35 protein-coding genes (2 of these 35 cut by a window edge) are annotated in these 57671 nt (G+C 37.9%); 13 read left to right on the top strand and 22 right to left on the bottom strand.

Annotated features, from left to right (window positions below; translation table 11 throughout):
• The 8 genes from ORI89_RS10265 to ORI89_RS10230 all read right to left on the bottom strand — a co-directional run.
• Nucleotides 1-1073: the 5' portion of a right-handed parallel beta-helix repeat-containing protein gene (locus ORI89_RS10265; protein ID WP_268230387.1), read on the bottom strand. Its footprint begins 751 nt before the window's first position; only the first 1073 of its 1824 coding nucleotides appear in the window; the start codon lies at nucleotides 1071-1073; its stop codon lies off the left edge, out of view.
• Nucleotides 1074-1170: 97 nt separating this feature from the next.
• On the bottom strand, nucleotides 1171-3834 hold the full coding sequence (locus ORI89_RS10260; protein WP_268230386.1) for a beta-galactosidase: 2664 nt from the start codon (nucleotides 3832-3834) through the stop codon (nucleotides 1171-1173).
• Between the two features lie 191 nt (nucleotides 3835-4025).
• Nucleotides 4026-5399, bottom strand: a complete 1374-nt coding sequence (locus ORI89_RS10255; RefSeq protein ID WP_268230385.1) for an endo-alpha-N-acetylgalactosaminidase family protein — start codon at nucleotides 5397-5399, stop codon at nucleotides 4026-4028.
• 11 nt (nucleotides 5400-5410) lie between these two features.
• A complete protein-coding gene (locus ORI89_RS10250) occupies nucleotides 5411-5905 on the bottom strand; it encodes a DUF5018-related domain-containing protein (protein ID WP_268230384.1) in 495 nt (164 codons plus the stop codon).
• Nucleotides 5906-6003: 98 nt separating this feature from the next.
• On the bottom strand, nucleotides 6004-7890 hold the full coding sequence (locus ORI89_RS10245) for a RagB/SusD family nutrient uptake outer membrane protein (protein ID WP_268230383.1): 1887 nt from the start codon (nucleotides 7888-7890) through the stop codon (nucleotides 6004-6006).
• Between the two features lie 111 nt (nucleotides 7891-8001).
• Entirely contained in the window at nucleotides 8002-11328 is a 3327-nt protein-coding gene (locus ORI89_RS10240; RefSeq protein WP_268230382.1) for a SusC/RagA family TonB-linked outer membrane protein, read from the bottom strand.
• Between the two features lie 272 nt (nucleotides 11329-11600).
• Nucleotides 11601-12800: a FecR family protein gene (locus ORI89_RS10235; protein WP_268230381.1), complete on the bottom strand. Its 1200-nt coding sequence runs from the start codon at nucleotides 12798-12800 to the stop codon at nucleotides 11601-11603.
• A gap of 64 nt (nucleotides 12801-12864) precedes the next feature.
• Nucleotides 12865-13446, bottom strand: a complete 582-nt coding sequence (locus ORI89_RS10230; RefSeq protein ID WP_268230380.1) for an RNA polymerase sigma factor — start codon at nucleotides 13444-13446, stop codon at nucleotides 12865-12867.
• Nucleotides 13447-13779: 333 nt separating this feature from the next.
• Here ORI89_RS10230 and ORI89_RS10225 point away from each other — a divergent pair, with 333 nt between their 5' ends.
• From ORI89_RS10225 to ORI89_RS10195, 7 genes are all read left to right on the top strand, one after another.
• Entirely contained in the window at nucleotides 13780-14319 is a 540-nt protein-coding gene (locus tag ORI89_RS10225) for an RNA polymerase sigma factor (protein ID WP_268230379.1), read from the top strand.
• A gap of 65 nt (nucleotides 14320-14384) precedes the next feature.
• The gene (locus ORI89_RS10220; RefSeq protein WP_268230378.1) at nucleotides 14385-15473 is read left to right on the top strand and encodes a FecR family protein; all 1089 of its coding nucleotides are present in this window, start codon (nucleotides 14385-14387) and stop codon (nucleotides 15471-15473) included.
• Between the two features lie 116 nt (nucleotides 15474-15589).
• Entirely contained in the window at nucleotides 15590-19033 is a 3444-nt protein-coding gene (locus tag ORI89_RS10215) for a TonB-dependent receptor (RefSeq protein WP_268230377.1), read from the top strand.
• Between the two features lie 52 nt (nucleotides 19034-19085).
• Entirely contained in the window at nucleotides 19086-20894 is a 1809-nt protein-coding gene (locus ORI89_RS10210) for a RagB/SusD family nutrient uptake outer membrane protein (RefSeq protein WP_268230376.1), read from the top strand.
• A gap of 90 nt (nucleotides 20895-20984) precedes the next feature.
• Nucleotides 20985-22481 (top strand): sulfatase, encoded by a 1497-nt coding sequence (locus tag ORI89_RS10205; RefSeq protein WP_268230375.1) that lies wholly within the window; start codon nucleotides 20985-20987, stop codon nucleotides 22479-22481.
• 887 nt (nucleotides 22482-23368) lie between these two features.
• Nucleotides 23369-23863: a MauE/DoxX family redox-associated membrane protein gene (locus ORI89_RS10200; protein ID WP_268230374.1), complete on the top strand. Its 495-nt coding sequence runs from the start codon at nucleotides 23369-23371 to the stop codon at nucleotides 23861-23863.
• 192 nt (nucleotides 23864-24055) lie between these two features.
• Nucleotides 24056-24415 carry a hypothetical protein gene (locus ORI89_RS10195; protein ID WP_268230373.1) on the top strand — a complete coding sequence of 120 codons (360 nt, stop codon included), beginning with the start codon at nucleotides 24056-24058 and terminating at the stop codon, nucleotides 24413-24415.
• Between the two features lie 56 nt (nucleotides 24416-24471).
• Here the strand turns inward: ORI89_RS10195 and ORI89_RS10190 are convergent, their stop codons facing one another.
• The 3 genes from ORI89_RS10190 to ORI89_RS10180 are packed head-to-tail and all read right to left on the bottom strand — an operon-like array spanning nucleotide 24472 to nucleotide 31515.
• A complete protein-coding gene (locus ORI89_RS10190; protein ID WP_268230372.1) occupies nucleotides 24472-25836 on the bottom strand; it encodes a RagB/SusD family nutrient uptake outer membrane protein in 1365 nt (454 codons plus the stop codon).
• 30 nt (nucleotides 25837-25866) lie between these two features.
• Nucleotides 25867-29073: a SusC/RagA family TonB-linked outer membrane protein gene (locus tag ORI89_RS10185; RefSeq protein ID WP_268230371.1), complete on the bottom strand. Its 3207-nt coding sequence runs from the start codon at nucleotides 29071-29073 to the stop codon at nucleotides 25867-25869.
• A gap of 9 nt (nucleotides 29074-29082) precedes the next feature.
• Entirely contained in the window at nucleotides 29083-31515 is a 2433-nt protein-coding gene (locus ORI89_RS10180) for a TlpA family protein disulfide reductase (protein WP_268230370.1), read from the bottom strand.
• A gap of 499 nt (nucleotides 31516-32014) precedes the next feature.
• On the opposite strand from ORI89_RS10180, the gene ORI89_RS10175 reads away from it, so the two are divergent.
• Both ORI89_RS10175 and ORI89_RS10170 read left to right on the top strand, forming a co-directional pair.
• Nucleotides 32015-32842 carry a hypothetical protein gene (locus tag ORI89_RS10175; protein ID WP_268230369.1) on the top strand — a complete coding sequence of 276 codons (828 nt, stop codon included), beginning with the start codon at nucleotides 32015-32017 and terminating at the stop codon, nucleotides 32840-32842.
• Nucleotides 32843-32866: 24 nt separating this feature from the next.
• Entirely contained in the window at nucleotides 32867-33238 is a 372-nt protein-coding gene (locus ORI89_RS10170; protein ID WP_268230368.1) for a hypothetical protein, read from the top strand.
• A gap of 432 nt (nucleotides 33239-33670) precedes the next feature.
• Here ORI89_RS10170 and ORI89_RS10165 read toward each other — a convergent pair whose 3' ends face one another.
• Both ORI89_RS10165 and ORI89_RS10160 read right to left on the bottom strand, forming a co-directional pair.
• On the bottom strand, nucleotides 33671-34690 hold the full coding sequence (locus tag ORI89_RS10165; protein WP_268230367.1) for a hypothetical protein: 1020 nt from the start codon (nucleotides 34688-34690) through the stop codon (nucleotides 33671-33673).
• 145 nt (nucleotides 34691-34835) lie between these two features.
• Nucleotides 34836-36143 carry a DUF389 domain-containing protein gene (locus ORI89_RS10160; RefSeq protein WP_268230366.1) on the bottom strand — a complete coding sequence of 436 codons (1308 nt, stop codon included), beginning with the start codon at nucleotides 36141-36143 and terminating at the stop codon, nucleotides 34836-34838.
• Between the two features lie 217 nt (nucleotides 36144-36360).
• Here ORI89_RS10160 and ORI89_RS10155 point away from each other — a divergent pair, with 217 nt between their 5' ends.
• Together ORI89_RS10155 and ORI89_RS10150 are read left to right on the top strand one after the other, a co-directional pair.
• A complete protein-coding gene (locus ORI89_RS10155) occupies nucleotides 36361-36861 on the top strand; it encodes a hypothetical protein (protein ID WP_268230365.1) in 501 nt (166 codons plus the stop codon).
• 133 nt (nucleotides 36862-36994) lie between these two features.
• The gene (locus tag ORI89_RS10150) at nucleotides 36995-37471 is read left to right on the top strand and encodes a hypothetical protein (RefSeq protein ID WP_268230364.1); all 477 of its coding nucleotides are present in this window, start codon (nucleotides 36995-36997) and stop codon (nucleotides 37469-37471) included.
• Between the two features lie 59 nt (nucleotides 37472-37530).
• Here the strand turns inward: ORI89_RS10150 and ORI89_RS10145 are convergent, their stop codons facing one another.
• The 6 genes from ORI89_RS10145 to ORI89_RS10120 form a co-directional block, all read right to left on the bottom strand.
• Nucleotides 37531-37995 carry a hypothetical protein gene (locus ORI89_RS10145; RefSeq protein ID WP_268230363.1) on the bottom strand — a complete coding sequence of 155 codons (465 nt, stop codon included), beginning with the start codon at nucleotides 37993-37995 and terminating at the stop codon, nucleotides 37531-37533.
• Between the two features lie 515 nt (nucleotides 37996-38510).
• Nucleotides 38511-41324: an NPCBM/NEW2 domain-containing protein gene (locus ORI89_RS10140; RefSeq protein WP_268230362.1), complete on the bottom strand. Its 2814-nt coding sequence runs from the start codon at nucleotides 41322-41324 to the stop codon at nucleotides 38511-38513.
• Between the two features lie 21 nt (nucleotides 41325-41345).
• Entirely contained in the window at nucleotides 41346-43019 is a 1674-nt protein-coding gene (locus ORI89_RS10135; protein ID WP_268230361.1) for a RagB/SusD family nutrient uptake outer membrane protein, read from the bottom strand.
• Between the two features lie 16 nt (nucleotides 43020-43035).
• Nucleotides 43036-46449 carry a TonB-dependent receptor gene (locus ORI89_RS10130; RefSeq protein ID WP_268230360.1) on the bottom strand — a complete coding sequence of 1138 codons (3414 nt, stop codon included), beginning with the start codon at nucleotides 46447-46449 and terminating at the stop codon, nucleotides 43036-43038.
• A gap of 159 nt (nucleotides 46450-46608) precedes the next feature.
• Nucleotides 46609-47772: a FecR family protein gene (locus tag ORI89_RS10125; RefSeq protein WP_268230359.1), complete on the bottom strand. Its 1164-nt coding sequence runs from the start codon at nucleotides 47770-47772 to the stop codon at nucleotides 46609-46611.
• A 99-nt stretch (nucleotides 47773-47871) separates the two neighbouring features.
• On the bottom strand, nucleotides 47872-48441 hold the full coding sequence (locus ORI89_RS10120; RefSeq protein ID WP_268230358.1) for an RNA polymerase sigma factor: 570 nt from the start codon (nucleotides 48439-48441) through the stop codon (nucleotides 47872-47874).
• A 474-nt stretch (nucleotides 48442-48915) separates the two neighbouring features.
• Between ORI89_RS10120 and ORI89_RS10115 the strand changes: the two genes are divergently transcribed.
• Both ORI89_RS10115 and ORI89_RS10110 read left to right on the top strand, forming a co-directional pair.
• The gene (locus tag ORI89_RS10115) at nucleotides 48916-49968 is read left to right on the top strand and encodes a hypothetical protein (protein WP_268230357.1); all 1053 of its coding nucleotides are present in this window, start codon (nucleotides 48916-48918) and stop codon (nucleotides 49966-49968) included.
• Nucleotides 49969-50252: 284 nt separating this feature from the next.
• Nucleotides 50253-51800: a bifunctional metallophosphatase/5'-nucleotidase gene (locus ORI89_RS10110; RefSeq protein ID WP_268230356.1), complete on the top strand. Its 1548-nt coding sequence runs from the start codon at nucleotides 50253-50255 to the stop codon at nucleotides 51798-51800.
• A 281-nt stretch (nucleotides 51801-52081) separates the two neighbouring features.
• On the opposite strand, the gene ORI89_RS10105 is transcribed toward ORI89_RS10110, so the two are convergent.
• From ORI89_RS10105 to ORI89_RS10095, 3 genes are all read right to left on the bottom strand, one after another.
• Nucleotides 52082-53671 (bottom strand): RagB/SusD family nutrient uptake outer membrane protein, encoded by a 1590-nt coding sequence (locus tag ORI89_RS10105; protein WP_268230355.1) that lies wholly within the window; start codon nucleotides 53669-53671, stop codon nucleotides 52082-52084.
• Nucleotides 53672-53682: 11 nt separating this feature from the next.
• A complete protein-coding gene (locus tag ORI89_RS10100; protein WP_268230354.1) occupies nucleotides 53683-57057 on the bottom strand; it encodes a SusC/RagA family TonB-linked outer membrane protein in 3375 nt (1124 codons plus the stop codon).
• A gap of 146 nt (nucleotides 57058-57203) precedes the next feature.
• On the bottom strand, nucleotides 57204-57671 hold the end of the coding sequence (locus tag ORI89_RS10095; protein WP_268230353.1) for a FecR family protein. 615 nt of this gene lie beyond the right edge of the window; 468 of the gene's 1083 nt are visible here — the last part of the coding sequence; the start codon falls outside the window, past its right edge; the stop codon is at nucleotides 57204-57206.

Here is a 57671-nt window from a genome sequence, read left to right as displayed (position 1 = left end):
AAACCATAAGACTGATGGTGCTTAAACTCCACCACCACCTCATCGGCAGCCAATACGTCCACTATCTGCAGGTACGTTCCGTGAATATTTATGGGGTCATCGTGCAAACCCTTAAAATGACAGTTGTGCACTTTGATAAGCCCCTTACACCCTGAAAACTGCATACCGTCTGCAAATGCTGCAATAGACCTCCCTTGGGTCGGTACAACCTTGATATTTTCATAATGTAAATCTTCAGAAAACTGTGAGGTAATCCCTATACCGTGCATATACTGCATATTCAAGTTCTGCAAATGCACATTTTTTGATCGGTAAATAAAAGCGCCTACCTGATCCCTGACCGTATTGCGCATACTCAGAATCTCACCCACTTTATAATTAGCCTTCATTGCGCCATCAAACCGCAACTTATTTGGCGCAATTTCACTCACTTTTGCCTGTACTATAGGTCTATAATCACTGTATCGGCTAATGCCCGTCAAGGTATCTATAGTAATCGTGTGTAAATGATCGCCTGGTGTCCAGCCCTCCCCATACCAATACAACTTATCTTTTATCAACGTATACGATGATGTCGGGTGCACATCGGCCAGCATGTGGTCTTCAGACAGCTCCACAACCGTCATTTCAGACATGGTAGGGCGCTCGAAAGTAAAACTCAGGTTCTGTATGCGGATATCTTGGCTGCGAATAGTAGAAAAAGAAGTCATCTTGCCGTGCATAACAAACAGCGCTCCATTCCCCTCTATCGTCAGGCCTTTCATATCCTCTACCAAAAGTGCTATATATTTTGTCTTATCCGGCCACTCTGTCTCTGACGAAGAGTTTGTGATATAGAGTTCTCGCTGAAAAGCCTCTTTTTCCCAAAAGTCATAACGCCCGGGTTCAAAAACAATTTTACTGGCCGACTGTTCTTTCGCCACTTTCATCAACCGCTGCACAGCTGCCGACATATCTTTAAACGTATTCGGAAGTACACCATAATCTTTAGCTTCCACGACTTGCGCTACAACCGTCCCTGTATATCCAAAAAGACAGAAGACAACAACAATAATTTTAAAAAAATAGGTCATATATTATTTATTTACAATACCATATAAAAAACCGCATAGGGACAGATATACCCTACACGGTTTGCGTATTACTACGTCTAACAGGTTGTTCAACACATTAATTTATCGTATAGCTATAATCTGACTTTACCACCACCTTTTGAACTTTAGGCACCATACTACCTTCACGATCTACGTCCTCTTCCAAAAAGATATCAGCTGTCGACCCCACAAAGCCCTTAATTCGCAACAGCAGGGAATTATCTTGCAAAGCTTCCTTATGTCTATTTAAGCCCAATATCCAGCTAGAACCATCGTGGTACCGATCAGTAAAAGGCTCCGATCCGATATAAGCCGTTGCTACATCCCCTTCAAAATCCACCTCCAACCTTAGTTCATTTGTCAGCTTATTCAAATCCGGCACTTTAATTTCGAAAAGCCCCAAATGCTCTTCCTCCGCATAAACTGCCGGCATCGCTTTGCCAGCTAAAACAGCTACTGCTTTCTTTTCCCCATTGCTCCATGTTTCGTCCGTATTCCAAAGTTTACGCACCCCATTTTTATACAGCACTTCAACCTGCGCAACTACTGGATTGGATTTTACGGCCGACTGAAACCTCAATTCATTTTTTCCAATTATAAACTGAGGTTTCAAATCAATCTTATTGTATGTGCCCAACGACTCTACTTCCAGCTCCACTCCATTTAAGAAAAATTGTGTACTGCCTTCACTCTTAAAGCGCAGCACCACTTCTTCAACCTCGGACAAAGACTTTGCGTCAAAAACCCGTTCAACAACATGCCCATCGACAGACTGTATCCATGATGCACCATGCATGGGCGACAAGACCGTAAAGCCAGAGCTTGCATCTTGCCTAGTCATGTTCGCATAGTTTTTGTCCGTAAAACCATCTGCTGTATACATAGCTAATTGTTGGTCAGGTTTCTCATCTGTTATTATGAGCTTATTATCATCCACCACTAAAGATGACTTCGTGATAGCCACAAAATCAAAACCCGCAACTTCACCTTTCCAAATATAATCTGAATCCTCTTCAGTCAGGGTGACAAGCTTTACAAGTGTACCATCGTTTTTCTCTATCGTAATCATAGACGACCTACCTGCTTGGACTTCATCTACAAAATACCCCCCTTTCTCTTTAGCAACTTTAGCCCCATTTGCCGACACCGCCTTCACCTGTTTGCTGTCAATCAGGTATTCTGTAGCTATCTGGTCATCCTCAAAGAAAAAATACGTCTTTACTCCATTACTTTCATGTACTGTAATAGGCTGTGCTGTGCCATATTTTAAATTCACACCATCCATATTCAAATTAAATGGCCATAAAAAATATGATTTATTAACGACGGTCACAGGTTGGCGGGGTATAGTTAAACTTTCATTACGGAGCTTCAACTTAAACTGCACACCCTTATAGTCATTCCTATCGTAGCGATAAAGATGATTGGATACAAATAGGTAACCTTTAGAACCATCTGTCCGCACCGCCCATTGTAAATTATCCCGATCTTTATTTGTTATGGGTAGATACGCTACCAAAGGAGCTAATTCTGGGCCAAATTCATTCATAAAATAATTCAGCTTCTTGGTTTCTTTCATTACTGTTCCTAGCGTACCAAACTCACGTATAGGCGCCTGGTAGTCGTAGCCAAAGTACGGGCCAATACCATATTTATTCGTCAGCCCCCTCGGGTTTGTTCCGCCCACATACATATAATATCCCATGAGGTTAGCTCCCGTTCCTAAGCGTAAGCTGATATTCTCCCCGGCCATACCTTCATCTACTACTGGCCTTCGCTTATAAAATGTAGGAGAGCCCACACCGATTTCACAGGTGAAAAATGGCGAATCATTCTTCGAACCATCAAAAGACTCCACCCCTCCTTCTACCTTAATAAGATCTGTCCCTATATTATCAGACAGTCTATTGTAGGTAAAATATTCAAAATTTGTGGGCGGCGTCATTTTACCATTATTCGTCACCCAAGGCGTTTCCAGATAAAAACCTGCATAGGGCACAATTTCTCCTTTCGGATACTCACTGTCCATCCAATGCGTCATCGAATAGACTGGCACATCAAACCCAGCTTCTACCGCCATGTTTTTAAGATTCATTAAATGAGAGATAACAATGCCCGGCTTCACAAACTCATTTTCTATCTGTAATGCCATAATTGGTCCACCATCTTTATGCAACAGCCCCTGCACCTGTTTATAAACTTTTTTATACCATTGACGAGCGTGATTCAAATAAATTTCATCATTACTTCTCGTTGATAACGATTTATTATTCACTATCCATTCCGGAAGCCCTCCATACTTTATTTCGGCATTACAATATGGCCCTGCCCGAAGATGTACTTTCAAATCCAATTCGGCGCAAAGCTCTACAAATCTTCGTAAATCACGATCGCCAGACCAATTTTCCACTCCTTCCTCCTCTTCATGAAAACTCCACATAACATATGTAGATACCATATCGATACCCGATGCTTTCATTTTCAATAAAGCATCGCGCCAATAACGATGATCCATACGTACATAATGAAACTCACCCATAACGGGAAAAATGGGTTTACCTCCCTCCTCCATATACAAGTTATTCACCCTAATCTCTTTACCTTTAGGCCCAGGGTTACCTAAATCCAAATACGTTAAAGGTGTATTTCCCGACTTACGTAAGTCCATATCATACTGGGCAAACCCTGTCGACGCATATAGTAAAGATGCAACCGTTATATATAAATATTTACGCTTCATTTTCTGATATCATAATCTATTATCCTATTACTCTACTATTTCGAGCTTAATAGGTGTGTTTCAAAATTAAATTCTTATCCGTACACAAATGCATACTATATTACCCCATCATCCAGCTATATTAACTTCCCAGGCTTGTCGGCATCTATTGTCACTTCACTACCTGCAGAGATGGTCATCATAACCCTCAGTTAATTTACAGGCTGAATAACATAAGGCGTATTCGGAGGTAACTCCAATAGTAATTGACGATCTAAGACAGGCAACTCCTTATCATATACTGTCCCTTCTTTTGACACCCGATACAAAGACACCTGCTTCACATCCTTCCATTCTATAGGCACCTGCTTCACGACAGACGCTCCGCTGTTACTATACGCTACCCATGCACTATCTTTCATCCATGTTACAGGAAGAAAAAGTGTATCCCCTTTACGCAATAGGTTACCTTCCTTTGTAATCGTACTATCCGCTAAATTGACCAACACATTATCTTCAAAACGAGCCTCCCTAGCTCTACCTTCACCGCTAACACCTATCCTTTTCAATTTATTTAGAAAAGAATACTGCATAAAATTAAGATAGAAATCTCTAGAAAAATTTGCCATCCATACCGTATCATGTATAAATTTTCTTTTCCGCGGAAAGACAGTTTCACCATAGATACTTGTACCGAACAAAAACTCTAATCCAAAATCACTCTTTTTCAAATCTGGGTTAAAATGCGCCCCCGTAACCAGGTATGCAGGCTGCTTTAAATAATTGTCTTGTGTTTGCCCATTAAAATGCCAATAATAGGGCACACGCCCAACCATATACGGCATTACCCATTCAGTTGTCGGGTCAATACCATGTGCTAACCAATAATCAGCCACTTTCTTCTGGTATTCCATATCCACATCTTCTCCTTCTTGATGTCCTTCACTAGGCCTAGCAAGCCATGCATCTAAATGAATAGAACCTGATTGTTTAAGCTCAGGTATCATAGACAATAATGCGTCTATTCTTTTCTGTGCCCACCCCGACTCCCACTCTCTTTTATAATTAATATGGTAAGCTTTCTTACCATTATAGTTACCAATAACTTTCAATCTTCCATTGCCTGTTTTAGCTATAAGATCTTTTTCCACATAGGTATGCCATAGGGGGCTATCCTCGTAAGCATCCGTCATATTAATATGTAAACTAATAGTGGTATTATACTTCTTTGCCTCGCGAATCAACCAACGTAAACTTTCCAATGCTGTACGATCTTCCTTTCTCTTCAACCCCTCATTCACGCCAAAAAATGCTGGATATCGATCATCATGCCCGTTATATTGCCATCCCACTAAATAAATAATTTTAGGGACTTGAAGCGTCATGTTGTCCGTGTATTTAACTACGCTAAGCACATCTTCGAATTTCAAAGAAATATCGGATCCTCCCTTACCATCTGGTTTTGCTAAAAACATTTTCATTACCAACGTTTGGTCATAGTGATGTCGCCAACCCGAAGGAGCCGGGTTTTGTGCTATAATAAAAAAGGGGAAGAATATCATGCACAAAATGGATCCGATATGCATTTTAAAAACCATTATTCATTTTTGAATGATACAACATTTACTGTCCAATCTTTAGACTGTCCATTTGCAGCCGTAACCCTATATTTAAGTGGTTTAGTTGCATCCGCCGGATCACCGGGTTTAGCCGTTCCATCCAACGGTGTCATCGTTGCTGCAGTAGAAATTGTATAATAGAACCAGATTGAATTCTGCTTAACAAGTGTTTTTTCTTCTGCTGTAAAGTCGGCTCCACTTCCTGTTTCGGCTTCTGGAATTATGACGGTCACATCAATAGTGCCGCTGGCTTCATCAATCTTACTATTTACTGTCAACCCTTTCATTGTAATAATGGGTTCTCCATGCATTGTCTTAATTCTGCTTTTAAACCTATGCTCTGCATTCACGACACTAATAGAGTTCCCATCAAACAAGGGATATTCCGGCAGGTCTTTTTTTAGACAAGATGAAGCTAATACACTTAAAAATAGCACACCTAATAGTTTTATATTTTTGAATATTTTTGTCATATCATATTTATTTTAGGAAACATTAGAATTCCATATATGTAATTACGTCCTGATTGTTTATATAGCCATGCCTACATAGATTCTTGATGCGTTCCTTGTTACCAATTCGGATTTTGAGGTGCGAAGTTTGCATTATTATCTATAAATGATTGCGGTATAGGAAATAAGTAACGTCGCTCCGGTTTAAAGACACGTTGATTATATGCGTTATTAAACGGTCCTGTAACTATTGCAAACGACTTCCTATCTTTGGAAATATCTAATACGCGCATAGGCTCCGTCAGCTCTACTATTGTTCCTCCGGACGGCAGCCCATTGTTCGCATCATTTCCGTACCTCCCCCATCTTAATAAACTATAGTAATAATCATTTTCGCCAACAAGCTCTACCCTCCGTTCTGTTTTATAATCCTTCCATGCCGCACTAAGATCACCTGCTAATGACGCAGGTAGCTGTCCATGTTCTACTCTCGTTTTATTAAAATTAATGCGTGCATTTGTCAGATCGTTTTTCAGTAAATATGCTTCTGCAAGATTAAGGTACACCCTTCCCAAACGCATAGAGACATAGTGATAATCTGTAGTGACGGTATTCAAAAACGAAGGTGATACATTACTATACATTCCTTTTCGCCAATACATATTGGTAGCTGTAGCCCCCCAGTCTCCACCATTAATGCTGATCCATCTTCCAGCGTTACCACGCATGGTCATCGTCATCGTTTGTTCATAAAAGATGGACGAATCACTTAAAATTGAAGCTTTCCAACGTGCGTCACGATTTTCATTTGTTAACGTCCAAAGTGTCTCTTGACTTCCCGCTTTTATTTTTCCCTGCACCACCACACTTTCGTCTGCTGCCTTGGGTACTTTATCATGTGGAAAGCCAAGCCTGCTATGCGGAATCATTACACTTACCCCCTCATCAACCGCAGCCTTATATTGCGAAGTCTGGTTCCATTGCAATGCTTTATTCGGTTGCGCTTTATCAATAGTTAAATACGCGTCTGCCAAATTTTGTGATGGGAAGTGTTCTGGCCAACACTCAAAAGGCACGGGCTTATTGAACAACGGCGAGCCTTCAAATTTATTTATTTTATCTACCGATATATTGGGCATACTCAATTGCATCGGGGTGTTTTGAATAACTGTATTAATTGCTTTTTTATATACCGCAAAAATAATTTCCGGCGAGGTACTCTTGGTTTGATTAAACATCCCTTCATAATCTGTCTCTATCTCATAGCCTCCTTCTTTTATCACCAAATTAGCATTGGTAATAACCTTATCCAACAGTGGGTCGTTCGGATCAACATTCGCTGCATTCGGGTAGTTTTTATACGCCAAGGCCTGTAAACACACCTCCGTCAAAAAAGCGGCGGCAACATACTTATTAGCTCTACCGGCTATTTTTGTAGTCGGTAAATCAGCTACTGCATCCTCTAAATCCTTTATTATATAGCCATAAGATTCATAAGGGTTCGCTGTTGTTGGCAGCAATAGCTCGTCATCCTCTTTTAATACCTTATCTATCCATACAATACGACCTATTTTACGGGCAACATCATAATAGCTCATCGCCCTTAAAAACTTCCCTTCTGCAATCAAAGGTTTTTTATCTTCTTCTGATATTCCTACAGATTCGGTTACTTTCTGGATAATCATATTACTCCGACGTACTTGCGCCCAATTATTAAAGCCTGCGTCATAAGTATTATCGACAATTTCTCGAAAAACATTAAAAGCACTTCTTGCTGTCCCGTCATTTGCCTGTATGTTGGACGTATACACATCTTGCCCTGGCCCCGTGTTATAACGTTCCATGATACCATAAGATCCAAAAATAAATGTCTCCGCATTCGCTTTTGTACTCCATATGATATCCTCACTTATCCGGTCATATGGCTGGACATTCAAGACATCTTTACACGAAGAAATCAGCAGCAAACATCCGAGTGTTAGTATATAAATATTTAGTTTTTTCATTCCAATTTCATTAAATATTTTCATTCAATTGATCGTTACAAATACGATATTTTCAATTTATCTACACCTTATCAGTCTAGCAGACTAAGCGGGTATTCAGTAGTTACTATTTTAAAATGTTGCGTTCACACCAATAGCAAAAGTCCGTTGTATCGGGTATTGATAGTTACTGACGTCTGACTCTGGATCTATAAAGAACTTTTTACTATTTGAGAATGTTAATAGATTCGTTCCTGATAAAAACATTCTCAATTGTTGAAATGGTGCATTCTTCAAAAGAGTATGCTTAAAATCGTAACCTAACTGTAAATATTTCAATCGTAAATATTTAGACTGTAAGAGGTAAAAATCGCTTTCCGCCAAATTATTTCTACTATTCACACTCGCATTTGTCACTGCTCTTGGATATAAAGGAGCGGTATTATCCGGGCGCCAATAATCAGCTTGGAAGTCATATGGAAATCTACTAACCACATCAATATCACCTTGCAATACACCACCAAGATAGCGATCTCTGCTACCCGCTCCCTGTATCACGGTACTAAAAGAAAACCCTTTATAGCCAAGGTCTACTGTAAGCCCATAATTACTTCTCGGGAAGGTGCTACTTCCAATCCTACGATTATCCGCGCTATTAATCTGCCCATCACCGTTTGCGTCAAAATATCGCAAGTCACCTGCCGCAAAGCCTCCTCCTGCTACGTGTGCTCCGGTTAGCAAATCACTATTGTTCGTATAAAAACCTAAGTTTTGATAACCATTTCCATAAAAACTACCCGGTATTCCTGATTTTCTAGTATATGGATTTTTCAAATCAGCCTCCGTTTCATCAGGCGTACGTGCCCAAAGCGAATTGGAATACGTATAATTAAGACCGATACGATAAGTAAAATCCCTAATTTTATCGCTCCAATTTACATTGATATCATACCCTTCCGTCCTATACTCGGCATCTTCAAAATTAATACGTGGCAAACCTATACCCAGCGTCTGCGCAAAACGAGGGTCCCCCACTACAAATCCAGATCGTTCGGTATAATAGTAATCAAACGAACCATTCAATTTGCTATTTAAAGTTCCAAATTCCAGCGCTATGTTTCTACTTTTGATTTCTTGCCAGGAATAAGTAGCATTAGGCAAGCTTTCCGGTTCGGAAGTTCCTTGCACCATATTCCCATTTATTACCCAAGCTGTAGGGTTGATTGAGTACGCAGGCACATATTGGAAAGCATCGATGTTTTCTCCGCTTGCAAAGTCTTTCTTATCTCCCAATACACCGAACGAACCTCTTAGTTTCAAAAAATCAATAATGTGCCTTTCTTTAAGCGATTGCATAAATGGTTCATCTGATAGGATATAGTTTCCAGAAAAAGCATAGAAATTTCCCCACTGACTTTTTGGAGGAAACAGATAATCACCATCCCTCCGAAGTGAAACTTCGACCGAATAACGGGATTTATAACCATACGACAAACGACCTAAATAAGCAGCACGTGCCTCCTCGCCCTCACCGGCCGACACACTTTGATCCGTAGCAGGACCAGCAACCATCTGATCGTAAATAATCTGGTAATTGACCCTACTTCCTCTTATATTCGATGCATCACCTTCTTGTTGCTCATATACCCCCGTAAAATCAATTTCATGATCACCAAAACGCTTATTATACATCACATACCCTTGTAAGGTTAACATTGCACCTTCTCCTTGCCCAACTGTCAAACTAGGTGCGTTAGCATTAACGGGAGTCGTACTTCCGAGCATATACCCTGGTGCAAGGTAACTCCACATTTTACGCGTGTTATTGTAGGAGTTATAGGTCCCATTAAATTTAAATTTTAATCCTTCCAAGAAATGAGCAGCGTATTCTAAACCCAGGTTTACATTTAGCACCTTTGCTTTCGCTTTGTTGTAGCCTGACTTTGGGTCAAGTTCGCGGAAAGGGTTATCAGGATGAGTAGAAGGGAGTCCAAACTCATTCATTGCCAAAGCATTTGTAGGGACGTTCTGAATATGCGAGTAAATCGTATAATACGCTCCATTAGGATCATCAAAGCCAACATTTCCTTGTGCCGGGACAGCGTTATTCTCAATAAAACCATCGAACCCTGTCGTGGCCGTCAAATTTAATTTTTCAAATGTACTTGTCGTATTTAAACGATAGGTCATCCGTTTATTATAATTATTATCCGTTTTAAGAATAGACCCTTGATCATAATAAGAGAGTCCTCCATAGTACTTCAACAATTTCGTTCCCGATGTTACAGATAAGTCATGCCGCATTTCTGATGCAAAATCTTTCATAGTCAACTTCTGCCAGTCTGTATTCGGAAAGTTATAAGGGTCAGAACCTGTACGGTATTTCTCAAGATCCTCATCTGAAATGTAAGCAGCTCCTGTTTCATCCTTATACAATCTATTGATCATCGAAAATCGATCGTACGAACTAACCCTCTTCGGGAATAAGGTAGGCTGCGAAAATATTTGATTGTAAGCATAGCTCAAACTCATGCGACCTTCTTTACCTTTTTTTGTACGCACCACCACTACCCCATTCGCTGCAGACACACCATAAAGAGCTGTTGCCGCTGCATCCTTAAGGATGGAAAGGTCTTCAATGTCGTTTGGATTAAGGTTAGAAAAATCATTAGATGACCGAATAACATCATCAATAACGTATAAAGGTGTTAATCCGCCACGGATCGAAATACTACTTTTAGACCCGGGCGCACCGCTACTTGCGGTTACAATAACGCCAGGCAATCGACCTGCAATCCCATCGTTAACTGATTGTACCGGAATAGTCGCCACATTAGTCATATCCAATGTCGCAATCGCACTGGTAGTTTTTCTTTTCGTAGTTGTACCATAAGCTTGTACGACCACCTCGTCCAACTGAGAAATCTCCCGTATCAGCGTAATATCCATAAACGCATTACTGATTGCCACTTCCTGTGTAATATACCCCAGTACCTGCACAACCAATATTGCTCCTTGTTTTGTTGTTTTTAACTGAAAAACCCCATCCTGGCCCGTTGTTGTTCCATTTGTCGTTCCTTTTTCCAAAATAGTTGCACCTGCCAGGCTTTCTCCCTCTTCATTAACAATTTTTCCATGCACTATAGCCTGATTAGCTTCCGGTTTCTTTTTAGGAAAAACGACAATTATGCGGTCTTCAATTTTGTATTCCAGGTCCGTCTCCTTTAGAATTACATTTAGCGCATCATTAACGTTAACTTTATTGACAGAAACATTTTTCTTACTTAAAGACTCAATCAGGTCAACATTATAAAAAATATCATAACCGCTTTGCCTCTCAATTTCTTTAAAGACATCGCTCATTGATGCATTTTTTAAATGCAAATTGATGTTTTGGGAATAAACCTCTGCCGAAAGAGACAATGAACAAAACAGCAAAACAGCAACTATTATATTCATAACTAGCAATTTTCTACAGTTAATAATCGTCCTAGACCAAAAATTAGGCAATAGATAATACGATTTCTCGTATTGAATTTTAAAATTCATACTTTTGTTTGTTGGGTTTAAAAAATTGATTAATTCTTCCTAACATTTAACGGGTGTGGTACGAACACATCCGTTTTTTTATTTTTTAAGTCTTCATCTCTAAATAATTATTCGTTTGTAAATCTTCTATATGGAACTCATGAGTTCGCAAGCTCGGTTAAGGAAACATGAGAATTTCATATTTATGGTTTAACGGTTATTAAATTCTCTTTCATTTCAATCTGAATACCTCCTGTTTCTCCTAACAGATTTAATGCTTTTTCTAGTGCGTATTTTTGCGGTATAATGCCCTGGAACCTCAAGTCCGGTATTGTCTTCCAATCAACCTCCACATTATACCATCTGGCCAAATCTTTTAAAATAACTTTAAGCGCTACATTATCATAAGCAAACTCGCCCTTTGTCCAGGAGAGAATCTCTTTTTCGGTTTTAAAACGCTCCAACTCTATTTCTTTAGATGCTCTCTCCAACCTAATCTGTTCCCCTGGGCTTAAGATATATTCTTCATTTGTTTTTCTATCACGTTTCCTCACGGACACCTTACCTTCTATTAATGACGTTTTAATCACTTCATCGTCTTTATAGTTTTTAACGTTAAATCGTGTACCGTAAACCTGTACTACCTGATCTAATGATTTCACAAAAAAAGGAACATCCTTATTACTCGCCACATCAAAATAAGCTTCGCCATCTAACTCTACCGTTCGCTGTTTTTCTTGGTATAGCAATGGGAAATAAAAATCAGATGCCGAATTAACCGTTACACGAGTACCATCGGCAAGCTCCACCATAACGCATTGCCCCGGAGCAACAGTTAACTTTAAAGAGTTATATGCGAGAGAGTCCCTAGCTTCAGAAATAGATTCGACTACCTTTAAATAGTTCTTAGACAGCTGCAACAACCGAACACTTCCTACTCTCAGTAACTCTCTCTGACCAAACACAACATTTGACAGATGCACCTCTGGATAGATAGCATTAGATAAAACAGATGTGTAATTAGATGAAAATACGTCAAGGTTTTCATCATCATTAGGTAAATAGCTTCTGTAAAAAAAGAAAAGAAGCAAAACTGCTGCTAACGTTGCTGCATAATGCCATGCTTTAATAGTTCTAATAAAATACTTAGGGTGTCTTTTCTCCTGATGGATCAGTTTCTCCAAATACAAATCAACGGTATCAAAAGATTTTTCTCTTTCCGAAAAGAACAAATCATTTCTCACGCTTTCTTCTTCTACTTCATAAAAATCTTCTAGTAGCTTATCAAAAACTTCTCTATTATTTTCATCTTTAAAATAAGACAATAGTAAACGCAAGTCTTCTTCAGAACATTTATTCTGAAGATATTTGTCAAACAGTATTTTTATATCTTCTTTACGCACAGGTTTGTTTTAAACTTCAATTGATTCGTCTATACTTAATAGACGCCTACTAAAGAAAAACCAACTACGTAAAATATAAAAAAAGAAAAAAAGATAAATATTCAGGTTCCCAATTTGCTTTGAGTATGCGAGAAGCCTTGACGATATGGTTATTTATGGTTGCTGTAGAAATATTCAACATCTCCGACACCTCTTTGTAGCTGCGTCCTTCGATCTTACATAAAACAAATACTTCTCTACATTTCTGAGGCATCTTTTCCAGAACTAATGCAAGCTTACCTTCCAATTCTTTATAAGCAATAGTTTGCTCGACAGAAGCTGTCTGAAAAAGTGTTGCTTCTAAGATAAACTCTTCTATTTTTTTGGAGTCGTTCGCTATTTTGCGGAAATGATCGTATACCGTATTTCGCGTAATAGTATATAGATAAGACTTAAAATTAGTAACCGAATTGGCTGAAGCCCTATTCAACCAAACCTTCATAAAAACATCTTGCAATATTTCCTGTGCTTGTTCATGACTTTTCAACAACTTATAGGCCCCTGCATACACTTTCTCTCGGTAAGCTTGGTATAAAGCTGTAAAAGCTTTATCGTCACCAGAGGAGAGTTTCAACAATAAGTTTTGCTCAGTCAAATTAGCATTCATGAAACGTGTCGTATTATGGTTTAAGATTTACACACTGTCAAATATTAGGTACAATGATAGCAATTTATTTATTAAAGTTTTCTCTTCTCAACATAGCTTTGACTTTTTTACAAAAAAAACAGCATTACTGTAAAGAAAATTTAAAAGATTTTGTTTCGTTAAAAAAAACATCAAAACACCTTTCTGATACTTGAAAACACAAAAAAGATTCTCAAAATTGATAAAAGCTAACTATATAGCCTTTCATCTACATGATTACATTATATATGATTTTTATGTATGTTTGTTCTATAAACCGATTAATATTAGAAAGCATATAAATTTTTGAGTCAAATGAATAACCAAGACCTTTTTGACTTTTCAACACTGTACAAGGAACATTGGGAAAACCTATTTAAACAAATTATCCGCATATTACCCGATGAGGATGAGGCTTCCGATGTCGTGCAACAGACATTTGTTGACCTTTGGGACATACGTGAAAAACTATCCGAGATCCGTTCTATTCGCTCTTTCCTTTTCATAATGGCCAGAAATATAGCTTTCAAACGCTTAAAGCAATCACTTAGGGAAGAAACATATCGAAACAATTTTGCAAATAACTACTCTTCAACAGAAAGCCTAGTAGACGATTGGTTAGTATACAAAGAATTGAGCACTTTGATCGATCATGAAGTTGAACATCTTCCTTCAAAGATGAAAGAAATGTTTATTCTTAGTAGATTTGAGGGGCTAAGTTATGCTGAAATTGCCCAACGTCTTGGTAAGTCTGATAAAACGGTAAAGAAACAGATAAGCAATGCTATCAAGATACTTAAACTAAAACTCAGCGCTAAATATTCTACTCCACTTTTACTTATTTTATTTTTTTAATATTTTTTCTACTACCAAGTGTCTTTTAAAAGCTCTTACTATTATAGAGCAATTAAAAAAACCTTATGAGTGACGCAGAAAAATTCAAAAAAATATTAAGAGATTACGCTGAAGAGAAACTTTCTCCAAGCGATGAAAAAAAAATTGAACACTTAATAGTTAAACATGCTGCTAAGAACCGTTGGGAATGGGAAAATGAGAGCCACAAGAAACAACTAGAACAAAAAATAATAAGCGGTATTGAGCAAAAAATCAGGAAAGACAAACCCAAAAAGACACGTCTATTCTATTATTCTACAGCCGCAGCAGCTATTTTGGTAATAACGTTCGGGTTATTTTGGAAGATAGGCAAAACACCTTCCGATGAAAACACCGTCATACTAGCACAAGCAAAAGAATTGAGCAGCGAGCAGATAATAGTTCAAAGCTCAAATGGTGATATTACAGAATTAGCCTCTGAAATCAATATTTTAGACTTACAAAACAGTTCAGTTCTTGACCAGCCCAAACCTAACGCCACAACAACTATACAAATACCGCAGCAAAAACAGTTAAATTTAATACTACCTGATGGCACCAAAGTGTGGCTGAATGCAGGAACTAAATTTGAATTTTCCTCCAAATTATCCAAGGAAGACAAAAGGATCGTAAAAGTTGATGGAGAAGCTTACTTTGAGGTCACATCCGACAAGCAACACCCCTTTATTGTAAACACTCACCACTCAAATGTAGAAGTCACGGGTACACAGTTTAATATTAAATCCTATGCAGGTGAAAATTTTGTAGAGACAGCATTAGTAGAAGGCCAAGTAAGCTTCAACACCAATAATAAAACATACAAAATATCACCTGGTCGCAAAATAACGGCGCACGTGGACAAACAAACAATTCAAGAAACAGCCTTTGATATAGCAAGCGAAACGTCCTGGAAAGATGGCTATTTCACATTTAATCAGACAGACCTATTCGATGTTATGTCACAAGTTTCAAAATGGTATAATATCACTGTAAAAGCCAATAAATATATTAATAAAGTAAAAATAGGAGGTACTTTTCCAAAGGACTTACCATTAACAGATTTACTAAAAGACCTCTCTTTATTGAGTAATGTTGAATTTAAAATCGAAGGAAAGGAGGTGATTCTAATAAGATAAAACAATACTCAAATATAAAAAATCAGGAATGCTACCAACACTCCTGATCAAATGCCCGTAAAGACATGGGTTCAAACATAAGTTATCTCAATTTTTAAGTTTTAAACCTAAAACAAATGTATAAAAATTATATTGCAAATGAGGGCATTATCAAATCCCCTCACCTTAAAGTGTTGATTATGCTTAAATTCATAATAGTACTCATTCTGCTAGGTAGCACTCAGCTGAGTGCTAGTATAAAAGCACAAGTAATCAATCTAAATAGCCAATCGGTCCATATAAAAGAAGTCATAACCAACTTAGGCAAACAAAGTGGTTATCATTTTCTATACTTAGAAGACGATCTAAAATCTGTTGGGAAAATATCCGTTCAATTAAAAAACTCCGACTTAAAAACAGCTTTAGATGAAGTGCTAGTAAAAAACGGGCTTAGCTTTTCTATATCGGGCAATAGGATATTAATTGAACAAAATAAAGCGCAAAAAAAAGCAAAACCAGAGAGCGTTCCTGTCATTAAACAGCAGGAAAAGGTTCAAGGAAAAATTAAAGACAAAAACGGTCTTCCCTTAGCTGGTGTAACAGTCCGTTCATCCAATGGACAATCAACTTCCAGTGATGAAGATGGTCAATTTTCCATATCGTCTAATAAAGCTGACAAAATAATTTTCGAATTCATTGGTTATGAAACTCAAACACTGACACTGGATGACAGAAAGAGTTACGACATCACCCTGTCAGAAATTATCGACCAACTAGACGAAGTGGTTGTGGTAGGTTATGGCACACAGAAAAAGGCCAATCTGACAGGCGCAACAGCTACTGTTCAGATGGATAAAACGCTGGGTAACCGACCTGTTTCATCACTATCTGATGCTTTAGTTGGTGCTATCCCTGGGTTACAAATCACCAAAACAGCAGGAGAGCCCGGAGCCAGTAGTGACCTTACTATAAGAGGCGCTACAGGAACAATAAATGGCAACGGTGGCAAACCACTAATTCTCATTAATAATGTCGAAATGGATCTAGATCTAATCAACCCTGAAGATATTGAATCTGTAACTGTGCTTAAAGATGCAGCCTCTGCTGCGGTTTACGGCGCTAGAGCTGCTTTTGGTGTTATACTGATAACCACTAAAAAAGGCCTAAATGATGATAGATTTCTACTAGATTTTTCTACAAACACCTCTCTTTCAAAACCCTATGATCTACCCAAAAAAGCTACACCTTTTCAAACAGTCAAAATGTACAAAGATGCCGGTTTAGCTTCTTATGTGGGCGGCGAGAATATTGACCGTTGGCTCGAACTTTTATCCGATTATGAAAGTCAGCCTTCAATAGCTCCCGAAGGGCATCTTTTAGAAGATGGCGTCATGTACAATCTTGCTAACCGCGATATGTTTAAAGATATGATGCAGAGTGCTGGTGTGTCTCAAATCAACAACCTATCTGCCTACGGTGGCAACGACAATATATCATACAGGCTTGGTCTGGGTTATAACTACGATAATGGTGTCCTTATTACTAATAAAGACTCTTATCAGCGCTACAATGTATCAGCATTCGTTCGCTCACAAGCGTTAAGCTGGTTAATTCCTGAACTTGATATCCGGATGGCATCAGGCATAAAAAAATTCCCAACTTCTGATGTCCCTTATGGTATATGGACAGGAGCTGTTTCTTTTCCGAGCTATACTCCTATTGGTGAAGCCTTGTTAGATGGCAACCATTATCCATATTTCTCGCCTCGTACTGTTATAGAAAACGCTTTCCCCACCACCAACAAAGCAAATAATATCCGAGCTTCTGGGAATTTATATATTAAACCTTTTAGGGGCTTAAATATTACGACACAATATACCATTGATAAAAAGTTTGGAGAAACAGACTCTTTTAATCCCATTTGGTCTTATATCCGATATGAAACCGGTTTACAAAAATCAACCACGGCGGAAAATCAGAAATTTCAACACGTTACTGATAATACAGTATATAGTGCTTTAAATATATTTGGTGATTATAGTGCAACTATAGGTGATCACAATATGAAATTCATGGTTGGTTTTAACCAAGAACACTTTGATTGGTCAGAACATCTTATATATCGCACCAACATCATTAACCAAAATCTACCATCTATATCTGGCGCTGTTGGCGAAACATTTGCTGACGACTCATTTTCTGAATACTCCATCCGTGGTGGTTTTTATCGGATTAACTACGATTATCAAGGCAAATATCTTTTTGAAACCAATGCTCGTTATGACGGTTCGTCAAAATTTGCAAAAAAGTCTAGATTTGGCTTCTTCCCCTCATTATCTGGCGGTTGGCGTTTAAGTGAAGAGTCTTTTATGCGTTTTTCAAAGAAGATACTCTCTGAAATGAAAGTCCGTGCGTCATGGGGAAATATCGGCAATCAGAACATAGACCCTTATGCTTACATTCCAGGTATGTCCACTTACAACCCTGAGTGGCTTGTTAACGGTAAGTTAGTGTATTCTTTAAAAATGCCTAGCCTGGTTAGCCAATCCTTCACATGGGAAAAAGTGCAAACCACAAATTTAGGTTTAGATTTGGGATTTCTTAACAATAGTGTCAACCTTGTTTTTGATTGGTATCAAAGAGATACAAAAGGTATGCTAGCAGCCGGCGCAGAGCTACCTGCCGTCTTGGGCGATGAGGCTCCTTTACAAAACTCAGCTGATTTAACTACTAAAGGCTGGGATCTAGCGATAAGTTACAGAGGTCAATCTGGTCAACTAAAATATACGATAGGTGCAAATTTATTTGACAGTAATACAAAAATAACCAAATTCAATAATGCGTCAGGGCTACTTACTCAATACTACGTTGGACAAAATATTAACGAGCAATGGGGGTATATTACTGATCGTTTTTACCAAGATTCTGATTTCGAACATGGCAAACTCAAACCAGGAATACCTGCTGTAGAAGGTTATAGCCCCAATCCGGGCGACATCCTCTACGTTGATCTCAATGGTGATGGAATAATTAATGCCGGACAGAGCACATTAGATAATTCGGGCGACCGCGTTATTCTTGGCAATAGAACCCGTAGATTCCAATACGGAATTAATGGCTCATTAGACTGGAAAAACTTCACCTTCTCATTTATAGTCAATGGTATTGGCAAGCGTGATCTATGGTATAATAATGAGCTTTTTTGGCCATGGCAAAACGAGTATAGCACTTTAATGTCCCATCAAATTGATTATTGGACACCTGATAATAAAGATGCTTATTACCCTAAAGTTTACGAAAAAGCAAAAGGAAATTCAGAAGCTAATCGTCTCATACAGACAAAATACAAATTAAATGGAGCTTTCTTTAACCTGAGAAATATTAGTTTAAGCTACAAAGTACCACTTAATAAGCAAGACAAAAATCTACTGCGGATGCTGACAGTATTTGCTGGTGTAGAAAATGCCCTATCCTTTAATCATCTTCCTGACGGGATGGCCCCTGAAGCTAGCAGCAGAGGTGGCGGTTGGAATTATCCGTTTATGAGACAATATTCGTTCGGCCTGAAAGCTGGTTTTTAGAACCATTCTTTCTAACTCGTAATTAGGTATTAACGCTATAAATCTATTAACTATGAAAAGGTTTAAAATCAAAACAATATATACTTTTATATCAAGCTTACTCATCTTCCAGTCTTGCAACAATGAATTTCTAGACATTCTGCCTAAAGATCAACAGACAGAAATGACAGCTTTTATTACTTCCGAAAATTTTGAAACATTTGCATTAAGTCTTTATGATATATTTCCGGGATACAACTCAATAGATTTTGACGATGATGTAAATGGCGGCAATTTTGTCAAACTATCTGCTGGAGGCGAAAGCCCCTGGTCTATGTCACGTGTTATCATTCCGTCAAGTGATGGTGATTGGGACTTTAAGTTTATTAGACAAGTTAATCTTATGCTTAGTAAAATTGATGCTTCCAACATGACTGAGTCTGAAAAAACACACTGGAGATCGGTAGGATATTTCTTTCGTTCCTATCGCTACTACATACTCTTATCTAAATTTGGAGAAGTCCCATGGATCGAACATGTGCTAAATGAAAACGACCCAGCTCTTTATACGAAAAGAGACACCAGAGACCTCATTGCTCAGAATATATTAAGAGATTTACAATATGCTTCTGAAAATATTCAAGACAAAAAACCAAACACAATAAACAGTTCTGTTGTTCATGCGTTCATCTCTAGATTTGGTCTTTTTGAAGGTACTTGGAGAAAATACCATAATCTTTCCGATGCTAATACTTATCTACAAGCAGCTCGTCTTTCTGCCGAGCGAGTATTACAGAAACACCCTCATATTTCGTCAAACTACGACTTGCTATTCAATTCAGAAAGTTTAGCCAGTATGCCAGGAATATTATTGTATAAAGAGTATGCTAGTCCGTATACTATGCATTCACGTACTCGAAGTGTCCGCACGGGGGAGGCCCGTGTCGAAGCTACTAGAGCATTGGTAGACTCTTATTTATGCACCGATGGACGCCCTATTAGTACGAGCCCTTTATATGCTGGTTTTCAAGATGAGTATTCAAATTTTCGGAATAGAGACACAAGATTATATACAACAGTATGTCCTCCTTATCGGACTGGGAGTCCTAATTCAGGGAGCTATTCCACATGGGAGCGTTCGCCTAACCCACACGATAGCGAATATATTGACCTGATTAACCATGCTGAGTGGAAAGGTGCCAAATCTTTACCATATTCTAACTTTCGCAACTTTTACTCTGGACGCAATCCTAATCTTCGTAGTTCTACAAATGGTTATCATAACTGGGGAGCTACAAACATGGGTTACTTCATGTGGAAATTCTATAATGAAACTACAGACGCTTCATCTGTTGGCACCAACACTACTGATGCTCCTATTTTTAGAATAGAAGAAGTGATGCTCAATTATGCGGAGGCCTCTTATGAACTTAACCAGTTTACTCAAGACATAGCAGATATTACTATCAATAAACTTAGGGAAAGAGCCGGAGTGGCGGCAATGACTTTATCTTTAATTGATCATCAGTGGGATAATCAAAGAGACAGTAAGGTTGCTCCTATTTTATGGGAAATTCGCCGAGAACGTAAAATAGAACTTGTTGGTGAAGGTTTTGCTTTTAACGACATTCGCCGTTGGAAGACAGCTCCTGAAACCTTAAACAAGAAGCCATTGGGCGCTTATATCGACAAATCAGAATATGGTAGCGGCGAACTATTAAAAATACAAGATAAAAATGGGAATACCCTCACACAGGGCTCTGGCTTCCTATGGTATTTTAATACACCAACAGGTTTCTTAAGCCACTATTACCTCTACCCGTTACCTACAAACCAATTGGTTTTGAACGAAAATTTGGATCAAAATCCGGGCTGGAAATAATTTAAATTAAACCTTAACCTCCTTGTTTGCAACTGCTAAAGAAAACAAACACTTTAAAAGTAAAGACAAGGAGGTAAAAAATGATCAGAAATGAAATTAATTAAATTTTTAATCATTCCTCTTTTTTTATTCTATAACGGATATGAGGACTTATCTGCGCAGGAGAAACCTCAACAGCAAAATAAGAAACCCAATATCTTATTCTTATTTGTTGACGACCTTAGAGCAGACCTAGGAGTATACGGTAATAAGATTATTCAAACCCCTAATCTGGACAAATTAGCGAACACTGGCTACTTATTCAACAACCAATATGCTAATATCCCTACTTGTGGAGCCTCAAGATACGCTTTACTCACTGGGCAACTTCCTCGCAGTAGAAAGCATTTAAACAATAATATTATTGCAGAAGATATATCTAATCGTAAAAGGACAGATATCCCCGAAACATTTATTGACAATTTACGCCGTAATGGTTACAAAACAATTGGCATAGGAAAAATCAGTCATTCTGCTGATGGCTATTTATACCCTTATACTGAACAAAAAAGTGAAGTTCTTGAATTACCCTATAGTTGGGACGAAATGTTATTTAACCCTGGAAGATGGAAAACTGGCTGGAATGCTTTTTTTGCTCAAGCAGATGGTAGTAGTAGAATTTCTCTTCAAGGCAACACAAAACCTTACGAAAAAAAAGATGTCGACGATCTCTCCTATCCTGACGGACTCACAACACAGCTAGCTATAAATAAAATTAAAGAACTAGCTCAGCAATCAGAACCATTCTTTCTAGGTGTAGGTTTTTTCAAGCCCCATTTACCATTTAATGCTCCACAAAAATACTGGGATATGTACAATCGGGATCAAATTCCTCTTTCTAAATCGTCTGAATTGCCCGAGAATGTTAATCGGCAGAGCCTAACACAGAGTGAAGAATTTAATCAATACCTACTCGGTGAAGAACATCCTACAATAAACAGTCCTGTTTCTACAGAATATGCACAGAAATTAAAACATGCCTATTATGCTTCTGTAAGTTACATAGATGCTATGGTAGGACACATAATAAATACACTTCAGCAAGAAGGTCTAGATCGGAATACTATTATCATAGTTTGGGGCGATCATGGTTGGCAGTTAGGCGATCATCGTATTTGGGGCAAGCATACCTTATTTGACATTTCACTTAAAAGCGCTTACATCATTAAACTCCCTTCGGTTGAAACTAGTGGCCGTGTCATAGATGAGGTAATCAGCTCTATTGATTTCTACCCTACATTAATGGAATTATGCGATATTCCCATGCCGGCCATCGACTACGATGGATCTTCTTATGCTAAGCTCATAAAAAAAGGGAAAGACAAGGAGTGGAAAAACAATGCATTTGGTTATTTTAATAATGGCATTTCCCTGAAAACCCCTAGATACCGAATAACAAAATATTATAATAATTACGATCCTCAAGTTGAGCTTTATGATCATAAAAAAGACCCTCATGAAACCCAAAATATCGCTAGTGAGAAACCGTCTTTAGTCAAAAAGCTATTATTAAAATTAGAAAACGGAAATACTGGTATATACAAATAGGCCTTCATTAGACACGCTAAAAAAAACTTTCAAAAACATTTGCTTAGTGTAAAAATTACACTTATATTTGCAGTATCATAATTTAGGTTTATAATTGGTTAGCAAAGGTTTTCATTCTCCCCGTTTGAAAACCTTTCTTTTTTAGCTCGAAACTGTAATTTACTTCTCCCTACCCCATACTTTATTTATCCTTCTTTTACTTTTATGCAGCTGTTCGCCGAGTAGGCAAATCGTCACTACACTGCACATTTTTCTACTTCTTTCTCTCGAGAAAGAACAAAACAAATATAGCCAGCGCCCCTTCTTCTTGTGAAATTTTGCCCATTATTAAACTATATTAGCCCAAACTGAGCCAATTTGACCCAACGTAACCTCCAAAAACAGATAAACCATGCATTTCCGCATAGCGATGGTAAACAACCACCAGTAAGAAAGCTGCAGAGTCTGAGCGGAAAAGCCAACAAGTATCAAAGAAAGTCCGACAAGTCACAGCGATGGTAACGACCACCGGGCCGGAAAGCTACAAGTAGGAAGGAAAGTCAGTAAGGTCTATCGCCGACAGCTACTACCCACGGGAGTTTACCACCCCCCTTCGAGGAAGCTCGACAACTTACCGAGGGCTGTTCGTAAAGTCCAAGGAGATAACCATCTTTCCTCAGGACTTTGCGAACAAGCCTAAGCGGAAGTCACAACTGGCCACGGCGGCCGCTCTCTTCCACTAAGGGGAAATATACCTGCCTTCAGCAACGCTTTTAAAAGTAAGTACGGCGATCGCCCAGTCAATATAAATAAGTACTGCCCGATTTTTACAAACGAAGAGGGAAATTATTACAACCAAAGTAGGACAAACCCTACCTACCTTTGGTGTATACCATAACATTAAAAAAATGACAACAGTAGCAGGCAATATTAACAAACATTTCAGGCAGCATCTGACAATCTATCTAGACGCCCTGGCGGTGCTCTGTTCTGCTCTGCTGATTTATCTTTTTGTACAAACAGCTTTAAGCAAAGTATTGCACCATGCGGTGTTTCATATTCAGATGGGCAAGCAACCTCTCCCGAGCTGGTCAAAACCATTATTGGTTTATGCACTGCCGGTTATTGAGTGGGCGACCGTGCTGCTGCTCCTACTTAAGCGGACACGCCTTTGGGGGCTTCTGCTTGCAGGGACTCTGCTATTTGCCTATACCATATATGCCTACCTGGCTTATAAAGAAGTGTATGGCTATGTGATCTGTGCGTGCGGGAAAGTGTTTGAAGATATGGGCTGGCGCGAGCACTTTTATTTCAATGCCATACATACGCTGGTGGCGCTAGCAGGGTTTTATTTCGTTTATAAAAGCAAACAACAAAAAAGAATAAAAACAAACTATGCATAGTGGCTTTCGACGGGAAGCCGCAAAAAGGGTCTTGAGGACCGGGGAAGTAAAGGTAGAACCTTTTGGGATTGCGACAATTTAGATATCAATCTCCGCAAGGAAAAACATAAGAACAGGCAAGTTGCTAAAACGTTCTACCAGACTTTACCCGCTCTCTGACCAAATATTATAAACAATTAAATTTTTGAAGCGATGAAAAAGCTCATTAAACTTGTGCCTGCGATGGCACTACTATTAGCATTAGGTGTTTACACTGGTAAAGTAATTGGTAAAAGCCAAAAAGTGGAGACAAACCACATGCTTACTGATGTACAATGGTTATATACCCCACCTGCAACGGATGATGATCCGACTAATGAAAATTACTATACCTATCATCCTTCTAGCGATCTTGAATCAGATTGTACTGGAAGCAATGAAGTGTGTGGTATTTCAGCTCCATCACAAGGGGCCAATCCAAGTACGAGCAAACCAGACTTATCCGATTTAAGCATTGATCTTGGACAGGGTAACAATAATCCGAAAATATTTCGTGGTGATTTTACTAGGTAGTTCGTAACAACTCTCAACAAATTTGGGGAGCCTCTACAGCTCCCTAAATTTTATTTCTATCGTTCATTTTGTTTTACTCCAGATATTTCTACAACAGAAATTGGAATCAAAAAAGTATAGCGTTTATCATTAGGTTTCAACATATAACTTTCTGCGCCTACCTTACGCACTAATGTTTGTTGATATCTTGGCTCTTTATTAAGCCTCCTCAAATCTCTCCAGCTTATACCTGCTCGAAATGCCAATTCTTTCTTCCTCTCAGCTATAACCTTATCAATAATTTCCTCCGTTTTTATAGCATGATACGGTTCAAAGGAATCTTTGTCATAGCGTTTTTCTAACAACCTATTCAGAAAAGTAAGCGCTACATCTACCTTATTAACTCGTGCAGCACATTCAGCTTTTATCAAATATACTTCATCAACAGCTAGTCCCGAAAATGGAGAGCCAGTAACCCCTCCTGAATAATCACCTTTAAAATTGATGGCATCATTCGCATTCTGTTTAAAAAATATATTTTTCCGTAAATCATTATCTGCATAAGTATTAAAAAGGTCGGGATTTACACGTGCGCGGTTTTGTGTAAACACCAATGACGTTCCAAACATTGTGGAATGATAAATAACTTCTTTGTTAAAAATTGGAAAAGGGTTGTTCAAAGCAGCGTCTATATTATTATAATCTATCAACTCATCATGCAGAGCTAAGCATGAGTCTGCATATTTTTCAGCTTTTTCAAAATGCCGCATATCAAGATGAACTATCGCAAGCGCTGCGTAAGCTGCTGCTTTTGATGGTCGCGTTGCTATCGAACTTTTATCTGGCAGCATAATAGCTGCTGCTGTAAGGTCTTTCAAAACTTGATCATATGTTTCTTGCAATGTACTCCGCACCGTGACTACATTTATATCTGCCTCTAATCTTAAAGGAATACCTAATTTCTGAGAGGATTCTTTTTCGTAAGGTTCTGCATAAATCTGTGCTATCTGATAAAAATCCCATCCTCTAAAAAATAAGGCAGCCCCTTTTACCCTTTGTCTATCAGCCTCCGTCTTACTTCCTAAGTCGGCTGCATCTATCTCGTCAAGGACAACGTTTGCATAAAAAATTCTATTGTAAGAATTTTGCCAGTCCTGAATATTATTGACTTCAGAATCCCAACAGTAAATTTCTCGCGTAGTCTGTGTTCTTGCAGAAAAGTCGGCTTCAGTAAGATAAAAATAAGTAGAAGCTATATCACCAGCTGCTGGTGTATTTTGGTTCATACCCAAATTGTAATCGAGAATTGCTTCTAACTCTTTGACACCATCGGGCAAAGCGAGGCTTCTATCGGGCTTTTCATTTAAGAAGGATTCACAGGCTATGAATAGACTGAAAAAACTCAAAATCAAAAAGACATAATTTCTAAATATTTTTTTCATTCTTATATATTTATATAGCTAAAAACATTTTTAAAGATCAGCTTTCAATCCGAAAGTTATACGTAATGGGGCAGGACCGGTTGGATAATCTGGATCTACATTAATGGAATTACCTACCCAAAGTAGTGCTACATTCGATAAATATCCTGTAACGGTTAGTGACTTTAACCATAATCTCTTAGAGTTAACTGGCTGAATTCGGTAAGAAACATTAATATCCTGCAAACGAATATGGTCTCCTGACTCTACAAGCACCTCCGCATCACGATAAAACTGATCACGGCGATTATCCACTGGATATTTAGCGGAAGGAATGTATGTTTGCCTTTCGTCTCCTGGCTTTTGCCAACGTTTATAATAATCGCCATGACCTACCTCACCTCCATATATTCCTCGATACAAAACCGAGTTTCTTCTAAAATGATAGTTAGTTCTATAAGTAATGTTTATTGAGAGCGAAAGCTGTTTATACGACAAAGTGTTGCGTAGAGCTCCAAAGTATTCTGGTGTAGGCGATCCGTGAAATACAAGATCGTCGATTGTGGCATTATCGATAATGTCCCTATAATTATCAGAAATCTCCCCTGCTACATACCCCAATGGATTTCCATTTTCGGGATCAAGCCCTGCCCATCGATAACTCACAATATTGTAAGCTCCTTGCCCCTGTATTGGTAATATAGTAGCTCCATTTCCTACCATGCTACTTGGCTTAAGCTGTTCACCTAGATATCTATCTACTATCAACCTATTCTTGCTCATCATGAAATCGGATTGCCAACCCAATGCTCCCATCAGATTAACCGTAGTCAGGATGATATCTATACCCCGGTTTTGTAGAGAGGCGCTATTTCTTTTAAATCTAAGATAACCCGTCGTCGGATCTGCCGCTTCAGCTGTAATAACATCTGTTGAACTTTTATTATAGTATTCCAATATTCCGCGGATTCGATTCTTCTTAGAGGAAAAATCAACACCAACATTCCATGTGCGCACCTGTTCCCAGCGTAAAGATGGATTTGGAGGCGAATCAATGTAGGCATACGGCAACTGTGTGACTCCACTCATCGGAAAAAAAGCGAGTGTAGTCAGTGCGGAGACACTGTTATTAACATTGCCGGTATATCCATGCGTTAATCGCAACTTTAACAAAGATAAAGCTGTCAACTTATAAAAAGGTTCACGAGAAATCTCCCATGCTCCACCTACGGACCATAAGGGTTTCCATTTATTGTTTGTTGTTGTGCCAAATAAATTTGTTGCATCCCGCCTAGCACTTGCAGTCAATATATACCTTTCCAGAAAAGCATACGAGCCATTAATATATAAAGATACAGCTCGATCTTCGTTAGCTCGGAAGCCTGCTCCATAAGGAATATAAGCATCTGCGGAAAGCCCTTCATAGATAGGATAGCGGTTCGTGGGATCTACTGTACTATATGCTAGATAATCATCATCATAGCCGTAAGTACGATCTTGGCGATACGATAATGTACTACGTCTTATCTCAGCTCCTAAAAAAGTCCGAATAGAATGTTCTCTCTCCTTATCAAAAGTGAAGTTCAGTTGTCCGCGCACAGAATGACCATTCCGGTTACTATGCGTCTCATCTAAAATCCCGCCCAGCGGCACCCTATACTTAACAACGTCACCGTCGATCTGACTAAAGCGATTAATAATGTTTCGCGTATACCATGAATCTAAAGATTGATGATTGCGTCCCTTTTGCAAAGCAGTATGAAATTGGTATTTTATCTGTGCTTCGAACAAGTTTAGAAATTTATAATTTGTTCCAAAATTGAACACCATATCTTCAACACGTAAACTGTTATCAGCTATATCTATTTCATCGTACGGTCTATATCGCCAATCCAGCAGTTTATCGCTCACTATGGAATCTATAAAAACATTTCGATAATTACGTTCCAGCACCAATGCGTTCCCATTATTATCCACTAAATCTGCATAAGGGTATAATGGCCCTGCTAAATCTGAAGTGTATATTGGCCCAGGGTTATTGGCTACGTTCTTGCTATGCGTGTACATCAAAGAGGCATCCAAGGTTAGGTTCTTCATCAATCTATAAGTATTGGCCGAGCGGAAGGATATACGTTCATAGGAATCTCCTACAGCATTACTTAGATTCCGATCGTAACCACCAGAAAGACTATAATTAGTATTTTGTGTCCCACCAGAAAGACCAATGCTATACTGCCGACTCATCGCATTACGGTAAAAATAATTATATAGATCTTTTCTAACATCAATTTCCCTCAACTTATCGATCATATTGCTAGCCTGTTCTGTTGTATAAATTCCATTCTTTTCTTTCTGCAAGATCTCAACTACAGGAGTTATCACTGGCCAAGACGTTCTATTACCTAGTAAAAAATCATATTCCCCTTCATTAAATAGAAATTTCTCTATATCAATAAAGTCAGAACTCTTCATTTGTGGCGTATAAAATAAGTTTGGACGTTGCGTAAAGCCGATATTACCATTCATCGATATACTTCGATTCGCCTCAAAACGCCCTTTTTTTGTCGTCATCACAATCACGCCATTACCGGCTCTTGCTCCCCAAATTGAAGCCGCAGCAGCATCTTTTAATATTGTAACCTGATCTATATCATTGGGGTTAATGTTGTTAATATCTCCTTCATATGGGAAATTATCCAGGATAATCAAAGGTTGTGCAATAGCACCCGTTAATGTCGTTAGACCTCTGATTTGGATGGATGACATGGACGTATTTCTTCTATCAAACATTAAACTGTTAGCCACACCATCTAAACGGCTCAATATATCGGTGCTAAACTGTCTATTAAACAGCTTTTGGTCAATAGTTTCAAAGGAGCCCGTCTGATGCTTTTGAGACAACTGACTATATCCCGTGGAGACAAGAACCTCTTCAATGGTGTTTTCCTGAGGAGTAAGCTTAAAAATGAGTTCTGTATCCCGTAAACCGCCCCAATAAATCGTATCATTTTGAAAGCCGATATGGGAGGCAATAAGGTAAAGCTCCTCTGAATCGGAAATTATCAGTGTGAATGCCCCTAATACATCTGTCTGTACTGCTGCTGGCGAACCCAAGATACGAATTGAGGCACCTGATAACGGCTGCTCGTTATCCCTATTGAGGACTTTTCCTATAAGTGAATCTTGAGTCTGATTAGCCGTGACAGCTATCGGTAGCCAGACTAAATAGCATAAATATAATCTGATTAAATTTTTCATTGCTTGGTTTTAATTTGTTGAGTCAGAAAAATTGTTTAACCAATCTTCCCGAGTCAAATAACCTAGTGGAGTGAAGACAAGGTCATCGAAAGACTCTTTACGATTTTGGTCACGGATCACAAATAGTTCCACTTCAGCCTTCCCTTCGACAAGTTTATATCCACTATTCTCTAATGCTTTTTTTAGCATACCTAATGAATTGGAGCTGGAAACAAAATCTATATTAAAGTGAACGTCTGTGGGGAGGTCGGTTATGATCACAGGTAGTGTTGCATTGCTTAATTTTTGCAGTGCTACACAGAGCTCCTTGAAATCCAGCCCCCTAATATAGTTGAGAGCTCCCGATTCAGCTGGACCAATTACTAATTCACGTTCTTTCAGTCTACTCGGCACCAATCCATTAATAACCAACAACTTACTTTTACTTGTATCTTTGGGTGACAATGTCTCAGCTTCTTTACTCTGGCAAATCACCAAACACGGTACCGTAGCGGTAGTTACGCTACTTTTCAATCCAAAGAAACTATCGAGATCCTGTCCTAACCTTTTTCTTCTATATTCGCTATCTCCTAGATCATACGGAAGACATAGTTCATAATTATAGCAATTTTCTTGATCCCAGGCTAACTTCGACTCCAGATCTAACTGTTTTTTAGGTATATAGGCAAATTTATGTGGCTCTTCCACGAGCAGGAGACGGCTTTGCGGGCGAAGAGAGAGCCCTTTAGGATAGGAGCCGTCTGTCAACCGGGCACTATTGTACAAGTTTAGGATAGATCTATTTGGAATTAGCTCATGTACCGTTCCCGCAGTAGAGTCAAGCTTGAAAATATAGTCTGTCGTTAATCCCTGTACAAAACTGGTAATCCCACTATAGAAAACTAATTTTGGTTCGTTTTTTATGATGGGGTTTGTTTTAAATAAGGGGTCACCATCTAGTGATATTAGCTGATTTTTAATAGGATTACTTTTCCCATCCATTAACTCACTTAGTGAGGCTGTAGTTAGATATTGTGGTTTCGTGATCAGGCGAACAATCCGTTTTTCATCAAGAATCACCGTGTGCGGGTAGGAGAATTGACCAAACAACTTACGCAGTAAGGAATCTTCTACAGCTGTCCGGAATTTGTGTTGGAGGGCCACCAACGGAGTGTTCTTTATATTTTCAAAGAATAGATTGATTCTCTCACTAGCTTCCCAAGTTACAGGCAGAACTTCAATTCGCTCTTTGAGCTGTGCTTGTATCTCAAATAGATGGGGCATAGCTGCAATACATGGCCCACAGATAGTATTCCAAAACTCTAAGATAATCCACTTTTTACCTCCATAATTACGCAATCTATCTTGAACTATTTTACGATCGCTATTTAAGATCTTTAACGAAACATTGGGTACGGTATCCCCTATTTCTAAAGGCTTGATCTCCCCTATCCCAGTCGCCCCGCCTTGGCGGAGCTCCTGAGCCTTTGCTTCTACTATAGAAGCAAAATTAAACAACACACAAAATATCGCTATAAGCTGCAAGCCATAGACCAAAGGCTTTTTAATATCGTTCGCTCTCTTTTTCCCGCTTGTCCCAAAAATCGAAAATTTAAACTGGGATAGCTTCGTTCCGATTTTTAGATTCAGGCGACTGACTAGAAATTTAAGGGAGCATTCAGCTCTTTGCACACTTTCTTTATCAAACAGGAAACTACCAGCTTCATTTAAGCCGTTTTGAGAGCTCCTTTTATTTTTAACCAACATAGACTCCACTTCACCCCTAACCCCTTTGCAAAACGACTCAAACCGCCTTGAAATCAATCGATTCATATAGAGATCATTCATCATCTTCCCGTCATGGCAAGCAAAACGTGGTGGTATATTTGCTCGTCCTTCGACTCGGCTTCGGGAGTTGTTCGACAATCCTTCGAGTGCTCTTCGACTCGCCTTCGACTGGGCTTCGAGTCGGCTTCGACACTTGTTCGACAATCCTTCGGGTGCTCTTCGACAGTCCTTCGACTGGGCTTCGAGTCGCACTCGAACAGCACCCGAACAACACTCGAACAGCAGTCGAACACCAGTCGAACAAATGTGCACCAAAGTACGACCCAATCTCGAAGCCACCCCGAACACCCCGGCTACCTTAGCCGAAGCGGTCTTAGTGTATGGCCTAAGTATTCTCCAAGTATGCGTGAAGTAGTAACAGTGTATAAGGAGTGTATTAAAAGACATTACATTAGCCATGCTCCATGATGGCTTCATGACTGCTGGTTTCTTGCCTCTCCCACCTTCGTCAGTTGTCCCGCGGGCGCGGGACTTCTGAACATTACAACTAAACTGATAATAAATTGTGCTGAGAGACAGCAATAAACATTGAAAGCTATTTAGAGATAAGTAATATCTTTTCTTTATAGGTTTTTCTAGGGCATAACAATCCCCTTTGCGTAAAAATCGCATCATAGTAACATAGATTTATAAAATTCATAAATGGTTTACAAAAAATAAAAATCCTATATCGGGGCGCCCTCTTCCATAGGAATACATCATCGTAGTTTAACAAATAAACTACGACACCCCATTATTCTGGAGGGCAAAAAATGTTTTGAAGAAATTGTTTTAAGTTCATAACTTGTTTATGTTATGAGTCTCGAGAGATAGAAACTATAGCGAGCCCTATCATCGTACTGCAAGGTCCGACCCCTCCAAGACGATATAACGATAGAGCCCATGCGCTATAGTATCTACAAATGTATATAAAATATCGCATTGGGCATTAGTCTACCGTCTCGCTTGGATAAATTGTCGGATTTGCAGTCGAGACCCTTTACTTTTAATGCCTAAGTATAGATTTTAATAAAAAATATAAATATCTATAAATCAATAATCAAACATAGTGAATATTTTTAATAAAACCCAAAAATATTAAAAAAACAATCCTTTTTGTGTTTTAGATTGAATTATGAATAATTCTCCTGAAATCACAGCTGCAAAGTTTCTTAAAACAACACGATTAAGGCTACTTTTAACTCGAGAACAAGTAAGTAAATGCACCAAAGTTCCTACAACTACTATCGAAAGAATTGAAAATGGAGAACTTCCTTATCCAATGAGCAGATTTCAAGATTTAGTTTCATTTTACAATCATTCCATGGAGGAAGTATATTCAAATAGAGAAATACCAGATTGGATTGAGTTAAGAAGAAGATTTCTGGCTAAACATCAACACGACGATTCTGTCATGCAACATCTTAGTGAGAAACCGGGTCCTAAAGAAGTGATTCTTTACAGAATGCTAACTTCGAAAACCCTTGATGAATTCATATCTACATCCAATCTCATTTCAGTCATAAAATCTAGATATAATTGGGTTTTCTTAAAAGACAGGATGCAAAACGCTCTCGATTCAATTGTAAAGGATGGATTAATTATTAGGTCTCCAGGTAGACCTTATGAATACAAAAGAAAGTCTAATAATCTACCTGAAGAAATAGATAGTTTTTACCATCTAACAAGAAAACTAGAAGAAATACCCTATGCAAATCCTGACAACTTAGTGAATCCAGCATATAGAAAGATGTCCATTATATTAAAACATTTAAATGGAATTGAAGATTCAAGAAAAAACTTAATGGAGCTAGTTAGGCTTAAAAATGAAAGTAACAATATATCTAGAACCATTAAAGTACTAGAAGATTTGTTATTGATAGAAAAAACAGAAAAAGCCTCAACGAGTAAATTTCAGAAATACCGCCTTACAATTGAAGGAGAAAAACTTTTAAAAAAATAAGCATCATATAACCTTGGCTATCAAATGAACTTAAAGAAACAAATATCAATTTTAATATGCTTAGTAGCCGTTGTCACGACTAGCTACTGTCAAGAGCTAGACCCTAACTCTACATTAGACCACAGTGTGACTAAAAGAACTGTAACTAAAGATCTTAAACTTCCTACTAGAAAAGAAACAGGCAAGAAAAGGCTATCCGGCAAATATTGGTTTGTCGTAGAGCTAGACGGATCGCTCAGTGAGGTAGCAGTCAAAGATAGCATAGGATATGGTGTTGATGAACAAATCGTAAAACGATTGCTAAAAGCCAAAAACTGGAAAGTAGTGAAAGTTGGCAATGTTCCAACCCGGATTGCTTATGAACTGCCAATAGTAATAGAATTGGATAAAAAATGAAAGGGAGAAAAACCTTGTGTATTTTTATCAATCAGTCATACATCATAGACCGGTATGATGAATTGGTGAAGAAAGATGGAGTGTAAAAAATCATAATTAAGAATTAGCAATAGAAATGAACATAAAGAAATTGAAAACATCTTAATTACAAAAAACTTCGGAAGAAATTATTCATTACGGAATGTGCGTAGGATGATGCAGTTTGCCGAGCAATTTCAAGATGTAAAGATTGTGACACCACTGATGTCACGATTGAATTAGATTGATTTTATAGTGCTATTCCCATTAAAACCATAGAACAAAAAAACCGCCTATTTAAATAACAAGCGGTTTTTGCAATAGTATTATAATAAAGCTCTAGTTAGAGCTCCTTGATTTTACTTTGTAGAGCTCCTTTTCTTTCATCAATAGATAAACAAAGCCTATATCGGGCTACTTCTTAGCAACCTCAGCCCGAACATCCTCGACCATAGCTACAGTTGTCTCGGCGATACTGGCAATCTGCTGGTCTGAAAAATCAGTTTGATTGATCAAGTTGCGAATAAAAGATCGTTTTTCAGCTATTCTCTCAGCTGCCGCACGCGCAAGCTCTTGTTCAGCACGTGCACGCTCTTCAATACGACCCTTTTCAAGACCATATTCTCTTTCTTGTCTTTTTACGATTTCTAGTACTCCCATATCAATAGTGCCTCCTGTCACTTCATAAATATATGTATCAAAGATACTGTTTATTTCATTATTACGGATAAAGATAAAGCTTTTCAAGAAGATTAAAAAACTGATAATCCGATCCTTATCGTATTTCTGCGTATCGATCAAAGTACGGGCTATCGTGCTACGATCGGCCGCAAGCTCCTCCTCCGGCACTTTACCTTCAAGCAAAGCCTTTCGGCAAGCCAACACGATATAGGCAAAGATATTGTCCATAGCAAGAAGCTCGCCCTCCTCGTGGTCTAAAATGTGATAGGAAAGATAGTTAAAATGATGCGACGTTTTTATACCATCGTATACGTACTTGCCGGGCCGAACCTGCTTATCATCTCCCGTAAAAATGGCGATAGTTTCGACAGGTACCTGGTAACGATCCAGTATACGGTAGTTGTACTGGAAGATACGGAAGGAAAAGTTAGGGTCGCTCCCACCCTCGATTTCGGTATGCACGAGGAGCCACCGCTCGGCACCATCGAGCAGGTAAACTTTAACCAACAGATCGGCAATACGGGTGTTGCTCTTACGATCCCGATCGGGGATAATCTTTAAAAGCTCTTTATCCAGAAAGGTGATACCTTTAGGAAAATCAAACAGCTGATCGGCTTCCGCATACATAAAACGAAGAAAATCGGGAAAGTTCTCTTTAAAGATACCTTTCAACAACTCGTCGTTCTTACGGTGTGGAATATCGGGCTTTCCAGCAGAGCTACGATCTGCAGATTGCTTGCTATCCTTAGACATAATTAATTGATTTATTTATAATTAGTGACACTAAGATAGTAAACTAAATATAAAATACCAAAAAAATTAGCAAACAAGAAGTTCAAAACATTTATGCCCCAAGTAATATTATTAACTTGATTTGATAAATATTCTCTATGTTGCTCTACTCTATAAAACTTGCCTTAACGACATTCACTCTTTCTTTCGGTAGTTTAATCTTCAGCCAATCTTTCAGCTTTTGTATTCCCATCTCATCTACATCTTTCTGACCGTTATAGAGTAAAACAACCTCGTTGAAGGAACTATCTGGATTAATATAGGTTAACTGTTTGCCTAGCGAAAATGGCTGTAAGTTGGGGAATAAAATATTAATCTCTTCTATCAAACCTTTATCTCCAAACTTATATCCAGAAAGTTCATTTCGTAGATTTTGAATAGTAATATCCTTTTCAGATATATTTTGTGACTGCCGACTAATCTCTGCAAGAATATCCTCTTTCAAATCTGTACTATCCTGTCTAATCAATAAGTCTACTCCATTCATTTCATAATCGCTTAGAGAGTTTTTTAAATCTCGCAATTCCGTTTGTGAAAACCGCTTATCTAAAAAAGCAAACTCCAGTTTTTTAGGCCGACTATTAAATTGCGTTTTCTGATAAATCAGCGTATAACCTTTACGCGAAAATTCATTTTGAACAAACAAATCAACCTGCTGTGTAAATTTCTTTTCTTGTAATAATACATAAGCTAAGTAGAAACTCGGAACAAGCATAATGACAATTAACCACGTGATAGTCCTGGTAATATATTTTTCGCGCTTTGCATTGACAAACTTTACCTTAGGGTACTTTAAAAACTTGACTATAAAAAAAGTAGAGATACAAATAAAGAAACAATTAATCGTATATAAATATAAGGCACCACCGAAATAACTAAAATTACCAATAGCCAGCCCATACCCTGCTGTACATAATGGGGGCATCAAAGCGGTAGCAATAGCTACGCCCGGTATAGGATTGCCTTTTTCTACCCTAGTAATTGCTATAACTCCTACCAAACCACCGAAAAAAGCAATAAGAACATCGTAAATATTGGGCGAAGTTCTTGCAAGCAGCTCCGAATCTGCGTCTTTAAATGGGCTCAACAAGAAATATAAAAATGAAACAAAAAGACTTACTAAGGTTGCTACCAGAAGATTCTTTCCTGACTTTTTAAGTAGCTCAAAATCATACGTCCCCAAAGCAAACCCTGCACCTACGATAGGTCCCATCAATGGAGAAATAAGCATTGCACCAATTATAACAGCTGTCGAATTAACATTTAAACCCACCGATGCAATAACAATGGCGCACGCTAAAATCCATAAATTCGCCCCACGAAAAGAAATATTACACACCACATTTTCCAATACCCTCTGTTTTTCATCTTCGCCATCGTGAAGGTTGAAGTAACGGTAAATTGTTCGAATCATAATTGCGCTATTTGACCAAGAATATTAACTTAAATATTATTTTCTATACATAGATAACAAATATATGTATAACCTGAGTTTGATTAATAATGTGAGAAAAAAATGTAAGAAAATTCAGTAGGTAAAAATTGACATTTAAGAAAAACGTATATTAGCTATAGCAAAGAGAGAGCGATGAGATGCGAGCGTAGGAACTAAACAAATAAGAAGCGCATATATGAGAACATTTATTATCTTTTTAATCACATTTACCGTAGCATCATCATTTGCACAAACGACAATAAGTCAAAAGTATGAGTCGTCGAATACTGTTACCATACCTAAACTAAAGGATACTGCATTTCGTGTTATAAACACGAAAAACACTGTGCCACCACTACAAGCAGCTTTTTTCCTTAACGGAAAGTTTGTCGGCACTCAATATCCCCTAGCCCCTGCTCTTATAGAGGAGATACATGTTGTAAAGCAAGATACCCTGATTGGAATAAAAACCTACACTGGGCAAATCTATCTCAAAACTAAAATTATAAAAGCCGAACACGACAACTATTTTGTGGACGAAAACACGCTTTTATCCGTAATTGTCGACAACCTTGATGATATCGAAATAGGGATAATAAAACTGCTTACAAAGACTGAAAAGAATATCAAAGACCGTAATAATTTTATCCTTCGGGGAGAAAAATTAGTGCAAAACAAAAAGACATCAGAAGTTTAACAAAACAGTTGACTATACACTTAACATCTCATTAATAATTTATTAAACACCACCTTTAACTGTTAACAGACAATATTTACTAAAATTGCTACTGTGATTTTATTCTACCTTTAAAAACGCTGATAAATAATATATGAGAACACTTTTTTATTTTGCGATTATTATGCTGTCTTCTACTATAAGTTGTAAGCAAAAAAAGGTTAGTGTTATTGAGGAAATAAAGCAAGTCAGCGAGCAAATCAATCGACTTAATGTGGGCGATACGTTAGATTTAAGCCTTTCGACAATATCTTTTGACAAGGTAGTTATCTTAAGTCACGAAGTCAACTGGTCACTACTGAAAGAAGAAGTTTCAATAACTAACGCCACCGATTGGCAAACTTTCAAATCAAATTATGGTAATTGGGCAGTAGTATGGATAAATGACTATTCAGTTGTAGCGATGGTAGAATTTCCGCAAGATAGAATAATGTTTAATCGCATCGTAGGCGGAGATGGTTTTAATGTGATTGAAAAAAGTAACCTTAAACCCATGCTAGTTGTGAATAGCCCGAATGATAAATTTCTCAACTCTGATAATAATGTACTTGAAATTGAACCAATAGAGTAGCTTGACTATCGAAAGATCATCTCTGAATTACCCTCGGTATCTCACATTTAATGATTTAATTAATTCTTCTTGAGAGCTTGAAGTACGTGCTTTTCAAAGGCTTTAATCTCTCTCCTATTTGCTAAAAAGCCAAAGTCTCGGTTTATAAGTTTAATCTTAAAATCATCATTATTGATAATACTGACAAGTATCAACGCTGATTGTTGCCCTCGATCTGTAACCAGAGCGTTTACAGCCTTGTTTTCATAACAAAATTGTATCTTATACCAATATCCTGTATGGTCTTTTTCAAAGGACAAAGTATCTATTGAGCAAAAAAGTTTAGGGCTTTCGTTTCTCAGATCTTCTAAAGACAACTGTAAAGAATCTAAAGAATACGCAAAATCCCAAGATTTAGCAAAGGGATATGAACCAGCAAACCCACCTATCTTTCTTCTAAAAAATTCTGAGATAAAAAAAGCTATAATTACTCCGAGTACAATCAATAGTGCACTTTTGAATATTTTCGATTTTTTTGTTTGCATATCAATTTTAACTGATCAAGAGGAACATTTTATTTCGGAAATACAAGAGTTTGATATAAATAGAGTACAAACTTATAAATGAAAATTTTATGATAACAAATCTAATATTTTTTATTACTTCTGCTAAAGAATAGTTCAATATATCACCAGATTTATTATATAAGCGCTTTTAATTAACGGAATAAAAACTGCTAAACTGAACTATCAAAACATTATTCACCAGAACCTGTGTAGACGATTAGAGTTAGTTACATTTTAACACACTTATTAAGAAAAGCCACTTCAGTAATACAGTTTTCATAAGTTATTGTCTATAAACTTAGTATTCAATATCAAATATTTTAAAACAGAATGTATCATCAAATTTAACATTTATGTAAATGCAAAAGGATAATAAACAACAACTAAACATCTTTTTTCGACCCACAAACATTATAAAGACACGACTAAAACAGCCCCAATATCCTCCCACTTGATGAAGGATATTGGGCTATTAATTTTTAATTAAACAATCCTTATTCCACAACGTACCAAGTGTATCCCTTGGCTGGAATAGCAACTTCTAAAGTAACTGTAAAATCTCGCTCTAATTTATAAGACACAGGTTTGCCTTCTTTTTCTCGTATTTGTGCAATATCTGTCAAACCAGTATAATATAATGGCAATTTTATTTTTCTTACAATATCCTCATCAAGTGGATTATAGAATAAGGCAAAACCACGTTCTTTTTCAGTGGTGCTTACATGCATCATCCCATCCCAATCACGTGCATCGGGCTTCCTCAAATGTATTATATCACTATTCAAAATATTACGATATTTTTTATACCAACTGATAACATCTACTACGAGTTCTTTTGTTTCAGGGGTGTCGTACAAACGAGGTCCTCTATAACAAGCCTGTACGCCAGCACCATAATTTTGAATCATATGCATTTCATACTCATACAAATGATCGCTTAACGGTTCCAAAGTAGCAGCAGCTCCTCCTCCCTGATACTCTACCAATGGAACAAAACTCCAAACCGATGATGGAATCCGATCCCAAGTAGAATCATAGTTTAACTGACGCGCATGTATAACTTGACGATCCCGGGGTAAAGACCAATTAACTTCACGATATCCGATACCTACTTTATTTGAACCATTGAGAAAATAAAAGTCAGGCACATTCATATAGATCCCTTGCTCAGACATCCAGTGATATAATTCTGTGACCTTATTAAATTGATTCCACTGGGAGTCTTCTAACCCTTTATGATGAGCATGCTCTGTCGATGCACAAACATCACCGGGATATGACCCATCATGCTCAAAAAGCATCATACCAGTTTCTTCAAAGAAATATTTTATTTTAGCAAAATAGTCATAACCCCATTCACTTGCTAAGCAAGGTGAGCTTCCGAATCTCATCCCTCCACGTTTTCCTGTTTCAGGGTTAATAATATCAACATCATCGCTAATCCAACGGCTTGCTAACAAAGAATAACACCCCATCTCAATATTCTTACTTTTAGCATAATCGACAAAGCCTTTGTATTTCGCAATATTTGCGGCTGTTGTATCTTCGGCATTTAACCCCGACCCAAAGCTCAAAATCACCATCTCATACCCTGTAGAATCACACTGGTCAATTGCGCGATGTACCACGTCAGGATCAGTGGAAGTGAGATGCATAAATATTGGATTTTCAGATGTCCAAGGAGCAATTGATCGATACATACGTCTCTTAAACATCCCCTTTCGCTCTCTATCGTCACTATCGAATGGCATTTCATATACACTAAACGAACGAAACATATTATTTGGACCTATCGTTTGATCAGGACCAATTCGAGGCGAAACATCGAGAATGGCTGGTGTTTGTAGCAAATAATTACGTTGAGAAGTATACGCGCGGTCTTCTACCCAATTCTCTGTAATATCAGTTTCTTTCTCCGTGAACTCCCCCCCCGCAGCATAATCGCTTTCAATATGAATGTTGGGCAACCTATAGGTAGAAGGATCTCCTCCACCTAATGATTCAGGTTCAGAAAAGGCTAAATACTCTAATTTAAAATGATCTACATTGACCGCCACATTCGATCCGTTAAAAAGCTCCATTCGCTTCCTAATAACAGGAATATGATCATAAATACTATAATAAAGTTTTATTTGTACATCTTTATATTCCTTATCCCCACGTAATATAAAAACCAATTCTTTACCAGTTGCAATCTCTTTATTTAATGCCCAACGATTTCTTGCCCATTTAATCGGCTCTTCCAATTCTTGAATATAAAAATCTTCCACCAAAAAAGACTCAGGGATAGTAGTCATTTGATCAATCCATTCCTCTTTCAGATACCCCCTTTCTTCCTGACCAGCCAACCCTCCAATGCTTAACTTCTTGCCATCTAGCTGAACCATACCCTCGCTACTCACAGCACGTAACAAGCTCTCTCCTAACATCCTGTTATTCAACCCAACTGTAGCTAGATTAGGAAAAATACGAAAAGTACGCGACACCATACCATTCGCTATCGTAATACTTTTACCTCCCTGATCAGAATAAATTACTGCATGTGATTTTTTGGGTGTTAGAAGCCAATCGTAAGCTGTTGGAGTGGAACGAAAACCTGTCATTTCGGGCAACTGACTTATTTTATTAACAAGCCTTCGTGCCACAGAATCGCTCATTTTTGGACCGTCACCCAGTGCTCCCACATCGACAATTTCGGGCTTTTGTTTATTATATATAAATCGGGGGTCTATCCACAATGCATGATCGCCACTAGCACCATCACTCGTAGGTTCTACCAGTAACTCTATCATTTGAACTCCCCTTACATCTATATCTATATCTTTAGGCTCTTCACCACCTCGAATAATAGAACTAGTGTAAATTGCTTTTCCATCGGCTTTCACTACAAAATGTACTGACCCCCTTTCTAACTTCTGATCCCCCGATTTCGTTAAGCCAATAAACTGTTTATTTCCTTCTGTTTGCTGAAAATACAGTTTTGTCCCATCGACAAGAGGAATCGTAGTCACAGATTTGTCACCTAGATCTACTTTTGAATCTGCTATGGCAATTTTAGTTTGAAAACGTATTGCATCTTTATGCAACTGAAGCTTTAATAGGCTATTTGCATGTACCCCCAGTACCTCTGTGTAAATACTTCCATTGACACTAGCTGCTAAACCATCCACAGACTTATCCTTCTGTAATACTCCATACTCTTGCCAAGCTTTAGAAAGATCTAAAGAATTAAGTTTTACTATTTCTTGTGCTACTAAGTCAGAGCATAATAGTAGCAAAAAATAACCTATCAAATATAATCCACGCATATTTTTTAAATAATTCTTCATTTAATCATAAGGGTTAAAAGTTCCGTTGTCCCAGCCTTGTGTTTGCTCTAGTTTCGAATTACTTTCTATATGTTGATTAGGGATTGCATAAAAATAGTAGTTCTCTCTAAAATTAATATCGAACTTTTGATCTAAGGCAATTTTCTCATCTACAAAATATTTAAAATAATCTGTATTAATATCCAAGCCATCTTTCACTTTATCAAACTCCGCTTGCGAGACTAACAACCGAGGCATCAGAGCATGCCTTTTCGTACCGTTCAACTCTGTAGTAAAAAGCTTTCTCCTTCGCAAATCCCAATAACGCTTACCTTCATAAGCAAACTCAATTTTTCGTTCCAACATAATCATTTTTATCATTTCGGTTTTCCCCACTCCTATCTTTAAACCATACATAACGTCATTACCAGCTAATATACCTGCACGTTCACGTATTTTCTTCAACATCTCATAAGCAACTTCAAGCTTGCCCACTTCTGCTGCTGCCTCTGCGTAATTCAACATAACTTCCGCAAATCGTAACTCAATCCAATCCGTACTGCTTCTTTCTGTTAAATATGGAGTATAATCCAAGTTTATAGCTTTTCTACAATAAAACCCTGATGTTGTTGGATTTTGTGTAGAATGCCCCGCATATGTCCATTGCTTTCTACCCTTTTTTCCACTCAATTCCCACAAAACACCGTTGTGTGCAATCGTAGCGGCAAAACGTGGATCTCTATTTTTCCAATAAAACTGAGCGTCATAATCTGCCGATTCTTCTATAGTTTCCCCATCAATCATCGGGTAAGAATTAACCATCTCAAGAGTAGGCTGATTTGCGCCTGAATAGTTTTGTGCTTCTGATAATGGCCTTGTAGCTGCATCCCAAGTATGTGTAACTGACGGTTCTTGATACCTTTTAACAAAAAGCACCTCTTTATTCATCTCGTCAAACCATATATTTTCGTAACTAGGATGCAAAGCATGTCCATTTGCACTTATTTCATGAAAAGCAGTCTCATTCGCCACAAAAGCTTCTTCCCATCTTTTCAACTCATTATTTGGATTAAACTGAGGGCTAGCGTAATATAGAAGAACTCTCCCCTTTAATGCAAGAGCCGTTGCTTTGGTAAAACGTCCCTCATCATTCCCCGACCAAGACCAAGGCAATGCTACTAAAGCATCGTCCAAATCTTTAACAATAAGCGCTATAGATTCTGAAGTTTTATTACGTGACACATACAAATCATCATTCAATCCTTGTACTGACATTAGCATAGGTATACCACCGTATTGTCTCACCATTTGAAAATAACGCCAAGCACGTAATATTAAAGCTTGTGCAGAAAGCTCTTCTTGTGTAGCTTTATCTATTAAACCTGTACTTACGTTCTCTATAAAAAGATTAATATTCCGTATTTGTGTATAGTTCCAAGTATCTATAGACGTACTAGTAAGCTGGCCATACATTATAGCATCACCACCTCCTGCCTCATCAGAGTCTCCCGCAATACTTGCATTCCAATCTGGTAGGTTGTCATTATATAATTTATTAAGGTATGCTGATGCATACAACGGATCATTCCAAACGTCACGCTCTGTAACTGCACTTAAGTCTGTTTTATCCAATGCATCAATACAACCGAATAAAAACAAAGCAGATAATCCAATTAAAATATACCGAGTTAGCATAATGGTTATTATAAAGTTAAAAACTAAGGTTCACGCCTAAAGAATAGGACTTCATCATGGGATAGGCCATAATACTTTCATTTTCTGGATCATACGCTTTAATCCTATCTTGTAATAAAAATAGATTTGTACCCATAAAAAACATTTTCAATTCAGTATTACCAGATTTTGATAACAGTGTTTTTGGAAATGTATAGGAAATATTTAGATTTTTCAATCTTAAGAAAGATGTGTTTTGTATCCAAAACGTAGAAGGCACATCAGCCCCATTATTTGACCCCGCGCGAGGAAAAGCAGCTTCAACATTATCAGTTGTCCAATAATCTTTTACGTATGCATAACCAGCAGCTTCTATATCTCCCCATTCAGTACGTTGATCATAAAATCTCTCGCCCCCCGCTCTTCCTTGAAAATATAAATCTAAACTAAAAGTTTTCCAAGAAGCCCCCATAAAGAAACCATAATTAATAGGAGCTCTGGTATGTTTGATCACCCAATCTTGGTCATTTACATCTATTTTTCCATCAGGTGTGTCAGAATCTACTCCTCGTAAATCACGATAGTTAAGCATCCCAAGCTCAGGCTTCATTCCAAAAATTGTATAACCCTCTGGCAAAGCATCCAAATCCGCCTGGCTTCTTATAATATCAGTCGCTACATATCCCATTTGTCTGTCTGTATTGAACCCCAATTCTGAACGGTAAACTCTAATATTCTCAGCTTCATCTTTCTCTATCAATTTATTTTTTGCGTAAGCAAAGTTTCCACCAATACGATACTTAATATGCTCTCCAATTTTATCCTGAAACGACAATTCAGCCTCCATGCCAATAGTATTAATTTTAGCATAATTCTCTGCAGGCATATTAGCTCCAAAAGTAGTTGGTAAGCTTGCAAGACGGTTTCCTAAAATATCATAGGTATGCCTATAAAAACCTCCTACACCGATAGACAAGCGATTATTCAAAGTCTGAAAATCCAAGCCATAATCATATGACAATGACTTTTCCCAAGTAATTACGCGGTTTGGCATTACATCTGCGTAAACCCCATCCATAAGAGCTCCAAAATAAGCTCCATTTGCAAACTTATAACGTTGCATCCATTGCCACCCTCCTACCGCATCATTGCCTAACAGACCTATTGATCCTCTTAATTTCATGCCATCAATAGATGGAAAATATTCCTTAAAGAAGCCTTCTTCTGATATACGCCAGGCTCCCGATGCCGATGGAAAAAAACCCCAACGATGTCCTGGTGCAAAATTTACAGAACCATCATAACGAAAAGATGTTTCTAAAATATATTTGTTATCATAAGTATACCCTAAACGTCCAACATAAGATATACGTCCAAACTCTGACCCACTACCATTTAGTGATGAATTTTTAGGGTCAGCGCTACCTGCAAAAAGCTGATCAACAGTTGATGATATAAAATAATTACGCTGTCCGTCAAACCAATCATTTTCACCTTCAGCTTGCTCATATACAAATAAACCACTAAAGTCATGTTTACCAAACCTATTATTATAAGTCAGCATAGCGTTGAATTGATAGTTACCACTTCGATTGTACTTCTCATATAAAAAATCTCCATCATCACGAATTTTACGATCTAAAAGTTGATCTGTTGGTATATGATTATTAGTTCCTGTGGTTCCAAAAATAAAAAGGGGATACGGACGATTAAATTGCTTGATAAACTCATGCCTATCATATTTATTATAAGTCAGTTTAGCTTCAAGTCCTTTTACAAATGGAATCTTATATGTTAATCCTAAATTGACCTCATAATTAGAGTAGCGCTTTCTATTATACCCAGTTTTTCCTTCAATTACTTCCAATGGATGCCAAGCAATAAATGTCCCATTAGGCATGCCATTAATATATGGCTCGAAAAGACTACGACGAAGTAAACCATTATAAAGATTAGACATATTCTCTGCATCGTTATCCCATTTCCAATAAGGTTTATTATCGTCTCTAGAGTCCAAATTAAAACCTAAAGAAGCTGTCAAGTAATCATTTATTGCAGCCTCGACGTTACTTCTAAAACTATATTTATCAAATTCTAGATTTTTAAAAGTACCCGTCTCATTATAGTGACTTCCTGCTAAAAAATATTTTACTTTTTCTGTTCCTCCACTTACATTTACAGAATTTCGGACAATAATTGGAGTCTTCCAGGCCTGTTCTAACCAGTTGTATCCAGGATTCTCTTTAAAGTATGCTAATTCATCCTCCGCATAATAACGACTATCACCTAGTGGAACAAGTTCATTTATATACCTCTGGTTTGCATAGATAGCCTGTTCGTATGCATTAAACATTTCAGGAATCTTAGTTGCATCTGCTATCCCTACAGATCCAGAATAATTAATACGAGGCTTGCCAATTTTCCCTTTTTTTGTGCTTACAAGAACTACTCCATTCGCTGCGCGGGATCCGTAAATTGCAGAAGAAGCTCCGTCCTTTAAAACAGACAAATTCTCTACCTCTGTTGGGTCTAAGGCATCAAATGCAAATTTATCTCTGATCACACCATCAATAACGTATAGTGGCTCAGTATTATTCCAAGTACCCTCTGCTCGAATAGAAAGTGACGAACTACCGCCTGGTTTACCTGAATTCTGACTTATATTAACACCCGATAATCGACCTGCTAGTACAGCTGTTAAATTTGATGCCGGCACATCTTCTATAGTTTTGGCATCAACAGCAGCAATGGCTCCCGTCAAACTACCCTTCTTCTGCGTACCATAACCGACAACAACGACCGCATCCAAGTCGCTACTAAATTCCTTCATTTTTATCAGCATAGACACCCCTGAAGTAACTATAACTTCCTGTGTATCGTAACCGATAAACGACACTACCAAAGTGGCTTTGGCGTCGTCGACCGTTAAAGTGAATTTACCGTCTTGTCCTGTCATGGTGCTTTTCGAACTGGTTTTATGCTTAATCGTAGCTCCTACAATAGCGTTCCCATGTTCGTCTACAACACGCCCTGAAACTTCAATATCCGCCTGACTATTTGTTAATGTTACAGATATATTATCAGCAGTTTGCTCTTTATTAGTAACAACAATAGACCTAGACTTAATACTAAAATTTAGATCTTGGGTTTCAAAAATTTCATCTAATACAAGCTTAATATCGGTATCATTTACGTTAATTGTAACGGGTTTGGCACGCTCAAGAGACCGTTGTGTAACCAAAAAATCATAACCAGTTTGTTTTCGTATTTTTTCAAAAACTTCACTTAAAGATGTTTTACGTTCTGATAGAGTGACTTTTTGTGCAAACACCTCTGCTTTTACCTGCAGCAGCATAATGAGCAACAATAAGATAGTCAGTTTCATAACCAACAGAATTTTAATAACGCCTCTTGACCAAGGACGTAGATTTTGTCCTAAAATTTCATACATTTGAATTAATGGATTAGTGCGATGGCCACAATCCTAGATTGGATAATGAGCCATAACGGTTTGTATAATCTGATTAGTAAAAAATTAAGCCATCACAAACACCGCCAGGATTCAGGTTAGAGCGGATCCTGGCGCTTTTTGGGATGGAATATGTAAAACTTATTCCATAACAGTAAGCCTCCTTCCTTCAATTTTAAAACGAAGCACTTTGGTAGCTTCTAACATTCCCAAAACTTCATGAATACTCTTCGTACGCTCAATGGTACCATTGAACTTCTCATCAGTAACACGGCCTGTAAATACAACATCAACATCATACCAACGCGCTATCTGTTGCATAACAGTTTTTATATTATCATTTCGAAAACGAAAATATCCATTCTTCCAAGACATGACAGCCTCCAAATCGGCATTACGGACACGTATACCTGGCCTGTCTTTAACACTACGAGCTTGCTGTCCTACATGCAATAGGGCATTCTCACCTGCATGGGCAACTTTCACTTTCCCTTCAAGCAAGGTTGTTTCTACTACAGCTTCATCAGTATATGCACTAACATTAAAATGTGTACCTAGCACTTCGATAGTTTGATAATCTGTTAAAACTTTAAAAGGTGCTTTTGTATCAGGCGCTACTTCAAAATAAGCTTCGCCCGTCAGGTGAACCTTACGTTCATTCGTAGCAAAAGCCAGTGGAAATGTCAATGACGAACCTGTATTTACCCATACAGAGGTGCCGTCGGGCAAGCGAACTCGGTAAGTTTCTCCATTAACCGTTGAGATAGTATTATTAATATTTGGTGCCGAGGAGTTATTGGTTTGCTCGTAAATGATTTCGCCGTTTGCAAGCTTCGTTATTACAAGTCCGCCATCAAGCGCTATCTCACCTATGCCTACTTCTGATAGATTTATTTTATTGCCATTAGCTAAAGTAAGTGTACCGCCTGCATGTGCAGGCTTTATCAAAGCATCTTCATGCTGTACAGCAGTTTCAAAAGCAGCAGTGTCTACACTTTTATTAAGAAACACTAGAAGTGACACACTAGCAAGAAGTAAAATAGCAGCAGCGCTTATCCATCTGATATTGAAAAATCGTGTACTACTTTTCTTGTCCTCAGAATCTATTTTAAGGAATATCTTATCATGCATCCGGTCGTGGATAGACTCTAAATTATGATCATAGATATAAGGAAGTTCGATTTTGTCATCATCAAAAGATTGGTACCAACGGTCAAAATAAGCTCGTTCCTCAGCGGAAGCCACACCTTGCTCTAACTTATAGGCAATCTTTAATAATACTTCTTTATCGTAATGATTCTTCATCTATACCTTGGTTGTACTACTATAGTCCGAAAAAAAAGTATCAACCCTTAGTGCAAATGAAAATAAATTAGATAATACAGTAAACGTACAGAACTGCTGTTACAAAAAAAGATGTATAAGAATGGGAGGAATCATGGCTAAATCACTCCGTAAGCTTTTAATAGCTTTAGTGATATGTGCTTCTACCGTTTTCTCTGAAACACCTAAGTCACTTGCTATTTGTTTATTGGTCATGTTATCTTCTCGGCTCATTAAAAAAACAATCCGACATTTTTCAGGCAATCGTTCAACCGCTTCAGCAACCTTCTCTAGAAGTTCTTTCTCTAGGACATAAGCATCAGCCGAAGGCGATTCACTAGGGAGGAAATAAATAAAATCATCACCTAGTTTTCGTCGATAGATTTTATCCATTTGTTTTATAACCTGATATTTAACGGCAACCGCTAAATAAGTAGAGACAGCATTGCTTAGCACCAATGCATGACGCCGTTTCCAGAGGCTTAAAAATACATTTTGTACACATTCCTCTGCTATTTCTAAATTATCCAAACGATTCAGCGCTACAACGAGCATTTTATCCCAGTAGCGGGAATAGAGAGCGGATAGAGCTTTCTGCTGATTAGCTTTTAACAAGCCAATCAATTCCTCATCAGAATATTTACTATACACACTCATGCTATATTTAACCTCTGGTAATTATACGGTTATTAAAACAGGTTTAAACTTTTGCAAACTTAATAATATTTTTTTTATAATAAATATAACGGCTTAGCACAGGTATAAATCTAAACTTAGATGCGAAATTCATATTAAAAAAACTTTCATCGAATAAGCCTATTTAAAAAATCACCATAAAAAGGCTTTTTTAAATGTAAAAGGGACATTAATCATCCATTCTATTGCTCAATAACTCCTATTTAATCTTAAAATAAGCGCAGATAAAGCTCATAAGGGGTGGACATCGGGGGGACAAATGGGGTAAACAGCTAAAAAAACTGTTTTTTATAACAAACAAGTCCTAATTTAGCGTTTCAGCTATATGCAAGATTGGAAAATAATTATTTTCTACCTATGAAATATTCATGTTTAGCAAAACGCAAGCGCCATGAGTATTGCATATAACCGTTAAAGAAAAATATCGATATGAAATACAACCAAAAATCAATTGCATTGGGCATTTTAGCAACCCTAGCAATAGTCGTAGGCTTCGTTTCCTGCAGTAAAGACAAAGAAAACAACCCCGGTCCTGAAATGAAATCGGTGATCCATATTGTTGGTCACGACTCTGATTATAACACCTTAGAAAGCCTTTATTGGAAGGATGGAACACAGAGCCTATTGGGAACTGAAGACGGAGGTGGATACGCAGATGGTATAATAGCTGATGGTACTGACATCTATGTAACAGGAGATAGATTTGACGAGCAAACAACTGTTGTTTATTGGAAAAATGGTATTCAGGCGGATTTGACAGAGCTCAGAAAAAAGTATATAATTGCTAAAATAACAATCGAAAGTGGTAGCACCTATATGGCCGGCATCGATAAAACTGAGAAGCGTGTTCCTTTATTTTGGAAAAACAATGAAACCCCTATTCCTTTAGAACTCCCGGAGAACTCATCCATTCGAGATATTATGGGCATAGAAGTGATAGGAGATAACTGTTATGTATTGGGTGCAATTTTTAACAAGGATAAACTTCTCAGAATGATACTTTGGAAAAATGGTAAAGCCCTACAAATAATAGATGGGACAGATCATACAGGGAAGTCTCGTCTTTATAAACATGATAACAACATATTTATACTGGGAGAAGAGAATCTAGATGATAATCTTACCCCTACTCCAACTGTATGGAATAAAGATGGCCAGGCTACTCGCTTTCAGCATGAAGAAGAGGGTATAGTAGTAAGAAGAATGATTACAGATGGGGGAGACTTGCATACTGTGGGATTTAAGTTCGATAATGAATATATAAAAGCAACCTATTGGAAAAATGGAAAAGAAGTATGGTCTTCGACTGACGAAGGTCATTCTGACGCAATGGACATAGCCATAGATGGTGAAGATATATATATAGCGGGGCATATAAACGAAATACCCACTCTATGGAAAAACGGTAAACCTACAGCCCTGAGTACAATAAGTGGCATGGCTTATCGTCTCCTTATCACGAAGGAGCCTGTAAAGGAATAAAGACAATTTTGTAGTAACTAAACTTCTAGGAATAGATAATAAAATAGCTTAGGGAGCTTGGTATCTCTCTAAGCTACATTTTTTATATGTGCTACCTACTGGCTATCCTCCTCATTTATTAATAATAACACAAAAAGTGAGCAGAATTAGAACTCCTTATTAACAAGTACTAATTATCACTCCTGATATTTTTAAAATGTATCCCTGCAACATTTTAAAACATTATATTTAATATAACTATTTATACAATTAGAAAGTTGTTTTTTCTAACAGTACCAAGTAAAATGAAGCAAAAAAGTAAAATTACAATTATTCAGACAGCGGATATACATGCTTATCTAAACCCACATACCGAGTTGTTTGTCGAAAACGACAATATAGTTTTCAGGTCTGCTGGCGGACTTGCGCACATCAAAACTTTGACAGATAAAATTAGAAGCGAGAATCCTGAAGGAACAATTTTCGTTGATGGAGGTGATTTTTTCCAAGGCAGTGGAGAGAGTGTGTTATCGAAAGGAAAAATATTCCCCCCACTTGTGTGCGCTATGAACTATGATCTGCTGATACCTGGAAACTGGGAAGTAGTTTATGGTAAACAGGTTATGCTCGACCTGATGAATAGCTATAGCACGAATGTTATTGTTGCTAACATGTTTCATGAAGACACCAATGAGCCAATTTACCCACCATATTGGATGACCGAGAAAGCTGGTGTTAAACTAGGGTTTATAGCCTATAATGACCCCGAAATTCCGGAACGCCAAAATCCTGCCTACAGCAAAGGCCTAAAATTCACGAAAGTGGAGGATAATTTAAAACAACTTGTCCAAAAACTAAAAGTAGAACATCAGGTGGATATTCTCTTTCTAATCACCCATATCGGCATCTCTAAGCAGTTATTATTGGCAGATAACCCGGCTACTGAAGGCGTAGATTTCATACTGGGAAATGATACACATGAACGAATCCGCAAGCCTATAGTTGGAAAATATGCTCAAGTTGTGGAGCCTGGCGCATTCGGTTCTTTCATTGGAAGACTAGATATAGAATGGGTAAATAACAAGATAGAAAAATATACATATGAACTCACAGAGGTCAACCCTACTAAGTATAAAGCGGATGAAACAATACAAAAACTAGTAGACGACGCACAGGAACAATATAAAGAGAAAATGCAAAGGGTATTAGGCTATACGACTACCCCCCTATATCGATATCTTGTTGTAGAAAACCCAATGGACAATATGATTACTGATGCATTACTCTGGAAAACAGGCGCAGACTTTGCTGCCTCAAATGGTTTTCGTTTTGGTGTTCCGATTGTGCCTGATGCGACCGGCAGACAGGCAATTACTATAGCTGACTTATGGCGCATGTTACCAACAGACGAATACATGAAAATTGGTGAGGTTACAGGGCAACAAATAAAAGATTGGTTAGAAAAAGAAATTAATAACGTTTTTGCCGCAAACCCTACCGAACGGTTTGGGGGATGGTTAGTACGTTTCTCTGGCTTAACACTCAAGTTTGACAGCTCAAAAACAATGGGAAACAGAATTGTGGAATTAAAAATACAAGGGACAGATCTAGATATAAGTAAAAACTACCGTATGGCTGCCTGCAATCGGACAGGCGAACCGGAACATATTTTATGTAGACTACGCAATGCAAAAAATGTTAAAATCAAAGATTATACCTTACATGAAGCAATTAGCGCCTATCTTCAAGAGAAAGAAACCGTCAGTCCGCATATTGATGGACGAGCTATAGCTATAGACCTCGGAGTTAATAGCTTTTCGAAGATACCGGAAAAAGACTATTTCTTCAGATAGAAGCTGCTACTTTTAAATAATATTCTTGGAATGCTAAATATCGCTGACCGTAATTAGTGTCTATTCGGGAGACGAAGAAGATAAAAAGCTATAAAAACACAACGTTCAAAGGATGAGGCGCAATTTATAATTTAAAAGCATCACATAAACCTCGAAAGTAAAGTAGTAAAATCGTAAAGAATGCTGGCTATTGATTATAATTAGCCAAATAAAAACGCAGCAAACAAAATATGTTGCTGCGTTCCAATAGGATATAAAAGCTATTATCGGAATAACTTTATTTAATAACCACTATTCTGATGTAGTGTATTTTTACTATTATCTATAACGGATTGCGGAATAGGCCATAATTCATTTTTACCTTCCTCAAATACTCTGTTTTCTATAAAGAAACGGTCAGTCAAAGATGAATAGGTTACTTTTCCTGTTTCTGTATCTACAGTTCCTTTTGATAGGCCACCATAAACAGGACCATTCATTACATCCTTAGCAATGCCCCAGCGTATAATATCAAAATGTCGACGACCTTCACCAGCTAGTTCTACACGTAACTCCCGGCGTACCAAATCACGCAATTTATTTTGAGAACTATAGACTGCCTGATTAACCTTTGGCATATTCACTCTCTGGCGAACAAGATCGATGTTTTTATACACTTCATTATCAATCTGGTTAAGCTCTATCCGTGCTTCCGCATTTAATAGAAGTACTTCCGCATAACGCATCACAATAATATTTGTACCTACATCCCATATGTCGCCATACCTTTTAGGATCCTGTATATATTTTTTATAGTTATAACTTGTACTCGAACTATTATCCGAACCCTGCGGGTGAGCCTTAGAGTTTTCATTGATAGAATCGAAGTAAGCCCCCGCATAAAGTGCCCCTGGGTATACAATTGTTGCAGCTAGACGTGGGTCACGGTTATGATGCGGTTGGGCAGGATTATGATTACTACCGCTTTCCGTAATGGTATAGCCTTCAATGGTTTCGTAGGCATCTACTAAACTTTGAGTAGGCACAATAGAACTCCACCCCCCTAATGTCACAGGCAACATAATTCCTAAACTTGTGTAGCCCTGCGATTTAGCAATATATTGAATATCCGCAATCACTTCCCCATTGTTTTCATTAGCTTCTTCAAAAAGCTCAGCATAATCATTAAACAGACTGTATTGGCCCAAAGCAATTATTTCGTCTGTGGTTTTCTTAACCTCTTCATGCTTGTTTTGAAACGCATACGCACGAGCTAAAAAGCCTAAAGCGGCACCTTTAGACATACGTCCTTTGTCAGCATTACCGTATACCTCAGGCAATAGATCCGCAGCAGCACGCAACTCATCCTCAACAAACTTAAACACCTCACTGCGCTTACTTGCCTTTATAAATGACTCTTCTGGAGTTGTTGTTTCGGTAATGATCGGCACATCACCAAATAGTATAGCCATATCTAAATAGCGATAGGCTCGTATAGTACGTACTTCTCCCATTAAACGTTCTCGCAAACTTTCTTCAATAGGTGCTTTTCCTATATTTTCAAGAATCCAATTCGCACGTCTGATGTGCTCATATGTATACCTATCTTTAGCATTTCCGGCATCAGTGGGTGTAGCTGTTCCATTCCCAAGAGCTTGAAAATTCTCCCATGGAAAATCACTACGTGAATTGTCAGATACGCAATCCATGTAAAATATTTGGCTACCGTTTTCCCACCCATTATACAACCCAGTAACTGCATATAAAGTCTCATCTTCTGTATTCCAGAAGTTGTTTTCTGTCGTTGCATCCAGGGGAAACTGATCTAGTTTTTGGCAAGAGGAAAATGCAAGTAGCAATCCTAGTGCAGAGCATATATATAAGTTTTTCATTGTTTTTTCAATTAAAAATTAACGTTTAGTCCGAACACATTTGTTTTTACTTGCGGGTAATAATTCCCTCTATTCCCTGCTGGAGCTTCAGGATCAAAGCCATCTAAGAAACTAGTTATGGTAAATAAATTTTGTCCGCTATAATATACTTTTGCTCCTTTTATGCCTACTCTATTTAAGAAAGATTGAGGCAAATTATAACCAACTGTTATATTTTTCATGCGCAGGTAGGATGCATTTTTCAACCAAAAATCAGACGGATTACTGCTCGGCGAATTTTGAGACCACGAGGTTAACGCTCTCGGCATTGCTCCGTTCGGGTTAAGATCTGGATGGAAACGATCTGAATATATTGTAGTAGGTTTTTCAGAAGCAGATATGCCGCCGATAGCCTCGCCCCACATGTATCCTTTCACATCCGCAGCACCTTGGAAAAACACACTCATTTCAAAGTTTTTATAAGAAGCATTGGCCGTCAAACCAAAAACATATTTAGGATCCGGGGAACCTAAATATACTCGGTCGTTACCGTCTATCTTATTATCTCCATTTTGGTCTTTATAGATCAAATCTCCAGCACCGACATTATTTGTCACGCCTTTGACACCACTGTTTTTATACTCTTCGTCAGAACGATAAATTCCTAAAGTTTCGTATCCGTAAAAAGCACGAATGGGTAAACCCTGCTGGTATACATAAAAATCGCCATAAGGCTCTGCGGCATTACTTGCCCATTTTTTGATTTTATTATTGATATATGTCCCATTGGCTCCAATAGAATAAGCAAAATCACCTATATTATTACGGTAATTAATCTGTAATTCTACACCATTATTTTGCACAGTACCCGCATTTACTACTGGCGCAGGCAAGCCATACAACGTCGACACAGGAAGCTCTAGCAGCACCTCATCTGTTTTCCTGTCAAAATAATCGACAACAAAGCCCCAGTTTTTATGTAAATCTAAATCCAAGCCTATATTCATGCTTGTGGTTGATTCCCATTGTAATAAAGGGTTAGCTGAGGCAGTAATTGCGCCACCAGATTGTAACTTCCCGCCAAAAGAATAGTTTTGCGGACTGAGATAAAACAAACCGGGGTAGTACTTATCATCGCGCGGATAACTATTATCAGACGTAACAGCTAACTGCTGGTTTCCTAATTTTCCCCATCCTCCGCGTAACTTAAACTCTGAAAACACGTTTGCTAAGCCTGAATTCTGAAAGAAAGATTCTTGCGACACTCTCCAGCCCCCTGAAAAAGAAGGGAAGGTACTCCACCTGTTTTTTCCGATAAAACGAGATGTACCGTCATGACGGACATTAACCTCGAGCAGGTATTTATCAGCAAATGCATAATTGATACGGCCAAACCAAGATCTTAAAATTAAATTTTTAGCTCCTCCATTGGCTTGTTGCCCATCAGGATCTCCCAAATCAAGCTCGGACAAATCTGTTGATAAAAAATTCTGTCTATAAGCTTTTGTAAAGTCTGCCCGGAACGTTTCATCCATAAATCCAGCTAGTGCATTAAAGTTATGATTGCCGAATGACTTATCGTAAGTAAGCAAAGACTGCAATGTCAAACGCTCTGTTTGAAAGTTATCGACAGTCAATTTTGTAGGTCCTTGTGAGCTGGTAGGCTTCCCGGTTTCATTATCGTAATATTGTATCTTCTTCACAAACTTAGACGATACGTTATCGATAGGTTGAAAACCAACGACCTGTTTAAACTTTAAACCTTTAAGTATCTCAAACTCTCCTGATAAATTTATCTGGGTGTGCTTATGGGTCATGTTATCTATAGACTGCATGTCTAACCAAGCAATTGGGTTACCATCACTATAATAGCCGTAATAACCATTACTATACTGATAAGGAATAAATGACGGAATACGATTTACTTGACGGAATATCTGCGCCATGTCACTGGTGTAAGGATTCAGTGGCTCCGCTATTTTCTGATAATTATAAGCTAAGCCCATATCTAGCTTTAAACGATCACCAACTTTAGCCCCAATGTTTGTGCGTAGGTTATAACGATCAGAGCTGGCCACCTTAATAACTCCTTCTTGTTCTAACCAACCTGCTGAAGCCATGTAATTCATTGTTTCAGTAGCCCCAGAAACTTGAAAATTATGCGTTTGCTGAAAACCACTTCCTTGATACAATAAATCTTGCCAGTCTGTATTTGGATATTTATCAAGATCTGAACCAGCTTTAAATCCATCCAAATCTGCCTGACTAAAGCGAGGCGTACTTCCTTCATTGATTAAAGCTTCATTTAAGAGAAAAGCATGGTCATAAGATTCCATATACTTAGGAAGGCGAGTGGGGTCTTGCCAACCAGCATAACCAGAATATGTTAACTGAGGTTTCCCAACTTTACCTCGCTTAGTCGTAATAAGAATAACACCGTTTGCAGCTTTTGATCCATATATAGCCGCACTAGGTCCATCTTTTAGTACGGATATGTTTTCAATGTCATTCGGGTTAATGTTATTCATCGAACTCTCTATTCCGTCGACAATAACTAAAGGGTTCGCATTATTGATCGTACCTAACCCTCTTATTCTTATTGTTCCACCATCTTTTCCTGGCTGTCCGGAATTTTGCGTAACAGTTACACCAGCAAACTTGCCCTGTATGGCCGAGGACGTATTGGTAACAGGTCTATCTTGTAAATCTTTACTTGATATACTTTGGACAGCTCCCGTTAAATTGACTTTTTTCTGCGTACCAAAACCAACAACAACAACTTCATCCAGATAGGCTAAATCCTCTTCTAAGATAATATCCAGATTAGAAGAATTTGCTAAAACCGTTTGGGTAATATAGCCTATATAACTAATTTCCAAAACAGCAGTTGTACCCGATGTCTTTATTTCAAACGTTCCGTACTCATCTGTGCTCGTTCCACGTGGTGAGTCTCGCTCAACCACACTAACCCCTGAAAGAGGAATACCTTCACTGTTTACTATAGTACCACGTACTGTATAATCCTGCTGTCTTTTCTCAATTGGGGAAATAACAACTTGATTTTTATCCATCGGTCGTATTGTTAACCCCGATTTACGAAGTACAGGCATCAACACTTCAGTCCAAGGTTTGTTAGAAACTTCTATTGAAGCTATATGATGGTCTGTAATTAGATTGTCTAAATACACAAATTTAATACTTGTCTGTTTTTCGATAGACTTGATTACATCTTTTAAAGAAGCATCAGATAATCGTAAAGAAACTTTCTCCTGCGCAAATGAGTTGCTTGCAGCAACTGGCATCGAAAATGCTAGAATAATACAGGTGATAAGCTTTATCATCAATAGGCTTTTAATAGGAATGGGAACATAATTCTTCCCCTGTCCGGTTTTTAAATTAATTTGCATAAATTTGATTTAATAGTCATTATTGAAGAGCCTAACTTTCTCAGGGCTTTGCTCTTTAATTTTGGTAAATAATTTAGGATGTGTTGCATAAGCACATCCTTTTTTTGTTGTGTGGCGTAATTGTTTATATCATATTCTTTTAGTTTTTACTGTATATAAATGGTGTTATTCTTTGTTACAAATTGAAAGTCTGCTCCTGAAAACTGTAAAAATTGCAATACTTCTTCAATGCTTTCATCTTGAAAGGTACCACTAACATGAAGGTTAGCCAAGGAAGAATTAGCCACTATTATCTTGATGTTATACCACTTTTCTAATTTGGATATTGCCAATTCAAGAGGCTCTCCATCAAAGGCTAGTTTATTCTCTTTCCAAGCAATTTCGCTAGGCACTGTTTTAAGTTCAGGATGAATAAAATGACTCCTTACAATCTGGCCAACTTCTACTAAATCTTGAGAGTTGTCAGTTGTGATCATTTCTTCCCTTTTACTATCTTCCTTTATTTCTTTACTACGGAATACCTTTAGCTTTTCTCCTGGGGCCAGTATGTGCTTCCCAGTAGAAGCTGTATTATCTTTTACAAATAACTCTATTACCCCCTCAACCAACGAAGT

The organism is Sphingobacterium sp. UT-1RO-CII-1, from assembly GCF_026711005.1.
Classification (GTDB): Bacteria; Bacteroidota; Bacteroidia; order Sphingobacteriales; family Sphingobacteriaceae; genus Sphingobacterium.
The sequence above is the reverse complement of the archived record's forward strand: the minus strand, read 5'-3'. Positions and strand labels throughout refer to the sequence as shown.

Coding starts and splice junctions, on each gene's coding strand:
- ORI89_RS10135 (WP_268230361.1), bottom strand. CDS start 43,019: ATGCTAACTCGGTATATTTTAATTGGATTATCTGCTTTGTTTTTATTC.
- ORI89_RS10175 (WP_268230369.1), top strand. CDS start 32,015: ATGAATAATTCTCCTGAAATCACAGCTGCAAAGTTTCTTAAAACAACA.
- ORI89_RS10205 (WP_268230375.1), top strand. CDS start 20,985: ATGAAATTAATTAAATTTTTAATCATTCCTCTTTTTTTATTCTATAAC.
- ORI89_RS10215 (WP_268230377.1), top strand. CDS start 15,590: ATGTATAAAAATTATATTGCAAATGAGGGCATTATCAAATCCCCTCAC.
- ORI89_RS10255 (WP_268230385.1), bottom strand. CDS start 5,399: ATGCATATCGGATCCATTTTGTGCATGATATTCTTCCCCTTTTTTATT.
- ORI89_RS10150 (WP_268230364.1), top strand. CDS start 36,995: ATGAGAACACTTTTTTATTTTGCGATTATTATGCTGTCTTCTACTATA.
- ORI89_RS10260 (WP_268230386.1), bottom strand. CDS start 3,834: ATGAAGCGTAAATATTTATATATAACGGTTGCATCTTTACTATATGCG.
- ORI89_RS10110 (WP_268230356.1), top strand. CDS start 50,253: ATGAAGCAAAAAAGTAAAATTACAATTATTCAGACAGCGGATATACAT.
- ORI89_RS10165 (WP_268230367.1), bottom strand. CDS start 34,690: ATGTCTAAGGATAGCAAGCAATCTGCAGATCGTAGCTCTGCTGGAAAG.
- ORI89_RS10200 (WP_268230374.1), top strand. CDS start 23,369: ATGACAACAGTAGCAGGCAATATTAACAAACATTTCAGGCAGCATCTG.
- ORI89_RS10245 (WP_268230383.1), bottom strand. CDS start 7,890: ATGAAAAAACTAAATATTTATATACTAACACTCGGATGTTTGCTGCTG.
- ORI89_RS10140 (WP_268230362.1), bottom strand. CDS start 41,324: ATGCGTGGATTATATTTGATAGGTTATTTTTTGCTACTATTATGCTCT.
- ORI89_RS10210 (WP_268230376.1), top strand. CDS start 19,086: ATGAAAAGGTTTAAAATCAAAACAATATATACTTTTATATCAAGCTTA.
- ORI89_RS10160 (WP_268230366.1), bottom strand. CDS start 36,143: ATGATTCGAACAATTTACCGTTACTTCAACCTTCACGATGGCGAAGAT.
- ORI89_RS10230 (WP_268230380.1), bottom strand. CDS start 13,446: ATGAATGCTAATTTGACTGAGCAAAACTTATTGTTGAAACTCTCCTCT.
- ORI89_RS10125 (WP_268230359.1), bottom strand. CDS start 47,772: ATGAAGAATCATTACGATAAAGAAGTATTATTAAAGATTGCCTATAAG.
- ORI89_RS10250 (WP_268230384.1), bottom strand. CDS start 5,905: ATGACAAAAATATTCAAAAATATAAAACTATTAGGTGTGCTATTTTTA.
- ORI89_RS10195 (WP_268230373.1), top strand. CDS start 24,056: ATGAAAAAGCTCATTAAACTTGTGCCTGCGATGGCACTACTATTAGCA.
- ORI89_RS10105 (WP_268230355.1), bottom strand. CDS start 53,671: ATGAAAAACTTATATATATGCTCTGCACTAGGATTGCTACTTGCATTT.
- ORI89_RS10225 (WP_268230379.1), top strand. CDS start 13,780: ATGAATAACCAAGACCTTTTTGACTTTTCAACACTGTACAAGGAACAT.
- ORI89_RS10240 (WP_268230382.1), bottom strand. CDS start 11,328: ATGAATATAATAGTTGCTGTTTTGCTGTTTTGTTCATTGTCTCTTTCG.
- ORI89_RS10190 (WP_268230372.1), bottom strand. CDS start 25,836: ATGAAAAAAATATTTAGAAATTATGTCTTTTTGATTTTGAGTTTTTTC.
- ORI89_RS10100 (WP_268230354.1), bottom strand. CDS start 57,057: ATGCAAATTAATTTAAAAACCGGACAGGGGAAGAATTATGTTCCCATT.
- ORI89_RS10115 (WP_268230357.1), top strand. CDS start 48,916: ATGAAATACAACCAAAAATCAATTGCATTGGGCATTTTAGCAACCCTA.
- ORI89_RS10220 (WP_268230378.1), top strand. CDS start 14,385: ATGAGTGACGCAGAAAAATTCAAAAAAATATTAAGAGATTACGCTGAA.
- ORI89_RS10170 (WP_268230368.1), top strand. CDS start 32,867: ATGAACTTAAAGAAACAAATATCAATTTTAATATGCTTAGTAGCCGTT.
- ORI89_RS10145 (WP_268230363.1), bottom strand. CDS start 37,995: ATGCAAACAAAAAAATCGAAAATATTCAAAAGTGCACTATTGATTGTA.
- ORI89_RS10180 (WP_268230370.1), bottom strand. CDS start 31,515: ATGATGCGATTTTTACGCAAAGGGGATTGTTATGCCCTAGAAAAACCT.
- ORI89_RS10155 (WP_268230365.1), top strand. CDS start 36,361: ATGAGAACATTTATTATCTTTTTAATCACATTTACCGTAGCATCATCA.
- ORI89_RS10185 (WP_268230371.1), bottom strand. CDS start 29,073: ATGAAAAATTTAATCAGATTATATTTATGCTATTTAGTCTGGCTACCG.
- ORI89_RS10130 (WP_268230360.1), bottom strand. CDS start 46,449: ATGTATGAAATTTTAGGACAAAATCTACGTCCTTGGTCAAGAGGCGTT.